At 55.0% G+C, this 57,671-nt stretch carries 44 protein-coding genes (1 of these 44 running past the window's edge); 18 read left to right on the top strand and 26 right to left on the bottom strand.

Annotated elements, in window-relative coordinates; genetic code table 11:
- The 4 genes in view from ACLD4F_RS17980 to ACLD4F_RS17965 are tightly spaced (each overlapping or abutting the next) and all read right to left on the bottom strand, a layout consistent with a single transcriptional unit that may run on beyond the window.
- Positions 1-303, bottom strand: partial view of a HofP DNA utilization family protein gene (locus ACLD4F_RS17980; RefSeq protein WP_000648140.1) — the 5' portion only. The gene continues 99 nt to the left of window position 1, outside the view; 303 of the gene's 402 nt are visible here — the first part of the coding sequence; its start codon is at positions 301-303; its stop codon lies off the left edge, out of view.
- On the bottom strand, positions 293-766 hold the full coding sequence (locus ACLD4F_RS17975) for a hypothetical protein (RefSeq protein WP_079944567.1): 474 nt from the start codon (positions 764-766) through the stop codon (positions 293-295). Before ACLD4F_RS17975 ends, ACLD4F_RS17980 begins: the two co-directional genes overlap by 11 nt.
- Entirely contained in the window at positions 750-1,289 is a 540-nt protein-coding gene (locus tag ACLD4F_RS17970; protein ID WP_079944566.1) for a PilN domain-containing protein, read from the bottom strand. The genes ACLD4F_RS17975 and ACLD4F_RS17970 overlap by 17 nt, the downstream gene beginning before the upstream one ends.
- Complete coding sequence (locus ACLD4F_RS17965; RefSeq protein WP_024798068.1) at positions 1,289-2,068, bottom strand: hypothetical protein; 780 nt, start codon at positions 2,066-2,068, stop codon at positions 1,289-1,291. Before ACLD4F_RS17965 ends, ACLD4F_RS17970 begins: the two co-directional genes overlap by 1 nt.
- Positions 2,069-2,188: 120 nt before the next feature.
- Here ACLD4F_RS17965 and mrcA point away from each other — a divergent pair, with 120 nt between their 5' ends.
- Positions 2,189-4,741, top strand: coding sequence for a peptidoglycan glycosyltransferase/peptidoglycan DD-transpeptidase MrcA (gene mrcA, locus ACLD4F_RS17960; protein WP_017441589.1), 2,553 nt, complete (start codon positions 2,189-2,191; stop codon positions 4,739-4,741).
- 95 nt (positions 4,742-4,836) lie between these two features.
- On the opposite strand, the gene nudE is transcribed toward mrcA, so the two are convergent.
- Positions 4,837-5,400, bottom strand: coding sequence for an ADP compounds hydrolase NudE (gene nudE, locus ACLD4F_RS17955; RefSeq protein WP_000045725.1), 564 nt, complete (start codon positions 5,398-5,400; stop codon positions 4,837-4,839).
- Between the two features lie 322 nt (positions 5,401-5,722).
- Between nudE and igaA the strand changes: the two genes are divergently transcribed.
- The 4 genes from igaA to hslO all read left to right on the top strand — a co-directional run bounded on the left by igaA (position 5,723) and on the right by hslO (position 9,903).
- Positions 5,723-7,855 (top strand): intracellular growth attenuator protein IgaA, encoded by a 2,133-nt coding sequence (gene igaA / locus ACLD4F_RS17950; RefSeq protein ID WP_000104092.1) that lies wholly within the window; start codon positions 5,723-5,725, stop codon positions 7,853-7,855.
- A gap of 64 nt (positions 7,856-7,919) precedes the next feature.
- Complete coding sequence (gene yrfG, locus ACLD4F_RS17945) at positions 7,920-8,588, top strand: GMP/IMP nucleotidase (protein ID WP_001520508.1); 669 nt, start codon at positions 7,920-7,922, stop codon at positions 8,586-8,588.
- Positions 8,589-8,598: 10 nt separating this feature from the next.
- Positions 8,599-9,000, top strand: coding sequence for a ribosome-associated heat shock protein Hsp15 (gene hslR, locus ACLD4F_RS17940; protein ID WP_000660721.1), 402 nt, complete (start codon positions 8,599-8,601; stop codon positions 8,998-9,000).
- Positions 9,001-9,024: 24 nt separating this feature from the next.
- Positions 9,025-9,903, top strand: coding sequence for an Hsp33 family molecular chaperone HslO (hslO, locus tag ACLD4F_RS17935; RefSeq protein WP_001135571.1), 879 nt, complete (start codon positions 9,025-9,027; stop codon positions 9,901-9,903).
- Between the two features lie 108 nt (positions 9,904-10,011).
- On the opposite strand, the gene ACLD4F_RS17930 is transcribed toward hslO, so the two are convergent.
- Positions 10,012-11,721: a DUF4153 domain-containing protein gene (locus tag ACLD4F_RS17930; protein WP_079944565.1), complete on the bottom strand. Its 1,710-nt coding sequence runs from the start codon at positions 11,719-11,721 to the stop codon at positions 10,012-10,014.
- Positions 11,722-12,100: 379 nt separating this feature from the next.
- On the opposite strand from ACLD4F_RS17930, the gene pckA reads away from it, so the two are divergent.
- Positions 12,101-13,720 (top strand): phosphoenolpyruvate carboxykinase (ATP), encoded by a 1,620-nt coding sequence (gene pckA / locus ACLD4F_RS17925; RefSeq protein WP_411010968.1) that lies wholly within the window; start codon positions 12,101-12,103, stop codon positions 13,718-13,720.
- 74 nt (positions 13,721-13,794) lie between these two features.
- Here pckA and envZ read toward each other — a convergent pair whose 3' ends face one another.
- Positions 13,795-15,147 carry a two-component system sensor histidine kinase EnvZ gene (gene envZ, locus ACLD4F_RS17920; protein WP_001253818.1) on the bottom strand — a complete coding sequence of 451 codons (1,353 nt, stop codon included), beginning with the start codon at positions 15,145-15,147 and terminating at the stop codon, positions 13,795-13,797.
- Entirely contained in the window at positions 15,144-15,863 is a 720-nt protein-coding gene (ompR, locus tag ACLD4F_RS17915; RefSeq protein WP_001157751.1) for a two-component system response regulator OmpR, read from the bottom strand. Before ompR ends, envZ begins: the two co-directional genes overlap by 4 nt.
- Before the next feature lie 225 nt (positions 15,864-16,088).
- On the opposite strand from ompR, the gene greB reads away from it, so the two are divergent.
- The 6 genes from greB to ACLD4F_RS17885 all read left to right on the top strand — a co-directional run bounded on the left by greB (position 16,089) and on the right by ACLD4F_RS17885 (position 23,390).
- A complete protein-coding gene (greB, locus tag ACLD4F_RS17910) occupies positions 16,089-16,562 on the top strand; it encodes a transcription elongation factor GreB (protein WP_000856695.1) in 474 nt (157 codons plus the stop codon).
- 98 nt (positions 16,563-16,660) lie between these two features.
- Positions 16,661-18,991 carry a Tex family protein gene (locus ACLD4F_RS17905; RefSeq protein WP_411010967.1) on the top strand — a complete coding sequence of 777 codons (2,331 nt, stop codon included), beginning with the start codon at positions 16,661-16,663 and terminating at the stop codon, positions 18,989-18,991.
- Positions 18,992-19,427: 436 nt separating this feature from the next.
- Positions 19,428-19,655, top strand: a complete 228-nt coding sequence (gene feoA, locus ACLD4F_RS17900) for a ferrous iron transporter A (protein WP_001160955.1) — start codon at positions 19,428-19,430, stop codon at positions 19,653-19,655.
- Between the two features lie 18 nt (positions 19,656-19,673).
- Positions 19,674-21,992, top strand: coding sequence for a Fe(2+) transporter permease subunit FeoB (gene feoB / locus ACLD4F_RS17895; protein ID WP_000736983.1), 2,319 nt, complete (start codon positions 19,674-19,676; stop codon positions 21,990-21,992).
- A gap of 12 nt (positions 21,993-22,004) precedes the next feature.
- Positions 22,005-22,241, top strand: coding sequence for a [Fe-S]-dependent transcriptional repressor FeoC (feoC, locus tag ACLD4F_RS17890; protein ID WP_000157587.1), 237 nt, complete (start codon positions 22,005-22,007; stop codon positions 22,239-22,241).
- A gap of 234 nt (positions 22,242-22,475) precedes the next feature.
- Complete coding sequence (locus tag ACLD4F_RS17885; protein ID WP_023206035.1) at positions 22,476-23,390, top strand: Rpn family recombination-promoting nuclease/putative transposase; 915 nt, start codon at positions 22,476-22,478, stop codon at positions 23,388-23,390.
- Between the two features lie 35 nt (positions 23,391-23,425).
- On the opposite strand, the gene bioH is transcribed toward ACLD4F_RS17885, so the two are convergent.
- Positions 23,426-24,196: a pimeloyl-ACP methyl ester esterase BioH gene (gene bioH / locus ACLD4F_RS17880; RefSeq protein ID WP_000998138.1), complete on the bottom strand. Its 771-nt coding sequence runs from the start codon at positions 24,194-24,196 to the stop codon at positions 23,426-23,428.
- Between the two features lie 37 nt (positions 24,197-24,233).
- Here bioH and gntX point away from each other — a divergent pair, with 37 nt between their 5' ends.
- The 3 genes from gntX to gntT all read left to right on the top strand — a co-directional run bounded on the left by gntX (position 24,234) and on the right by gntT (position 27,244).
- Positions 24,234-24,917, top strand: coding sequence for a DNA utilization protein GntX (gene gntX, locus ACLD4F_RS17875; RefSeq protein ID WP_000958733.1), 684 nt, complete (start codon positions 24,234-24,236; stop codon positions 24,915-24,917).
- 58 nt (positions 24,918-24,975) lie between these two features.
- Positions 24,976-25,551 (top strand): Fe-S biogenesis protein NfuA, encoded by a 576-nt coding sequence (gene nfuA, locus ACLD4F_RS17870; RefSeq protein ID WP_000619387.1) that lies wholly within the window; start codon positions 24,976-24,978, stop codon positions 25,549-25,551.
- A 376-nt stretch (positions 25,552-25,927) separates the two neighbouring features.
- Entirely contained in the window at positions 25,928-27,244 is a 1,317-nt protein-coding gene (gene gntT, locus ACLD4F_RS17865) for a gluconate transporter (RefSeq protein WP_001131737.1), read from the top strand.
- A 118-nt stretch (positions 27,245-27,362) separates the two neighbouring features.
- On the opposite strand, the gene malQ is transcribed toward gntT, so the two are convergent.
- The gene (malQ, locus tag ACLD4F_RS17860; protein WP_411010966.1) at positions 27,363-29,441 is read right to left on the bottom strand and encodes a 4-alpha-glucanotransferase; all 2,079 of its coding nucleotides are present in this window, start codon (positions 29,439-29,441) and stop codon (positions 27,363-27,365) included.
- A 9-nt stretch (positions 29,442-29,450) separates the two neighbouring features.
- Positions 29,451-31,844, bottom strand: a complete 2,394-nt coding sequence (gene malP / locus ACLD4F_RS17855) for a maltodextrin phosphorylase (protein ID WP_411010965.1) — start codon at positions 31,842-31,844, stop codon at positions 29,451-29,453.
- 593 nt (positions 31,845-32,437) lie between these two features.
- On the opposite strand from malP, the gene malT reads away from it, so the two are divergent.
- Positions 32,438-35,143, top strand: a complete 2,706-nt coding sequence (malT, locus tag ACLD4F_RS17850; protein ID WP_079965421.1) for an HTH-type transcriptional regulator MalT — start codon at positions 32,438-32,440, stop codon at positions 35,141-35,143.
- A 133-nt stretch (positions 35,144-35,276) separates the two neighbouring features.
- Here the strand turns inward: malT and ACLD4F_RS17845 are convergent, their stop codons facing one another.
- From ACLD4F_RS17845 to ACLD4F_RS17830, 4 genes are all read right to left on the bottom strand, one after another.
- The gene (locus tag ACLD4F_RS17845) at positions 35,277-35,837 is read right to left on the bottom strand and encodes a hypothetical protein (protein WP_094947774.1); all 561 of its coding nucleotides are present in this window, start codon (positions 35,835-35,837) and stop codon (positions 35,277-35,279) included.
- Positions 35,834-36,868, bottom strand: coding sequence for an RNA 3'-terminal phosphate cyclase (rtcA, locus tag ACLD4F_RS17840; RefSeq protein WP_133322401.1), 1,035 nt, complete (start codon positions 36,866-36,868; stop codon positions 35,834-35,836). Before rtcA ends, ACLD4F_RS17845 begins: the two co-directional genes overlap by 4 nt.
- Positions 36,869-36,871: 3 nt before the next feature.
- Entirely contained in the window at positions 36,872-38,086 is a 1,215-nt protein-coding gene (gene rtcB, locus ACLD4F_RS17835) for an RNA-splicing ligase RtcB (protein ID WP_001105531.1), read from the bottom strand.
- A 347-nt stretch (positions 38,087-38,433) separates the two neighbouring features.
- Positions 38,434-39,987: a vWA domain-containing protein gene (locus ACLD4F_RS17830; RefSeq protein ID WP_411010964.1), complete on the bottom strand. Its 1,554-nt coding sequence runs from the start codon at positions 39,985-39,987 to the stop codon at positions 38,434-38,436.
- A gap of 189 nt (positions 39,988-40,176) precedes the next feature.
- Here ACLD4F_RS17830 and rtcR point away from each other — a divergent pair, with 189 nt between their 5' ends.
- On the top strand, positions 40,177-41,760 hold the full coding sequence (gene rtcR, locus ACLD4F_RS17825) for an RNA repair transcriptional activator RtcR (RefSeq protein WP_411010963.1): 1,584 nt from the start codon (positions 40,177-40,179) through the stop codon (positions 41,758-41,760).
- Here the strand turns inward: rtcR and ACLD4F_RS17820 are convergent.
- The 3 genes from ACLD4F_RS17820 to glpE all read right to left on the bottom strand — a co-directional run bounded on the left by ACLD4F_RS17820 (position 41,757) and on the right by glpE (position 43,841).
- A complete protein-coding gene (locus tag ACLD4F_RS17820; RefSeq protein WP_052939266.1) occupies positions 41,757-42,515 on the bottom strand; it encodes a DeoR/GlpR family transcriptional regulator in 759 nt (252 codons plus the stop codon). The genes rtcR and ACLD4F_RS17820 overlap by 4 nt on opposite strands.
- A gap of 93 nt (positions 42,516-42,608) precedes the next feature.
- On the bottom strand, positions 42,609-43,439 hold the full coding sequence (gene glpG, locus ACLD4F_RS17815) for a rhomboid family intramembrane serine protease GlpG (RefSeq protein WP_000928702.1): 831 nt from the start codon (positions 43,437-43,439) through the stop codon (positions 42,609-42,611).
- Positions 43,440-43,514: 75 nt separating this feature from the next.
- Entirely contained in the window at positions 43,515-43,841 is a 327-nt protein-coding gene (gene glpE / locus ACLD4F_RS17810) for a thiosulfate sulfurtransferase GlpE (protein ID WP_000434524.1), read from the bottom strand.
- 198 nt (positions 43,842-44,039) lie between these two features.
- On the opposite strand from glpE, the gene glpD reads away from it, so the two are divergent.
- Positions 44,040-45,548: a glycerol-3-phosphate dehydrogenase gene (gene glpD / locus ACLD4F_RS17805; RefSeq protein WP_411010962.1), complete on the top strand. Its 1,509-nt coding sequence runs from the start codon at positions 44,040-44,042 to the stop codon at positions 45,546-45,548.
- Positions 45,549-45,594: 46 nt separating this feature from the next.
- Here the strand turns inward: glpD and ACLD4F_RS17800 are convergent, their stop codons facing one another.
- The 8 genes from ACLD4F_RS17800 to ACLD4F_RS17765 form a co-directional block, all read right to left on the bottom strand.
- A complete protein-coding gene (locus tag ACLD4F_RS17800) occupies positions 45,595-46,140 on the bottom strand; it encodes a hypothetical protein (protein ID WP_080095296.1) in 546 nt (181 codons plus the stop codon).
- Between the two features lie 9 nt (positions 46,141-46,149).
- On the bottom strand, positions 46,150-47,643 hold the full coding sequence (locus ACLD4F_RS17795; RefSeq protein ID WP_411010961.1) for a PstS family phosphate ABC transporter substrate-binding protein: 1,494 nt from the start codon (positions 47,641-47,643) through the stop codon (positions 46,150-46,152).
- A 130-nt stretch (positions 47,644-47,773) separates the two neighbouring features.
- Positions 47,774-50,221: a glycogen phosphorylase gene (gene glgP / locus ACLD4F_RS17790; protein WP_000993424.1), complete on the bottom strand. Its 2,448-nt coding sequence runs from the start codon at positions 50,219-50,221 to the stop codon at positions 47,774-47,776.
- Between the two features lie 19 nt (positions 50,222-50,240).
- On the bottom strand, positions 50,241-51,674 hold the full coding sequence (glgA, locus tag ACLD4F_RS17785; protein ID WP_001197669.1) for a glycogen synthase GlgA: 1,434 nt from the start codon (positions 51,672-51,674) through the stop codon (positions 50,241-50,243).
- The gene (gene glgC / locus ACLD4F_RS17780) at positions 51,674-52,969 is read right to left on the bottom strand and encodes a glucose-1-phosphate adenylyltransferase (RefSeq protein ID WP_000253994.1); all 1,296 of its coding nucleotides are present in this window, start codon (positions 52,967-52,969) and stop codon (positions 51,674-51,676) included. Before glgC ends, glgA begins: the two co-directional genes overlap by 1 nt.
- A 14-nt stretch (positions 52,970-52,983) precedes the next feature.
- Entirely contained in the window at positions 52,984-54,960 is a 1,977-nt protein-coding gene (gene glgX, locus ACLD4F_RS17775; RefSeq protein WP_000192491.1) for a glycogen debranching protein GlgX, read from the bottom strand.
- Complete coding sequence (gene glgB, locus ACLD4F_RS17770; protein WP_000098553.1) at positions 54,957-57,143, bottom strand: 1,4-alpha-glucan branching enzyme; 2,187 nt, start codon at positions 57,141-57,143, stop codon at positions 54,957-54,959. The genes glgX and glgB overlap by 4 nt, the downstream gene beginning before the upstream one ends.
- A gap of 346 nt (positions 57,144-57,489) precedes the next feature.
- Positions 57,490-57,671 (bottom strand): Asd/ArgC dimerization domain-containing protein (locus ACLD4F_RS17765; protein ID WP_411010960.1); only part of this gene is annotated, 182 nt, incomplete at its 5' end.

Genomic DNA, 57,671 nt, shown 5'->3' with positions numbered 1-57,671 from the left:
ACGTAGCCACCGCCACTGCGGCGGCGCACAATTTTTACCGGTCGTTAACGTTAAGGCTTCCGCCGTCAGGCGGACAATCGTCCAACCGTTTTCCAGCGTCTGCCCTTCTTCCACTCGTCGCCATTTTTGCTGACTGTCTTTAAGAATGCCTGTCCATCGCTCGCCTTTACGCACCGCGCCCTGATACCGCCACTGCGAGAGTTCCGCTATCCGGCAGCGATCTTCCGGCGGGCGGAAGGGATCGCGCATTCCCGTCAACGTCAGCAAACAAAAACAGAGCAATACACTGCGGCTAGCCTTCATTCGCCAGGCGCTCCAGTTGCAGAGTCATCAATAATTCCGCCCCCTCTTTACGCAATGAAAACCGACTTACGATCATCTCGCTTTCGGCCAACCGGACAAACAGCGACGGCACCGCATCCCAGGACGTTTTCAGCGCCATTTCTCCCCCCTGCGCCGATGGCTGCCAGTGCAGCAAACTCAGGGGAGGCGCCTGGAAATCTAACGGCGAAAAAGGACGCGGATTTTCAACGGTGCCCCCGAAAAGCGGTTCAGCCGCGATGCTCAGACGGCGCAGATTACGCCACTGTTGCCGGGCGGCCTCGCGCTGCTGGCTTAACCGCGTTTGTTGCGTATCCAACGTCTTCCAGCCGGGATAGCCCACAGATAACGCGACCGTCAGCGTCAGACACAGCACGCCTGCACACCAACAAAAAACCCGACCACGGCGCGACATCCCGTACCAGATATCAAAGAGCGCGTTCACGGGCGGCGCTCCTCGTTAACTGATAATGGAACTGCCAGCGCCCTTGCGCATCCTGCCGCGTGGCGCCCGTGCGGTTTAGCGTAAAACTGACATAGTGACGAAGCGATGTCTCAAGCGTGAGCAGGGCGTCAAACGTTCTCGCCAGCCCTTCCAGCTCTAGCGTCTCTTGCTGATAATTGAGGCTTGTCAGCCATGCCTGCTCTGGCAACAGGTTGGCAAGGTCAATCAAGATAGATTGCCAGGCTTGCGTCAGTTCACGCTGCGCCTGACGTTGTAATCGCGCCTGTTGCTGTCGCTGACGCTGCTGCAACTGCGGTATGTTCGCCGCAAGCGCTGTCGTGCGTCCGTTTTCCGCCGTCAGTAGCAGCTCGTTAATCCTCCCCTCCTGCCAAAAAACCAACCGGGCGATCGTCGCGACGCTTGCTATCAGCAGCAGGGACGCGCCCCATACCACGCACCACAGCCGCAGACGCGCTACGTAATGTTGGCGCCGCCAGGGGAGCAAATTGACAGAATGCGCCATCAGCGTATCTCCCCCATGGCTAAACCCAGCGCAATCGCAAAGCGATAACCGTCCGGCGGAACCGGCGGTTGGCGGACGGTAACGGCGCGCCAGGGGTCGAATTCGCCTTCGGCGCATAATGAAATATGTTCCGGCACGACGGATAATGTTGCGGCAAGGTCATGCAGCGTCGTCGCCTCGCGCGCCGATTTACGCCCCCACGCATAGCGCGTCGCCCACAGCCACTGGCTCTCATCGCGCCAGACCAGACATTGCCGCCCCGAAGGTATAAACGGCAGCAAGCGCTGTAACGCACAGGCATCGGGCGTTACAGCAGCGATGCGCACATTGAGCGTTTGCGCCAGCGTTAACAGCGCTGAAATTTCTTTGCTTTGCACGGCGGTAACGTTGAACGCGGGGCTTAACGCATCGTCCTGAAAGTCGAAACGCAATAAGTCCGGATCCATATCCAGCTCACGCGCCATCGTTTGTGAAAGCCATGCGATTTGCTCACGTTCCCGCAGCCGCATCGGCGGATGTGGAAAAGCGCGTTGCAATGTCCGATTTGCGGGAAAAGAGAGATAAATACGGTGACGCAGCGGCAGCTCACGACTCCAGGGTCGCAGTACGTGAGCCAGCGATTGCGGGTCAGGAATCGTACCCTCTGCCGTGGAGGCGTTCATCAGCGGCAGTCGCCACCAACGTTGCAGAGACCAGCCCGATGCGCCGCGAATAACGGCGATGGCCAGCGCTTCATGCTGCTGAATGTGCAATCCTATTTGCCAGGTTTTAAAAGCCATAACGGTCGATCTCCTTATCACCCGTCGCGTTAACGGGTATATCAATGCGTCTGGCTTGCCTTTATACTACCGCGCGTTTGTTTATAAACTGCCCAAATGACACTAAATGGGAAATCTCCAGTGAAGTTCGTAAAGTATTTATTGATCCTTGCAGTATGTTGCATCCTGCTGGGAGCAGGCTCGATTTATGGCCTTTATCGCTATATTGAGCCACAGCTACCTGACGTCGCGACATTGAAAGATGTGCGTTTGCAAATTCCGATGCAGGTTTACAGCGCGGATGGCGAACTTATCGCGCAATATGGCGAAAAACGTCGTATTCCCGTTACGCTCGATCAAATTCCGCCGGAAATGATCAACGCCTTTATCGCCACCGAAGATAGCCGCTTTTATGAGCATCACGGCATTGACCCGGTAGGTATTTTCCGTGCGGCCAGCGTCGCGCTCTTCTCCGGTCACGCATCGCAGGGAGCAAGTACCATTACCCAGCAACTGGCGCGAAACTTCTTCCTTAGCCCCGAACGCACGCTGATGCGCAAGATCAAGGAAGCGTTTCTGGCGATTCGTATTGAGCAGTTGCTGAATAAAAATGAGATCCTCGAACTCTATCTGAACAAGATCTATCTCGGCTACCGCGCCTATGGCGTTGGCGCGGCGGCACAGGTCTACTTTGGTAAGACGGTCGACCAGCTTAGCCTAAGCGAAATGGCGGTTATCGCCGGGCTACCTAAAGCGCCTTCTACCTTTAACCCGCTCTACTCGATGGATCGGGCGATAGCGCGCCGTAACGTAGTGCTTTCGCGAATGTTAAGCGAGGGATATATCACTCAGGCGCAGTACGATCAGGCCCGTAGCGAACCTATCGACGCAAATTATCACGCGCCGGAAATCGCCTTCTCCGCGCCTTATCTATCGGAAATGGTGCGCCAGGAAATGTATAACCGTTATGGCGAAAGCGCCTACGAAGATGGTTATCGTATTTACACGACCATCACCCGCAAAGTGCAGCAGGCCGCGCAACAGGCGGTACGTAATAACGTGCTGGACTATGACATGCGCCACGGTTATCGCGGCCCGGCGAATGTGCTATGGAAAGTGGGCGAAACGGCGTGGGACAGTAAAAAAATTACCGATACGTTGAAAGCGTTGCCGACCTACGGACCGCTGCTTCCCGCCGTGGTCACCAGCGCTAATCCGCAAGAGGCGACCGCTGCGCTTGCCGACGGTACGTCCGTTTCGCTACGTATGGAAGGAATGCGTTGGGCGCGGCCTTACCGCTCGGATACACAGCAGGGGCCGACGCCGCGTAAAGTTACCGATGTCGTCCAGACAGGTCAGCAAATCTGGGTTCGTCAGGTGGATAACGACTGGTGGCTGGCGCAGGTACCGGAAGTGAACTCCGCGCTGGTTTCGCTTAACCCGCAAACAGGCGCGGTACTGGCGCTGGTCGGCGGTTTCGATTTTAATCAGAGTAAATTTAACCGCGCGACGCAAGCTTTGCGTCAGGTGGGGTCGAACATCAAACCGTTCCTCTACACCGCCGCAATGGATAAAGGGCTGACGCTCGCCAGTATGCTCAACGATGTGCCGATTTCCCGCTGGGACGCCGGGGCAGGTTCAGACTGGCGTCCGAAAAACTCCCCGCCGCAGTACGCCGGACCGATTCGTTTACGCCAGGGGCTGGGGCAGTCGAAAAACGTGGTGATGGTACGCGCCATGCGCGCCATGGGCGTCGACTATGCGGCGGAGTATCTGCAACGCTTCGGCTTCCCGGCGCAGAATATCGTGCATACCGAATCGCTGGCGCTGGGCTCCGCCTCCTTCACGCCGATGCAGGTTGCACGCGGTTATGCGGTGATGGCGAACGGCGGTTTCCTGATCGACCCGTATTTCATCAGCAAGATTGAGAACGATCAGGGCGGCGTGATCTTCGAAGCGAAACCGAAAATCGCCTGCCCGGAGTGCGATATCCCGGTCATTTACGGCAATACGCAGAAATCCGACGTGCTGGAAAACACCAATGTGGAAGAGGTCGCGGTTTCGCAAGAGCAGCAAAACAGCGCCGTACCGATGCCTGAGCTGGAACAGGCAAACCAGGCGCTGGTCGCGCAAAACGGCACGCAGGAGTACGCGCCGCATGTGATCAATACGCCGCTGGCGTTTCTGATCAAAAGCGCGCTGAACACCAATATCTTCGGCGAACCCGGCTGGATGGGTACCGGCTGGCGTGCGGCGCGCGACCTTAAACGTCGCGATATCGGCGGCAAAACCGGTACGACCAACAGCTCGAAAGACGCATGGTTCTCCGGCTATGGTCCTGGCGTCGTCACTTCCGTATGGATCGGCTTTGACGATCACCGCCGTGATTTAGGCCGCACCACCGCTTCCGGCGCGATCAAAGATCAAATCTCCGGCTATGAGGGCGGCGCGAAGAGCGCGCAACCTGCATGGGACGCCTATATGAAAGCCGTGCTGGAAGGCGTGCCGGAACAGCCGCTAACGCCGCCGCCGGGCATCGTCACGGTGAATATCGACCGCAGTACCGGACAACTGGCGAGCGGCGGTAACAGCCGTGAAGAGTATTTCATCGAAGGCACGCAGCCGACACAACAGGCGGTACACGAGGTGGGAACCACCATTATTGATAATGGTGAAACACACGAACTGTTCTGATCAAAAAAGGCGCTCCGGCGCCTTTTTTATTGTGTTTAGCGGATGACGGCGAACGGGGAGACGAACTTTCCGTTGGCTTGATCAACGCCGCGCCATCAGGCAATTCGGCCCTGCGCTTTCAACCACTCGCGTACCAGAAACAGCGCGCTGACGTTGCGGGCCTCGTTAAAATCGGGGTCTTCCAGCAGATCCATTAAATGCGCCAGCGGCCAGCGTACCTGCGGCAATGGCTCAGGCTCGTCGCCTTCCAGCGACTCCGGATAGAGATCTTCCGCCACCACGATATTCATTTTGCTGGAAAAATAAGAGGGCGCCATGCTGAGTTTTTTTAAGAAGGTCAGGTTATGCGCGCCAAACCCGACCTCTTCTTTGAGCTCCCGGTTCGCCGCTTCAAAAACGGTCTCGCCCGGGTCGATCAATCCTTTCGAGAAGCCCAGCTCATAGGATTCGGTTCCCACCGCATACTCACGAATAAGAATCAGATGCTCATCAACGATCGGCACAATCATTACCGCCTCACGGGTTGATGGTCGCATACGTTCATACACGCGACGCACGCCGTTGCTGAACTCCAGATCCACGCTTTCTACGTTAAACAGTCGGGATTGTGCGACGGTTTCCACTTTCAGAATGGTGGGTTTTTGTAATGATTTGCTCATTGTGAGAATCTTTGCAGTGTAATCTGTGGTCATTGTGCGACATACCGCACGGTTTCGGCAATGCGAATTGCCGTTTATTTACATTTATGTAACGTAATAAAAATTAATTCTTATTTCAAATTAAAAGTCAATAGGTTGAAATAACTCCAGGAATTTGCTGATATTCCGTTTTTGGTGGTATTGCTATGATTTGCCTTCACTGGGATGCGCTTTACAATGCTCAAGTTCAACTCCACGCTTGCCGATAGCCAACCACAGAAAAATGTTTATTGGACAGGGTGCGACTGACCACGCCTGACAGACTTAGTAAGATGGGGAAAGCATGAGCACCATTCTGATTTTTATAGCTGCTTTGCTGGCCTGCTCTCTACTGGCAATATGGCGGTTCCGGGTAAAGTCCAGACGAGGGAGCTTACCGTGGATCAGCGCCTTTCAGGACGCGCAAACGCGTAAACTGTTGCCCGAAGAGCGCAGCGCGGTAGAAAACTATCTCGATAACCTTAGCCAGATCCAGCAAGTTCCGGGGCCGACAGGCGCCAGTGCTGCGCCCATCTCGCTGACGCTGAACGCGGAAAGCAACAGTGTCGTGATACTGACCCACTCCATCACCCGCTACGGCATTACCACTGACGATCCTAATAAATGGCGCTACTACCTCGACTCCGTCGAAGTCCATCTGCCGCCTTTCTGGGAACAGTACATCAATGATGAAAACAACGTTGAGCTGATCCTCACGGATACGCTGCCGCTGGTGATCTCTTTAAACGGCCATACGCTGCAAGAGTATATGCAGGAGTCGCGCGGCTACGCGCTACAGAATACGGCCTCTACGCAGGCGTCGATTCGCGGCGAAGAGAGCGAGCAGATTGAGCTGTTGAATATCCGTCAGGAGACCCACGAAGAATATGCGCTCAGCCGCCCGGCTGGCTTGCGCGAAGCGTTGTTAATCGTCGCCTCCTTTTTGTTATTCTTTTTCTGCCTGATAACGCCAGACGTTTTTGTACCGTGGATGATAGGCGGCGCTATCCTGCTGTTGGCAGCCGGACTTTGGGGACTTTTTGCGCCGCCGTCGAAAAGCGCGCTGCGGGAAATTCACTGTCTGCGGGGAACGCCCCGCCGCTGGGGACTGTTTGGGGAGAATAATCAGGAGCAGATTAACAATATATCCCTGGGCATCATCGACCTTATTTACCCTGCCCACTGGCAACCCTACATTACGCAGGATCTTGGGCAACAAACGGATATTGATATTTACCTTGATCGCCATGTCGCCCGCCAGGGCCGGTTTTTATCCCTGCATGATGAAGTGAAAAACTTTCCGTTGCAGCACTGGTTACGCAGCACTGTTATTGCTATCGGTTCGCTGCTGGTGTTGTTTATGCTGCTGTTCTGGATCCCGCTGGATATGCCAATCAAGTTCACGCTATCGTGGATGAAAGGCGCGCAAACCATTGAAGCGACAACGGTAAAACAGCTTGAAAAAGCTGGCGTGCGGGTGGGCGATACGCTGCACCTGAGCGGTAAAGGAATGTGTAATATTCATTCCGGCGCGACCTGGAGCGGCCAGTCTAACTCACCGTTTATGCCGTTCGATTGCTCGCAAATCATCTGGAATGACGCGCCTGCGCTACCGCTGCCGGAATCAGACCTGGTGAATAAAGCGATGGCGCTAAGCCAGGCGGTAAATCGTCAGCTCCATCCAAAACCCGAAGACGACTCGCGCGTCAGCGCATCTTTACGCTCCGCGATCCAAAAATCGGGCATGGTATTATTAGATGACTTTGGCGATATTGTTCTGAAAACTGCTGATTTGTGCGCGGCGGAAGACGAGTGCGTGCGTCTGAAAAATGCGCTGGTTAATCTCGGTAACAGTAAGGACTGGAACGCGCTGGTGAAACGCGCGAACGCCGGCAAACTGGACGGCGTCAACGTGCTGCTACGCCCCGTAAGCGCAGAGTCGCTGGAAAATCTGGTCACGACCTCAACGGCGCCGTTTATTTCTCGCGAGACCGCGCGTGCCGCCCAGTCGCTGAATAGTCCCGCTCCCGGCGGATTCCTGATTGCCAGCGATGAAGGCAGCGAACTGGTTGATCAGGCCTGGCCGTCAACGCCGCTGTATGACTATCCCGCGCAGGAACAGTGGAGCGCCTTCCAGCGTCTGGCGCAAACGCTCATGCAGACGCCATTTAGCGCCGAGGGCATTGTCACCAGCGTGTATACCGATGCCAACGGTACGCAGCATATCAGCCTGCATCGTATCCCCGATAAATCCGGCTGGTGGCGTTACCTCGGCACCACGCTGCTGATGCTGGCAATGATAGTGAGCGCGGTCTACAACGGCATTCAGGCGTTCAGACGTTATCAACGCCACCGTACCCGTATGGCGGACATCCAGGAATACTATGAAAGCTGCCTCAATCCCAGGTTAACCGTCTCTCCGGAAAATCTCATCTGATAGCGCCGCCGTGCGACAGGGTATGCTACCCTGTCGCGCAAATTGCGTTACCCTGGAGTTCCCCATGCATATTGATATTGACTGGCAAAACGTGGATACCGTTTTGCTGGATATGGACGGCACGCTGCTCGATCTCGCGTTCGATAACTATTTCTGGCAAAAGCTGGTACCGGAAACCTACGGCGCGCAGCAGGGTATTTCGCCGCAGGACGCGCAGGAATATATTCGCCAGCAGTATCATGCCGTACAGCATACGCTAAACTGGTACTGTCTGGATTACTGGAGCGAGCGTCTGGGTCTGGATATTTGCGCCATGACGACGGCGCAAGGGCCGCGCGCCGTTTTGCGCGACGATACCGTACCGTTTCTGAATGCGTTAAAAGCCAGCGGAAAACGTCGGATTCTGCTCACCAATGCGCATCCACATAACCTGGCGGTGAAGCTGGAGCATACCGGTCTGGCCTCACACCTTGATTTATTACTTTCCACCCACACATTTGGTTATCCCAAAGAGGATCAGCGGTTATGGCGCGCTGTCACTGAGGAAACGGGAATAAGCGCAGAGAAAACGCTGTTTATCGATGACAGCGAACCGATTCTCGACGCCGCCGCCCGGTTTGGTATTCGCTACTGTCTTGGCGTGACGAATCCCGATTCCGGCCTGGCGGAAAAGCACTATACGCGCCATCCGTCCCTGAACGACTACCGCCGTCTGATCCCCTCGCTGATGTGAAGGAGACGCCATGAAAGAAAAGTCCTCCGTTGAGGTCAGACTGGATAAATGGCTGTGGGCCGCGCGTTTTTATAAAACCCGCGCGCTGGCCCGCGAGATGATTGAAGGCGGTAAGGTGCATTACAACGGGCAGCGCAGTAAGCCGAGCAAAATCGTCGAGCTGAACGCAACCCTTACCCTGCGTCAGGGAAATGACGAACGGACGGTGATCGTTAAAGCCATCACCGAACAGCGCCGTCCGGCCAGCGAAGCCGTCGCTCTGTATGAAGAGACGGCGGAAAGCGTGGAAAAACGCGAAAAAATGGCGCAGGCGCGCAAGCTTAACGCCCTGACCATGCCGCATCCGGACAGGCGACCGGACAAGAAAGAGCGCCGCGACCTGTTACGATTTAAACACGGCGACAGCGAATAACTGTCACCCGCAAGAGAGATGATTATGCCGCAACATGACCAATTACATCGTTATCTGTTTGAAAACTTTGCCGTTCGCGGCGAGCTGGTGACCGTTTCGGAAACCTTGCAACAGATCCTCGACAATCATACCTACCCGCAGCCGGTGAAAACCGTACTGGCCGAACTGCTGGTCGCCACTAGCCTGCTGACCGCAACGCTGAAGTTTGCCGGTGACATTACGGTACAGCTCCAGGGCGACGGGCCGTTAAGCCTGGCGGTGATCAATGGCAATAATCAGCAGCAGATGCGCGGCGTGGCTCGCGTTCAGGGCGACATCCCTGACAATGCGGATCTCAAAACGCTGGTTGGCAACGGCTATCTGGTGATCACCATTACGCCGGAAGAGGGTGAACGCTATCAGGGCGTGGTGGGTCTGGAAGGCGATACTCTGGCGGCGTGCCTGGAAGATTACTTCCTGCGCTCCGAGCAGTTGCCGACGCGCCTGTTTATTCGTACCGGCGATGTCGACGGTAAACCGGCGGCAGGTGGAATGTTGCTCCAGGTGATGCCAGCACAGAACGCGCAGGCGGAGGATTTCGACCATCTGGCTATGTTGACGGAAACCATTAAAAGCGAAGAGCTGCTGACGTTACCGGCAAATGACGTGCTGTGGCGTTTGTATCACGAAGAAGAAGTCACGCTCTACGATCCGCAAGATGTTGAATTCAAATGCACCTGTTCACGTGAACGTTGCGCGGGCGCGCTGAAAACATTGCCGGATGAAGAAGTGGACAGCATTCTGGCGGAAGAAGGCGAAATCGATATGCACTGCGATTACTGCGGCAATCATTACCTGTTCAATGCGATGGATATCGCGGAGATCCGTAACAACGCCTCTCCTGCCGATCCACAGGTTCATTAATCGCCTTTCAGTCGACAACATCATTGCCTGATGGCGACGCTTATCTGGCCTACAGCATCCCGCTCCGTAGGCCGGATAAGGCATTTATGCCGCCATCCGGCAAAAAGCTTACTCGTTGTAGTAATCCACATCCAACCGCTGGCCATCAACAATGATATCGCGCCAGGCTTTGGGAGCTGAGTCTAACCGATGCCCGGCAATCGCGTGCAACAGTTGCGTCTTAGAAAACCCGTCTGGCAATCGGGCGAACGCTTTCTGCGTCCATTTCCCCTCTTTTAAGCCGTAGACCTGGCTCTCGGCAACAATAAAGTTATACAGCACCTGCTCAGGCTGACCGTCACCGTTAAGATCCTGACTCACCAGCACGCAGGCATCCGGTTCAAGGCAGGAAGCGCCCGAATAACTCTGCTCTTTGACAAACGCCCAAAATGCGGCATCCGGCTTCTGGCTACCGGGCGCAATCATCACTACCCGCGCTAAATCGTCCGCCGTCGGAGAGACCTTATTTCTCTGCAAAAACGTCATCAGTTCACGATTGCGCTTTCTGTTCTGCGTAAACGCCTCGTCATCCCGCAACGATTTCAGCGCTTCCTGGCCTGGTTTGCCGCTGTGATCCAGCATATACAGACTGATCTGATCCGCAGTAATTTTACCGCTATGGTAACGCGCCATATGGCTGTTGACGCTAATACGCCAGACATCAAGTACAGGTGAGGCCAGCAACAGCAATATCACCAGCGTTAACAAAGAGACGCTCAGTATCACCTTGCCTTGCCACTCACCAGGGTCGCGTCCGCGGCGTAACAGACCGATCAGATAACCGAAGGACCATACCAGCAAGACAGACACCGTCAGCGCGCCATACAGACGATCCGGCGTCCAGCCGTATTGCTGAATGCGTACCCATAACGCCCAGCCCGCCAGCAGCATATATATCGGGGCAACGCACAGCGAGGCGCTAATCATGCCGCGTAGTACGCGCGGATAGGGTAATACGCGCTTTTGCGGTTCGTTGACAATCGCCACGAGGAGCAGCAGCATCAGCGTCAGCGTGGATAGCAGCCCCGCAGCGGAAACACGCGCAGAAATCGCCTCCAGTCCGGTAAAGGGTAACGTCACAATAAACAGCAATGCCAGCAGCGACACCACCGGCAGTAAACCCGTCGCGATCAGCGTCAGCAGCTTTTGCACCGCCGCCACAAGGCGCGACTGCGTGCGGGCGAGAATGACCGCCAGCGCCGTAATCAGGCCGATGGTCACATAAATAAAGGCTTCAGTTTCAAAGAAGAGGGTGCTGAAAAAGCGGATGCCCACCAGCCTGAATAGCGCGCTCCAGAGCAGAAGCACCAGCCAGAACAGTCCGTTGGCGACCAGGACGATAAACAATGTCAGTACGTTATGCCATAACCGCATATAAAACTGGGGATAACGCGCCGAACCGGTTTGCGAATGTAGCTGATATTGCATCCAGGGTAATACCAGCATCGCCATCAACACAAGCCGGAGACCATACAGCCAGAGGAGCTCGGCCAGGCGCCATTTCTCCACCGTCTCAACCTGCCATTTCAGCCAGCCGCTCATTGCCAGCACGACCACAAAGGTCAGCCCCAGCCAGCCCCACAGCGCGCGCTGTTTAAAAGAGACCACGGTAAGCAATAGCATTGACGACAACGCTATCGTCGCAGGCATACCATAGAACAGCCAGTCGCTATTTTGTGGTACCAGCCAGGCCATCAGCAGGTAGCACAAGACGCCCTGCAGCAAACCGGTGAGCAACATACCCCAGCGAGTAGTACGTGAAAGCGCTACACTTTCCATGTCGTTATCCAGAATGATGAGAAAGCCGCATTATTGCATCATCTGTTCACCGCCAGGCGTCGTCATGCATAATTCAGAAAAAAACGCAGAGAGGTGAATCGATATTGTTAATGTTGGTGTTACGTAACTTTCTTACATGAATGCGATTACAGTCACATTATGCCGGTCAAAAACACTTCCTTTTAACGTTTTCAGAACATTTTCCACAACAAAAGTAGGTTTCCTGCCATAATAACCGCCGCTGCGTGACAGGAGTCACAGTGTTTTTCGTCAATCGTGATTTTGTCCAGATACGTAAATCTATGAGCCTTGTCGCGGTTAACCAACCTCAAAAAACCTTACTATTTTCGGTAATATATATTGGCTAAGGAGCAGTGATATGCGCGTTAACAATTTAACCCCGCAAGATCTCAAGGCTTATGGTATCAACGACGTCCAGGATATCGTTTACAATCCCAGCTACGACACCCTTTATCAGGAAGAACTTAATCCTGGTCTGGAAGGCTATGAGCGTGGCGTGTTAACTAACCTGGGCGCTGTTGCCGTTGATACCGGTATTTTTACCGGTCGTTCGCCTAAGGATAAGTATATTGTTCGCGACGACACCACGCGTGATACGCTGTGGTGGTTCGATAAGGGTAAAGGTAAAAACGATAATAAGCCGCTTTCTCAGGAAACCTGGCAACACCTGAAAGGTCTGGTGACGCATCAGCTTTCCGGTAAACGCTTATTCATTGTTGATGCGTTCTGCGGCGCAAATGCCGATACGCGTCTTTCCGTGCGCTTTATTACGGAAGTCGCCTGGCAGGCCCACTTCGTTAAAAATATGTTCATTCGCCCAACGGACGAAGAGCTGGTAGGCTTCAAACCTGACTTTATTGTCATGAACGGCGCGAAGTGCACCAACCCGCAGTGGAAAGAGCAAGGGCTGAACTCGGAAAACTTCGTGGCGTTCAACCTGACTGAACGTATTCAGCTTATTGGCGGCACCTGGTACGGCGGCGAAATGAAAAAAGGGATGTTCTCGGTAATGAACTACCTGCTGCCGCTCAAAGGTATCGCCTCAATGCACTGTTCCGCCAACGTGGGTGAAAAAGGCGATGTCGCGGTCTTCTTCGGCCTTTCCGGTACCGGAAAAACCACTCTGTCCACCGACCCGAAACGTCGTCTGATTGGCGATGATGAGCACGGTTGGGATGACGACGGCGTGTTCAACTTTGAAGGCGGCTGCTACGCCAAAACCATCAAACTGTCGAAAGAAGCGGAGCCAGAAATTTATCATGCGATTCGCCGTGATGCGCTGCTGGAAAACGTCACTGTGCGCGAAGACGGCAGCGTTGATTTCGACGATGGTTCCAAAACCGAAAACACCCGCGTCTCTTACCCGATCTATCATATCGATAACATCGTTAAGCCCGTGTCCAAAGCAGGTCACGCCACCAAGGTTATCTTCCTGACGGCGGATGCTTTCGGCGTGTTGCCGCCGGTTTCCCGTTTAACCGCTAACCAGACGCAATACCACTTCCTGTCGGGTTTCACCGCTAAACTGGCCGGCACCGAACGCGGCGTCACCGAACCGACCCCCACCTTTTCCGCCTGCTTCGGCGCCGCGTTCCTGACGCTGCACCCGACGCAGTATGCTGAGGTGCTGGTGAAACGTATGCAGGCAGCAGGCGCGCAGGCTTATCTGGTTAACACCGGCTGGAATGGCACCGGCAAACGTATCTCCATCAAAGATACGCGCGCGATTATTGACGCCATTCTGAACGGTTCTCTTGATAACGCGGAAACCTTCCGTCTGCCGCTGTTCGATCTGGCGATCCCGACTGAACTGCCAGGCGTGGATACCCACATTCTCGACCCGCGTAACACCTACGCGTCGCCGGAACAATGGCAGGAAAAAGCCACCGCGCTGGCGAAACTGTTCATTGAGAACTTCGAGAAGTATACGGATACCCCGGCAGGCGAAGCGCTGGTTAGCGCCGGACCGAAGCTGTAAGGAACAGGCCGGATGGCGGCTTTGAACGGCGTCATCCGGCGTTAAGAAGAAAGGGAGGATAATACCTCCCTTTCTTATGCCTCTTTTGTCGTCCCCTGGACGCGAGCCACAGGAACCGGTAGCCAGGCGCGAATTGACAATCCGCCACGCTCGCTGGTGCCAATCTCCAGCATCCCGTTATGGTTATCGATAATGCGCTGCACAATCGCCAGCCCCAGCCCTGTGCCGCTGGTGCTACGGGCGCTGTCGCCGCGCACAAAAGGCTGGAACAGATGTTTACGCTGCTCCGGCTTAATGCCCGGCCCGTCATCTTCTACCTGAAACCAGGCGCGATGCGACTCGGTGCCGCTGCTGACCTTAATCCAGCCGTTGCCATAGCGGGCAGCATTGACCACCATATTCGCCACCGCGCGCTTAATCGAGAGCGGGTGCATTTTCACCTGGATGCTCCCTGCCTGAAGCGCAGTGTTAATCTCACGCTCATAGCCGCTTTCCGCCGCAATCACCTCGCCCAGCACGGAATTGAGATCCGCCATCTCCATTGGCATTTCCTGACCGGTACGCAGATAGTCAATAAACTGTTCGATAATGGCGTTACACTCTTCGATGTCTTTATTGATCGACTCCGCGAGATAACCGTCTTCCTCGCCCATCATCTCCGTCGCCAGACGAATACGGGTCAGCGGCGTGCGCAAGTCGTGGCTGACGCCCGCCATCAATAGCGTACGGTCATCGGCCAATTGTTTCACGCCGGCTGCCATATGGTTAAACGCCCGAGTCACAGAGCGCACCTCAGAGGCGCCATATTCACGCAGCGGCGGCGGAATAATTCCCTTCCCTACCTGCAGGGCGGCATGTTCAAGATCCACTAACGGTCGATTCTGTATACGAATAAACAGCCACGCGCCGCCTATCGCCAGGAGCATGATCGCCAGCGTGTAACGGAAAAGCGGAGAAAAATCGCCCTGATGAATCTCGGTCAGCGGCACGCGCACCCAGATATTGGGCGACAGCCAGGTTTTGAGCCACACGACGGGCGAGCTTTTGTTGACCTCAACGCGCACTTCCGTCGGGCCGCCTAATTGCTGCGCCATCTGGTGGCTTAAGAATTCGTAGTGTTGCGCCCAACGCAGCCCGGCCTCTTCGGCGGCTTCGTTGGTGTAGAGAGAGATCCCCAGCTCGCGATAGATTTCCCGGCGAAACGCAGGCGGCACGACTAACTGCGTGCCGTCCTCCAGTTGCAGCTTATCGGTCATCAGCATACGGACTTCGTAAGCCAGAACCTTATTAAACTGCTGGAGGCTCGGCAAAATCGCGAAGTTCAGCACCACCAGGTAGGTCGTCACCAGGCTGACGAACAGCAAGGTGACGATGAGCAACAGCGTGCGGGCAAATGAACTTCGCGGCGAGAAGCGCATTCGCCTCATGCTTTAGAACCGTCCGGTACGAAGACGTAGCCCAGGCCCCATACGGTCTGAATATAACGCGGATGTGCCGGATCTTCTTCCACCATACGGCGCAGGCGGGAGATCTGGACGTCGATGGAGCGTTCCATCGCGGAATACTCGCGGCCACGGGCCAGATTCATCAGCTTATCGCGAGAGAGCGGCTCGCGCGGATGGCTGACTAACGCTTTCAGTACCGCAAACTCCCCGCTGGTCAGCGGCATCGGTTCATCTTCACGGAACATCTCGCGCGTACCGAGGTTCAGTTTAAACTTACCGAACGCGATAACGGCCTCTTCCTGCGACGGCGCGCCGGGCAGTTCGTTTGCCTGACGACGTAGCACGGCGCGGATACGCGCCAACAGCTCGCGCGGGTTAAACGGTTTAGGAATGTAGTCATCGGCGCCGATTTCCAGCCCGACGATACGGTCAACTTCTTCACCCTTCGCCGTGACCATAATGATCGGCATTGGATTACTTTGACTACGCAGGCGACGACAAATCGACAGACCATCTTCACCTGGCAGCATTAAATCCAGTACCATGAGATGGAAAGATTCACGGGTCAGCAGACGATCCATCTGCTCGGCGTTAGCGACGCTTCGAACCTGGAAGCCCTGCTCGGTCAGATAACGTTCCAGTAGCGCCCGCAGACGCATATCGTCATCAACCACCAGAATCTTATAATTCTCTTGCATTGTCTGTACTCCCAAAGGTTCGCAACAAATGTAAGTGTGTATTCTTAAAAAAGCTCACGTGAGTCACCAGCAAATTCTGGTATGAATTTCAGGCTAAATTGTTACAAAGCATATTTAACAGCAGCTTAAATATACAATTAATCGGCAACCCCATTATTTATTCTGTCGGGACGATCACGTTATACCCCGTGTGCGCAATATCGACAGCAAAGGTAAATCAACGAGATGAAAACGCCCCTGATCACCCGCGAAGGGTACGAAACACTCAAACAAGAGCTCAATTATCTCTGGCGTGAAGAGCGCCCGGAGGTCACCAAAAAAGTGACCTGGGCTGCGAGTCTGGGCGACCGCAGCGAGAATGCCGACTATCAGTATAATAAAAAGCGCCTGCGTGAGATCGACAGACGCGTCAGATATCTGACCAAATGCATGGAAAATCTCAAAATCGTGGATTATTCCCCGCAGCAGGAGGGCAAAGTCTTCTTCGGCGCCTGGGTGGAAATTGAAAATGATGACGGCGATACGCTGAAGTTCCGCATTGTCGGCTACGATGAAATTTTCGGACGTAAGGATTACATCTCTATCGACTCGCCGATGGCGCGGGCGCTACTGAAAAAAGAAGTGGGCGATCTGGCGGTGGTCAACACCCCTGTCGGCGAAGCAAACTGGTACGTCAATGCGATCGAATACGTCAAATAAGACAAGAAGAATCCTAAGCCCCCGCTGATGGCTGGCATTTTTGCCAGCCAATCCGTATAACTATCCCCTGATTTTTATCCTGAAGACGAAGCTAACCCATGATGAATGATTCTTTCTGCCGCATTATTGCGGGTGAAATCCAGGCAAATGCCGGGCAGGTTGAAGCTGCCGTTCGCCTGCTTGACGAAGGGAACACCGTGCCGTTTATCGCACGTTATCGTAAAGAAATCACCGGCGGTCTGGATGACACGCAGTTGCGTAACCTGGAAACGCGTCTGGGCTATCTGCGTGAGCTGGAAGACAGGCGTCAGGCCATCCTCAAGTCCATTTCCGAACAAGGCAAACTGACCGATGAGCTGGCTGGCGCCATCAACGCTACGTTAAGTAAGACCGAGCTCGAAGACCTCTACCTGCCCTATAAACCTAAACGCCGCACCCGTGGACAAATCGCCATTGAAGCCGGCCTTGAGCCGCTGGCCGATCTGCTCTGGAACGAGCCGTCCCACGATCCTGACGTGGAAGCGGCAAAGTACATTGATGGCGACAAAGGCGTGGCGGACACGAAAGCCGCGCTCGACGGCGCACGCTACATTCTGATGGAGCGCTTTGCCGAAGACGCCGCATTGCTGGCGAAAGTGCGTGATTACCTGTGGAAGAACGCCCATCTGGTCGCCACAGTCGTGAACGGCAAAGAGGAAGAAGGGGCAAAATTCCGCGACTACTTCGACCATCATGAGCCCATTGCTAACGTCCCGTCTCACCGTGCGCTGGCCATGTTCCGTGGTCGTAACGAAGGCATTCTGCAACTTTCGCTCAATGCCGACCCACAGTTTGATGAGCCGCCGAAAGAGAGTTACTGCGAGCAAATCATCATGGACCATCTCGGCCTGCGGCTAAATAACGCCCCGGCGGATAGCTGGCGCAAAGGCGTAGTGAGCTGGACGTGGCGTATCAAAGTCTTAATGCACCTCGAAACCGAACTGATGGGCACCGTGCGCGAACGTGCGGAAGATGAAGCGATTAACGTGTTTGCCCGTAACCTGCACGACCTGCTGATGGCAGCCCCCGCAGGCCTGCGCGCCACGATGGGCCTTGATCCTGGCCTGCGTACCGGCGTAAAAGTCGCTGTCGTTGACGGCACCGGCAAGCTGGTGGCGACGGATACCATTTATCCGCATACCGGTCAGGCGGCCAAAGCGGCTACCGTGATCGCCGCGCTGTGCGAAAAATACCACGTCGAACTGGTCGCGATTGGCAACGGTACGGCCTCGCGTGAAACCGAACGCTTCTATCTCGACGTACAGAAACAGTTCCCGAACGTGACGGCGCAGAAAGTGATCGTCAGCGAAGCGGGGGCGTCCGTGTATTCCGCTTCTGAGCTGGCGGCGCAGGAGTTTCCGGATCTCGACGTCTCCCTGCGCGGCGCGGTCTCTATCGCGCGTCGTCTGCAGGATCCGCTGGCGGAACTGGTGAAAATCGATCCGAAATCGATCGGCGTCGGCCAATATCAACACGATGTCAGCCAGACCCAATTGGCCCGTAAACTGGATGCGGTGGTCGAAGACTGCGTAAACGCCGTCGGCGTCGATTTGAATACCGCCTCCGTACCGCTGCTGACCCGCGTCGCAGGCTTAACGCGCATGATGGCGCAAAACATCGTCGCCTGGCGTGATGAGAACGGTCAGTTCCAGAATCGCCAGCAACTGTTGAAGGTGAGCCGTCTGGGGCCGAAAGCGTTTGAGCAGTGCGCGGGCTTCCTGCGTATTAACCACGGCGATAACCCGCTGGATGCCTCCACCGTCCACCCGGAAGCCTATCCGGTTGTCGAACGCATTCTGGCGGCGACGCAGCAAGCGCTAAAAGATCTGATGGGCAACAGCAACGAATTGCGTCACCTCAAGGCCGCTGATTTTACCGACGATAAATTCGGCGTGCCGACCGTGAGCGATATCATCAAAGAGCTGGAAAAACCGGGCCGCGACCCACGTCCTGAATTTAAAACCGCGCAATTCGCCGATGGCGTCGAAACCATGAACGACCTGCTGCCGGGGATGATTCTGGAAGGGGCGGTCACTAACGTCACTAACTTCGGCGCGTTTGTCGATATCGGCGTTCATCAGGATGGCCTGGTCCACATCTCTTCCCTGTCGACTAAGTTCGTTGAAGATCCACACACCGTGGTGAAAGCGGGCGACATCGTGAAGGTGAAAGTGCTGGAAGTGGATCTGCAACGTAAGCGTATTGCGCTGACGATGCGTCTGGACGAACAGCCCGGCGAAACCGCCGCTCGCCGCGGCGGCGGCGCCGATCGCGCGCAGGGCAACCGCCCGGCATCAAAAGCGGCGAAACCGCGCGGTCGTGACGCCCAGCCAGCCGGTAACAGCGCCATGATGGACGCGCTGGCAGCCGCAATGGGAAAAAAACACTAATCGGGTAATACGCAGGCCGGGTTACTTCTTATCCGGCCTGCGATTTTGCAATACGTCCAACCCTTTCTTTTTTAATTAACAATTAAATCTTACCCATTAGAATCTGTTAATTAATTTCCTTCTGCTATCCGCACTATTAATTATCACTTTATTAACAGATGAAACCTTAATTAAACATTAAAAACGGTGAATATTTGCACATTAGGGGTATTTGCAAAAAGACAAATAAATGTTGAGCCATATCAACATCGGCGCAAATTATCGCTTATTTGTACATTCCGTCACATTTTAATCGTTGAAGATAGAAACCATTCTCATTATCATTGTGTTGTTGATTATTTACTCTTTCCTTCGTTGGCTAAACATCGGGTCTCCTGCCGCCCCCCTGAGCGCCGCATGAGGTATACATCCAGTTAGTAAGAAACAAGTAGGTCGTATGCAATTCACTCCTGACACTGCGTGGAAAATCACCGGCTTTGCGCGTGAAATCAGCCCGGCGTATCGTCAAAAACTGCTTTCGCTCGGCATGTTGCCCGGCTCTTCATTTAATGTTGTCCGCGTCGCGCCCTTAGGCGATCCGATCCATATCGAAACACGACGCGTGAGTCTGGTTTTGCGTAAAAAGGATTTGGCGTTAATAGAAGTGGAAGCGGTTTCCTGTTAATACAGTGAGTCTATAAAAATGAAAAAATTAACCATTGGTTTAATTGGTAATCCTAATTCCGGCAAGACCACCTTATTTAACCAACTCACCGGCGCGCGTCAGCGCGTGGGGAACTGGGCGGGCGTCACCGTCGAGCGTAAAGAGGGCCAGTTCGCGACAACTGACCACCAGGTCACGCTGGTAGATTTACCCGGCACCTATTCTCTGACGACCATCTCGTCACAAACCTCTCTCGACGAACAGATCGCCTGCCACTACATCCTGAGCGGCGACGCCGACCTGTTGATAAACGTTGTAGACGCCTCCAATCTGGAGCGCAACCTCTATTTGACGCTGCAACTGCTGGAGCTGGGTATCCCCTGTATTGTCGCGCTCAACATGCTGGATATCGCCGAAAAACAGCAGGTTCGTATTGATGTCGACGCTCTGTCCACGCGTCTGGGTTGCCCTGTCGTACCGCTGGTATCGACTCGCGGTCGCGGTATCGAGGCGCTGAAACTGGCCATTGACCGTCACAACGCTAACGACAACGTCGAACTGGTGCATTATGCCCAGCCGCTGCTGCGCGAAGCAGGTTTCCTGGCCGACGCGATGGCCCAGGAGATGCCTTTACAACAGCGCCGCTGGCTGGGTCTGCAAATGCTGGAGGGCGATATCTACAGCCGGGCTTACGCAGGCGAGGCGGCGCAAAACCTGGACACCTCCCTGGCCCGTCTGAAGGACGAAATGGACGACCCGGCGCTGCATATCGCCGACGCCCGTTATCAGTGTATCGCCGCTATTTGCGACGTGGTCAGCAATACCCTGACAGCCGAACCCAGCCGCTTCACCAGGGCGGTCGATAAAATTATTCTGAACCGATTCCTCGGCTTACCGATTTTTTTGTTCGTGATGTACCTGATGTTCCTGCTCGCCATTAACATCGGCGGCGCGTTGCAACCCCTGTTTGATGCCGGTTCCGTCGCCATCTTTATTCATGGCATTCAATGGATTGGCTACACGCTGCACTTCCCGGATTGGTTAACCATCTTCCTGGCGCAAGGTCTTGGCGGCGGGATCAATACCGTCCTGCCGCTGGTGCCGCAAATCGGGATGATGTACCTGTTCCTCTCCTTCCTTGAAGACTCCGGTTATATGGCGCGCGCGGCCTTCGTCATGGATCGCCTGATGCAGGCGCTGGGACTACCGGGTAAATCCTTCGTGCCGCTGATTGTCGGCTTCGGCTGTAACGTACCTTCCGTGATGGGCGCCCGCACGCTTGACGCTCCGCGCGAACGCCTGATGACCATCATGATGGCGCCGTTTATGTCCTGTGGCGCGCGCCTGGCGATTTTCGCCGTCTTTGCCGCCGCCTTCTTCGGGCAAAACGGCGCGCTGGCGGTCTTCTCGCTGTACGTGCTGGGTATTGTCATGGCGGTATTAACCGGCCTGATGCTGAAGCATACCATTATGCGCGGCGAAGCTTCTCCGTTTGTGATGGAGCTGCCGGTTTACCACGTCCCGCATATCAAGAGCCTGATCATCCAGACCTGGCAACGCCTGAAAGGTTTTGTACTACGTGCCGGTAAAGTCATTATCATCGTGAGTATTTTCCTGAGCGCGTTTAACAGTTTCTCGCTGAGCGGCAAAATCGTCGATAACATTAATGACTCCGCCCTCGCCTCCGTAAGCCGCGTCATCACGCCAGTCTTTAAACCGATCGGCGTCCATGAGGATAACTGGCAAGCGACCGTAGGTCTGTTTACGGGTGCCATGGCGAAAGAAGTTGTCGTCGGTACGCTGAACACGCTCTATACCGCCGAAAATATTCAGGACGAAGCGTTTAATCCTGCCGACTTCCACCTCGGCGATGAACTGCTGGGCGCGGTTGACGATACCTGGCAAAGCCTGAAAGACACCTTTAGCCTGAGCGTACTGGCTAACCCGATCGAAGCGAGTAAAGGCGACGGCGAAATGGCGACCGGCGCGATGGGCGTGATGGATCAAAAATTCGGCAGCGCCGCGGCGGCGTACAGTTACCTGATTTTCGTCCTGCTTTACGTACCGTGTATCTCGGTAATGGGCGCTATCGCCCGCGAGTCCAGCCGCGGCTGGATGGGCTTCTCCATCCTGTGGGGACTGAATATCGCCTATTCGCTCGCCACGCTGTTCTACCAGGTTACCAGCTTCAGTCAACACCCGACATACAGCCTGATCTGTATTCTGGCAGTGATCGTCTTTAACGTTGTGGTGTTAAGCCTGTTGCGCCGCGCCCGCAGCCGTGTAGACATTGAACTGCTGGCAACCCGCAAAAACGTCAGTTCCTGTTGTTCGGGCACTGCGGGCAATTGTCACTAAGGGATGTAAAAAATGGCTTCATTGATACAGGTTCGCGATCTACTGGCGCTACGGGGGCGTATGGAGGCAACGCAGATCAGCCATACGCTGCACGCTCCGCAGCCCATGATCGACGCCATGCTGAATCAACTGGAGATCATGGGTAAAGCGGTACGTATCCCGGAAGAAGCGGACGGCTGCCTTTCAGGCAGCTGTAAAAGTTGTCCGGAAGGTAAAGCCTGCCTGCGCGAATGGTGGGCCTTGCGTTAGCCTTCGCCGGGTAGCGACGTAACGCGTCTTATCCGGCCTTTATCCCGCGTTATGTTGCCCGGTACGCGTCACGCTGCCGGGCAATTTTGCGTCATGCCTTCCACAAAGATGAAAGCGTTACCGCCGTGCGCATTTATCTCCCCACGCGCCTCGCAAGCGCACTAATCCTCTACTGCAATCAGCCCGGTCTGCGCGTAGTGTCACGCCATTGAACTTCACCGATGACGGATCGATATGGCGACCTCAACAACATCCACGCCGCATGACGCGGTATTCAAACAGTTTCTATGCCACCCCGATACTGCACGGGATTTTTTGGAAATTCATCTCCCGACGACATTACGTCAAATCTGTAATCTGAATACGTTACGGCTGGAGTCCGGTAGCTTTATTGAAGAGGATTTACGCCCCCATTATTCCGATATTCTGTGGTCGCTGGAAACGAGTGAAGGTGAAGGTTACATTTACGTGGTTATTGAACATCAGAGTACGCCGGACGCGCATATGGCATTTCGGCTGATGCGTTACGCAATGGCTGCAATGCAACGGCACCTGGAGGCCGGGCATAAGACGTTGCCGTTAGTGGTGCCAATGCTGTTTTATCACGGAAACCGCAGCCCGTATCCGTTCTCATTATGCTGGCTGGATGAATTTGCCGACCCGGTGATGGCGCGTAAGCTATACGCCACCGCCTTTCCTCTGGTCGATATTACGGTCGTGCCGGATGACGAGATTATGCGGCACCGACGGGTCGCGCTGCTGGAACTCATACAAAAACACATCCGCCAGCGTGATCTGATGGGGCTTGTCGAACAGCTGGTCGCCCTGCTGGTTAAGGGATACGCTAATGACACCCAGCTTCAAAGTTTGTTTAATTACATGATGCACACTGGCGACGTCGCGCGCTTCAATACGTTTATCCGCCAGGTGGCTATGCGTATCCCACAGCATAAGGAGAAGATCATGACTATCGCAGAAAGATTACGTCAGGAAGGGCATCGTAACGGGTTACAGAAAGGGCTACAGGAAGGCCAACGGCTCGCCGCATTGCGCATTGCCCGCTCCATGCTAAACGATGGTTTCGATCGCGATACCGTGCTTAGGGTTACCGGGCTGGCGCCTGCCGATCTGGCGTCTGAAAGCCATTAACCTTGCAGAATGGTCCGGGCCCGGCAATGCCCTGGTTACAGCGATGATTTTAGCGTCATCAGCGCCTGACAAAACGCCGCCGGATGCGAGATAAACGGCGCATGGGCCGCCTTCGCCATTATCTGTGATGTACTGTGCGGCCATAACGTATCGAGCAAAGGCACGATTTTACGCGGCACCAGACCGTCCAGATAACCATACAAACGCAAAAACGGCATGTTCACATTTTTAAGCGCTTCTCGTAGATCGACCGTTTTTAAGATTTCCAGTCCGCCATTGAGCACGTCTACATCCGGCATAGGCTGCGCCAACACCACGCTTTTTAAGGTGCGGGCATCCTGACGCGCAGTCTCCGTCCCTAACGTTTGCAGCGCCAGAAAACGCTCCACCGTGCGCTGAAAATCGTCGCTAAGCTGCTGCTGGAATCCGCCGAGGATTTCCGGTTTTATTCCCGGCCACCCCTCACGCGCGCTAAAGCATGGCGAAGAGGCGACTGTCACCAGCGCCTGAACGCGTTCAGGGTGGGTGAGCGCCATCTGACTCGCCACCAGGCCACCCAGGCTCCAGCCAAGCCAGATAGCCTGGTCCGGCGCGTTCTTCGCTACCTGCGCCGTCATCTCTTCAAACGTCATAGCGCCAAACCCCGAACTACGGCCATAGCCCGGCAAATCGACCAGATGCAGCGTAAAATGCGAGCCGAGTTCCTCGCGAATGCAATGCCATACCTCCGCGTTCAATCCCCATCCGTGCAGCAGCACAAGATGACAATTTCCCTCGCCGTAGGTCTGCCACCAGATGTCATTCATCAGTTACTGTTCTCTTTTGTCTAACAAGGATGCACCTATGCTAACAGTACCGGGATTATGCTGGCTATGCCGAATGCCGCTGGCGTTAAGCCACTGGGGGATTTGTTCCGTATGCGCGCGCGCCGTCCGCCAGCGCGTCAGCCTGTGTCCGCAATGCGGATTACCTGCCGCGCATCCTTCGCTCCCCTGCGGTCGCTGCCTGCAAAAACCGCCGCCCTGGCAGCGTCTGGTGAGCGTCAGTGACTATACGCCGCCCTTGAGTTTACTGGTGCATCAGCTTAAATTTACCCGCCGCAGCGAAATTGCCGCCGCACTGGCGCGTCTACTGTTGCAGGAAGTACTCATGGCGCGCCGCAGCACTGGCTTGCAGCTTCCCGACAGAATCGTCAGCGTTCCGCTCTGGTCGCGCCGACACTGGCGGCGGGGATTTAACCAAAGCGATCTGTTATGCCAACCGTTAGCGCGTTGGCTTGGCTGCGCGTGGGACAGCCAGACCATCACGCGGGTACGGGCGACCGCAACACAACATCATCTCAGCGCCAGGTTACGTAAGCGCAATTTGAAAAACGCGTTTCGCCTTGAATTGCCGGTACAGGGTCTCCATATGGTTATTGTGGATGATGTCGTCACTACCGGAAGTACCGTCGCGGAAATCGCGCAACTGCTTTTGCGCAACGGCGCAGCGACTGTCCAGGTATGGTGCCTGTGTCGAACCTTGTAGAGCCTCGATGATGGGCGTATTATAACCAACTAAAATAGTCAACTATTAGGCCATTACTATGATCCGTATTTCCGATGCTGCACAAGCGCACTTTGCCAAACTGCTGGCAAATCAGGAAGAAGGGACGCAAATCCGCGTATTTGTCATTAATCCCGGCACTCCTAACGCAGAGTGCGGCGTTTCTTATTGTCCGCCCGACGCCGTAGAAGCCACCGATACTGCACTAAAATTTGACCTGTTGACCGCTTATGTCGACGAGCTGAGCGCGCCCTATCTGGAAGACGCGGAAATTGATTTCGTGACCGACCAGCTAGGTTCTCAACTCACATTGAAAGCGCCAAACGCGAAGATGCGCAAAGTGGCCGATGACGCGCCGCTGATGGAGCGCGTGGAATATGCTCTGCAATCGCAGATTAACCCACAGTTGGCGGGCCACGGCGGTCGCGTCTCGCTGATGGAAATTACCGATGAAGGCTATGCAATTCTGCAGTTTGGCGGCGGTTGTAACGGTTGCTCGATGGTTGACGTCACGCTGAAAGAAGGGATCGAGAAACAGTTGCTGAATGAATTCCCGGAACTGAAAGGGGTTCGCGATCTGACCGAACACCAGCGCGGCGAGCACTCCTACTACTAAGATTTTCCCCGCATCCATGCCCGATGGCGCTTGCGCCTGTCGGGCCTTGTCTGCGCCACCGTAGGCCGAATAAGGCGTCTATTCCGCCATTCTGCGCCATCAGCCACCTCTCAGAACAATGGTCCTTCTTCTTGCGCCGATAACATGACCTGTGTCTCATAATTTAAATTTTGCCTGCCAGGGTCATTTTCAACACCCATATGTTACCCGTATCATTCTTATGGGCACCTAACATCCATATAACATCTGACTACGCTCATTCGTTTCAACGGTAATCAGTATTGGTGCTATTGCGACTCTGTTCCCGTCGGGAACAACAGGAATTTGTCGTCGAAACAATGACGTTACCCATAACAAAGTAAAGGCCAGGTAAATCATGCCATTAGTCATCGTTGCTATCGGTGTTATCTTGTTACTTCTTCTGATGATCCGCTTCAAAATGAACGGATTTATCGCCCTTGTCCTGGTAGCGCTCGCTGTCGGGTTGATGCAGGGAATGCCGCTGGATAAAGTCATCGGCTCCATCAAAGCCGGTGTCGGCGGTACGCTTGGCAGTCTGGCCCTGATTATGGGGTTCGGCGCCATGCTGGGCAAAATGCTTGCCGACTGCGGCGGCGCTCAACGTATCGCCACTACCCTGATCGCGAAATTTGGTAAAAAGCATATTCAGTGGGCCGTAGTGTTAACCGGCTTTACCGTCGGCTTCGCTCTGTTCTATGAAGTGGGCTTCGTTCTGATGCTGCCGCTGGTATTCACCATTGCCGCAGCGGCGAATATCCCGTTACTGTACGTCGGCGTGCCGATGGCCGCGGCGCTCTCCGTCACACACGGCTTCCTGCCGCCGCACCCGGGTCCAACCGCGATCGCCACGATTTTCCATGCCGATATGGGTAAGACGCTGCTGTTTGGTACGATTCTGGCGATCCCGACCGTGATCCTTGCCGGACCGGTTTACGCCCGTTTCCTGAAAGGCATCGATAAGCCGATCCCGGAAGGCCTGTACAGCGCGAAAACTTTTACGGAAGAAGAGATGCCGGGCTTTGGCGTCAGCGTCTGGACGTCGCTGGTTCCGGTTATTCTGATGGCGATGCGTGCGATTGCCGAGATGATTCTGCCAAAAGGCCACGCTTTCCTGCCCGTTGCCGAGTTCCTGGGCGACCCGGTAATGGCTACGTTAATTGCCGTACTGATTGCGATGTTCACCTTTGGCCTGAACCGCGGGCGTTCCATGGATCAGATTAACGATACGCTGGTCTCTTCCATCAAAATTATCGCCATGATGCTGCTGATCATCGGCGGCGGCGGCGCGTTCAAGCAGGTGCTGGTCGATAGCGGCGTGGATAAATACATCGCTTCAATGATGCATGAAACCAATGTCTCTCCGCTGTTGATGGCGTGGTCTATCGCGGCGGTGCTGCGTATCGCGCTGGGCTCTGCGACTGTCGCGGCGATTACCGCAGGCGGCATTGCGGCGCCGCTGATCGCCACTACCGGCGTTAGCCCTGAACTGATGGTTATCGCGGTCGGTTCCGGGAGCGTGATTTTCTCTCACGTCAACGACCCAGGCTTCTGGCTGTTCAAAGAGTATTTCAATTTGACTATCGGCGAGACCATTAAATCCTGGTCGATGCTGGAAACGATCATCTCCGTCTGCGGCCTGATCGGCTGTCTGCTACTGGGTATGGTGGTTTAAGCGAGGCTGCTTGTAGGCCGGATAAGGCAGCAATTTGCGCCAGGATTGCCTGATGGCGCTGCGCTTATCAGGCCTACGTGCTCTCACCATCATAAAGCCGGGGAAATCCCCGGCTTTATTACTTCTTCTTCGCGGCCGCTTTTCGGCGCTTATCCAAATCCTTAATCAGTTTGTTTACGCCCTCATCGGCAAACATGGCCTCAAGAGATGCAGACAATTTCCGCCGCCAGTTTTTATACTGATCGCTGGTGCCCGGTACGTTAACCGGATCGGCCATATCCAGCCAGTCTTCCGGCTGAAGCCCCAACAGACCGCTGTTACTGTCGGCGATATAGCGCTGAAGCCCGCGATTTAGCGTTGGCGTCATCGACATTAACGATGCCTTATGCCCGGCGCGTTTTGGCAGACAGCCATATTTATGCAGCGCGTCCAATAGCCCCTGTTTCGCCCGCTCGCGATCCTCATACAGCCCGTGCAGAATCACTTCATCCGGATAAAGCCCCAGAGCTTTACCCAACGTCAGGTCACCGCATTCCCAATAGCCGCGCAACGTGGGGAGATCGTGCGTCGAGGCGACAGCCATCGATTGTTGCGGATATGCGCCTGGCGCGCGGAAGTTTTTCTCAAGGTCATTTTCAAACCACAGCACTTTATAAGAATAGACCCCGCTATCGCGCAGCTTGCCGACAATCTCAACTGGCACCGTCCCCAGATCTTCGCCTATCACCATACAACGGTGACGTTGGCTCTCCAGCGCCAGAATAGCCAACAGATCGTCAACCGGATAATGGACGTAAGCCCCCTGATCCGCTGTTTCGCCATACGGTATCCACCACAGACGCAGCAACGACATAACATGGTCAATGCGCAACGCGCCGCAGTTTTGCATATTGGCGCGCAGCAGGTCGATAAACGGCTCATACGCCCGGGCGACAATGATATGCGGGTCCATTGGCGGCAGCCCCCAGTTCTGACCGAGCGGGCCGAGGATATCCGGCGGCGCGCCGACCGATGCTTTCAGGCAGTACAGCTCCCGGTCGCACCAGGTTTCCGCGCCGCCTTCCGCTACGCCAACCGCCAGATCGCGGTACAGACCAATCGGTAGTTTAAAACTCTGGCAGGTATCCCAGCAGGCGGCGAATTGGCGCCAGGCCAGCCACTGAAGCCAGAGGTAAAACTCCACCTCTTCGCGGTGCGCTTCACAGAATTGTTTTACAGCGGAAGACTCTACCGACTGGTACGCCTCCGGCCAGGCTGGCCAGCCCCAGCGCTGCTCATCCTCTTTTACCTGATACGCATGCAGCGCGTCGAATGCCGCCTGCCAGTAAAGGCTCTCGCCTTCGCGGGCGATAAAGTGACGAAACTCCGCCATTTGCGCATCGTCGCGAGCGGCAAACCGCGTCCACGCCATCCGCAGCGCCGTAATTTTCAGCGCGGTAACGGTAGCGTAATCCACCCATTGCGCATCGCGTGCCTGTCGCAGCTTTTGCTGTGTGGCGGGCATTTGCCACCATGCCTGCGCCTCTTCGCTCAGGCGGAAATCTTCGACGGCGTTGACGTCGATATATATCACGTTCAGCCAGCGACGAGACGAGGGGCTGTAGGGACTGGCGCTCTCCGGATTCGCCGGATAAAGCGCGTGGATCGGGTTCAGGCCGATAAACGCGCCGCCGCGTGTCGCCACGTCGACCAGCATCGACTTCAAATCGCCGAAATCGCCAATACCCCAGTTTTTTTCTGAACGCAGAGTATAAAGCTGGACGCAGGCCCCCCACAGTTTTTTCCCTTCCAGCAGCGCCTGCGGCTCATAGCATCGCGGCGGGGCGACGATAATCCGGCAGTGCGTACGCTGTTCATCCAGGGTCAACGTCAGGGTGTGGTAGCCCTCCGGCAATGTAGCCGGAAGGTTAAGTTTTTTACCGCCCGTCACGCGCCCTTTGTAATGCACGCCCTCTTCCGTAGTCAGCAGCCAGGCAAACTCACCGCGTCCCTCTACCGGCAACGCCATTTTTTTACCCGCGGTATAAACCTTCACATTCGGCACGACCGCCTGTGGTCCTGTTGTCGTGCCGTGCATCGCCGCCAGCAAACGTCTCTTGGTTTCAGCGCCAATAGACTGCGGTTTGCCATGAGCATTGATGTAACTGGGGCTGATCCCCGCCGCCAGCGCGGCACTATCGAGACGTTTATTTTCCATCGCGCTCCCTTAGCGTTTTGCCTGCCAGATACGGGCCTGATAATCGCGAATAGAGCGATCGGAACTGAACATACCGCAGCGCGCGGTATTGAGGATCGCGGCGCGCGTCCACGCTTCCTGGTCGCGATACAGCGCATCCACCTGCTTTTGCGCCTCGACATAAGCGGCGAAGTCCGCCATGACCAGGTACGGATCGCCCCCCTGTTTGCCGAGGCTATGCAGCATCTGGTCAAAGGCATGTTTATCGCCATCGCTGTATTGACCGCTTTCCAGCTCTTTTAGCACCGCATCCAGCACTTTGTCTTTTTTACGCCATTTCACCGGATCGTAGCCTTTGGCTTTGAGCGCCTTGACCTCTTCCACAGTATGGCCAAAGATAAAGATATTCTCTTCACCCACCTTCTCAGCGATTTCAACGTTAGCGCCGTCCAGCGTTCCCACAGTCAACGCCCCATTCAGCGCCAGTTTCATGTTGCCGGTGCCGGACGCCTCTTTCCCGGCAGTGGAAATTTGCTCGGAAATATCCGCCGCCGGAATGAGCATTTCCGCCGCCGAGACGCAGTAATCCGGCAGGAAAACCACCTTCAGCTTATCACCCACCGCCGGGTCGTTATTAATGGCTTCCGCAACCTTATTGATAGCAAAAATGATGTTCTTCGCCAGGTAATAGCCCGGCGCCGCCTTCGCGCCAAACAAGAATACGCGCGGTACGCGGTCAGCCTGCGGGTTTTCGCGAATCTCTTTGTACAGCGCCAGAATATGCAACAGATTCAGATGCTGACGCTTGTACTCGTGCAGACGTTTGATCTGAATATCAAAAATCGCATGGCTCGAAATCTCAATCCCGGTACGGGCCTGGATAAATTTCACCAGCCGTTCTTTGTTCGCCCGCTTGATGTCGCGATACTGCTGACGGAATGTGGCGTCGTCAGCGTATTTTTCGAGGTTGATCAACTGGTCGAGATCGTTAGCCCACTCTTTTTTCAGCGTTTTATCCAGCAACGCCGCAAGCTGCGGATTGCACTGTTTGATCCAGCGACGCGGCGTAATGCCGTTGGTGACATTGTGGAATTTGTTCGGCCAAAGCTGGTGATATTCCGGGAACAGATCTTTCACCACCAGATCGGAGTGCAGCGCCGCCACACCGTTGACCGCAAAGCCGCTGACCACGCACATATTGGCCATGCGTACCTGACGGTCGTGCACCACCGCCAGTTTTGCCCATACCTGCTTATCGCCAGGCCAGGTGTTATCGACCAGCGTCTTAAAGCGATCGTTAATCTGCTTGATAATCTGCATATGACGCGGCAGCAGCGCTTTCACCAGCTTCTCATCCCAGCACTCCAGCGCTTCCGGCATCAGGGTGTGGTTGGTGTAGGCGAAGGTTTTGCTGGTGATAGCCCAGGCGTCATCCCAGCTCAGTTGGTGCTCGTCAATCAGCACGCGCAGCAGTTCCGGAATGGCGATGGTCGGGTGAGTATCGTTCAACTGAATGACCTCGTAATCCGCCAGCTCATGCAGTTTGCGTCCGGCCAGATGATGGCGACGCAGAATATCCGCTACCGAGCAGGCGCACTGGAAGTATTGCTGCATCAGACGCAGTTTTTTGCCCGCCGTGTGGTTATCGTTGGGATAAAGCACCTTCGTCAGTTTTTCCGCATCGATACCCTGCTGTTCCGCCCGCAGGAAAGCGCCGTCGTTGAATTTGGTCAGATCAAACGGATGCGCGTGGGTCGCCTGCCACAAACGCAGCGGTTGCGCGACGCCGTTACGATAGCCTAACACCGGCAGATCCCAGGCCTGGCCTGTAATCACAAAACGTGGCTCCCAGCGCCCTTCTTTGGTGACTTTACCGCCGATCCCAACCTGGACGTCCAGCGCCTCGTTGTGGCGGAACCACGGATAGCTGCCGCGATGCCAGTCATCCGGCGCTTCCATCTGCTTGCCTTCAACAAATGACTGACGGAACAGCCCATACTGGTAGTTCAGACCATAGCCCGTAGCGGACTGCCCGACGGTGGCCATCGAATCGAGGAAGCAGGCGGCCAGACGTCCCAAACCACCGTTGCCGAGCGCCGGATCGACTTCCTCTTCCAGCAGATCGGTCAGATTAATATCGTGCGCTTTCAGTACATCGCTAACGTCCTGGTACCATCCCAGATTTAACAGGTTATTTCCCGTCAGGCGGCCAATCAAAAATTCCATCGAAATGTAGTTCACATGACGCTGGCCTTTCGTCGGCTGCGCTACCGGTTGCGCACTCAGTAATTCCGCCAGCGCGCCGCTAACGGCCTGCCACCACTGACGAGGCGTCATGTCGGACGCAGACAGTAAACCGAAACGCTGCCACTGACGCGTCAGGGCGGCCTGGAATTGATCTTTATTGAAGGTTGGCTGTGACATAGGAAATCCGTCCTCGGGTAATAAAACAACGTTATCGCTAGTTTGCCAGGCTCGATGTTGACCTTCCTCCTCCCGGCAATGATTAGGGAGGGAGGAGGAGCGGGGATGAGCATAAAAGTGTGATCGCCGCCACTTACCCCTGTATAAACGCGCCGATTCCTGTCAACGACACCCAGTGTTACGCATAATCAAATGAATAAACAGAAATAACAGTAAATCGCGAAGGGATATTTTCGAAGATTATATGAACGCCAAAATAGTTTCTTACCTGAAATATTCAGCAGCGGGAGATTCACTCACTAAACATAATTAATTAAACGCCTGGTATCGCCATTGTGTTAAATCCGCATCATGTCCAGGACATTATTTATAACAACGAAAATATGACCTCAGCCCAGCTCTGACGCTCGTTTCAACCGCGCCGAATACTTTTTTAATACCGTTATTTAGAATTGTGACAGAGTGCAAATTCAGACACATAAAAAGTCTGCTTAGCTTGCATTAAAATGCTTTCTGGCCGACCTTATATCTATTAATTACGAAGCGCAAAAAAAATCGCAGTTCCCCCCATTTCCCACAGTGAAGTGATTGCTATGTTGATTCCGTCTAAATTAAGTCGTCCGGTTCGTCTCGACCATACCGTGGTTCGTGAGCGGCTGTTGGCTAAACTTTCCGGCGCGAACAATTTCAGGCTCGCCCTGGTAACCAGTCCTGCTGGCTATGGGAAAACCACGCTTGTCTCACAGTGGGCGGCGGGCAAAAATGAATTAGGCTGGTACTCTCTCGACGAAGGCGATAACCAGCAAGAGCGGTTCGCCAGTTACTTAATTGCCGCAATCCAACAGGCCACCGGCGGACACTGCTCTACCAGCGAAGCGATGGCGCAAAAACGTCAGTACGCCAGTCTGACGACCCTCTTCGCACAGCTCTTTATTGAACTGGCGCAGTGGCATCGCCCGCTTTATCTGGTGATTGACGACTACCATTTGATTACCAATCCGGTGATTCACGACGCGATGCGCTTTTTCTTACGGCATCAGCCGGAAAATTTCACCCTGGTAGTGTTATCGCGTAATTTGCCGCAACTGGGCATCGCTAACCTGCGCGTGCGCGATCAGCTGTTGGAAATCGGTAGCCAGCAGTTGGCTTTTAACCATCAGGAAGCAAAGCAATTTTTTGACCGTCGTCTTTCGTCGCCCATTGAAGCCGCTGAGAGCAGCCGCATGTGCGACGATGTGGCCGGTTGGGCCACTGCGCTACAGTTGATCGCCCTCTCCGCGCGCCAGAACCATACCTCTGCGCATCACTCCGCCCGCCGTCTTGCCGGGATTAATGCCAGCCACCTTTCTGATTATCTGGTGGACGAAGTACTGGATAACGTGGATGTCAGCACCCGACATTTTTTACTTAAAAGCGCGATCTTACGCTCAATGAATGACGCGTTGATCGTGCGCGTGACCGGCGAAGAAAACGGCCAGATGCGGCTGGAGGAGATTGAGCGCCAGGGGTTATTCCTGCAACGCATGGACGACACGGGCGAGTGGTTTAGCTATCACCCGTTGTTTGGTAGCTTTCTGCGCCAGCGTTGCCAGTGGGAACTGGCGGCGGAACTGCCGGAGATCCACCGTGCGGCCGCGGAAAGCTGGATGGAACAGGGTTTTCCCAGCGAAGCTATACATCATGCGCTGGCGGCGGGTGACGCGCAAATGCTGCGCGATATCCTGCTTAATCATGCGTGGGGGCTGTTTAATCACAGTGAACTGGCGCTGCTGGAAGAGTCATTAAAAGCGCTGCCGTGGGAAAGCCTGCTGGAAAATCCGCGGCTGGTGTTGTTACAGGCCTGGCTGATGCAAAGCCAACACCGCTATAGCGAAGTGAATACGCTGCTGGCGCGCGCCGAGCAAGAGATCAAAGGGGTCATGGACGGCACGCTGCATGCTGAATTTAACGCGCTGCGCGCCCAGGTCGCCATCAACGACGGCAATCCGGAAGAGGCTGAGCGGCTGGCGAAACTGGCGCTGGATGAGCTTCCTCTCGCCTGGTTTTATAGCCGCATTGTCGCGACCTCCGTTCACGGCGAAGTGCTGCACTGTAAAGGCGATCTCAGCCAGTCTTTATCGCTGATGCAGCAAACCGAACAAATGGCACGCCATCATGACGTCTGGCATTACGCGCTGTGGAGCTTAATTCAACAAAGCGAAATTCAGTTCGCACAGGGATTCCTGCAGGCCGCATGGGAAACGCAGGAGAGAGCCTTCCAGTTGATCAAAGAGCAACATCTGGAACAACTGCCGATGCATGAGTTTCTGGTACGTATCCGCGCGCAATTGCTGTGGGCGTGGGCGCGCCTTGACGAAGCGGAGGCCTCGGCGCGCAGCGGTATCGCTGTGCTGTCCACCTTCCAGCCGCAACAACAGTTGCAGTGCCTGACGCTACTGGTGCAGTGCTCGCTGGCGCGCGGCGATCTGGATAATGCCCGTAGTCAGCTTAACCGACTGGAAAATTTATTAGGCAATGGTCGTTATCACTGCGACTGGATCTCTAACGCCGATAAGGTGCGTGTCATTTACTGGCAGTTAACCGGCGACAAAAAATCCGCCGCCAACTGGTTACGTCATACGCCCAAACCGGCGTTTGCCAATAACCATTTTCTGCAAGGGCAATGGCGGAATATCGCCCGCGCGCAGATCCTGCTGGGCGAATTCGAGCCTGCGGAAATCGTGCTGGAAGAGTTAAATGAGAATGCCCGTAGCCTGCGCTTAATGAGCGATTTAAACCGCAATCTGCTGTTACTCAATCAGCTTTACTGGCAATCCGGGCGGAAAAACGATGCCCAGCGCGTATTGCTTGATGCCTTACAGCTCGCCAACCGCACCGGATTTATCAGCCATTTTGTGATTGAAGGCGAAGCCATGGCGCAACAATTGCGTCAGCTTATCCAGCTCAATACGCTGCCGGAGATGGAGCAGCATCGCGCGCAGCGCATCCTGCGAGAGATTAACCAACATCACCGGCATAAATTCGCCCATTTTGACGAAGGCTTCGTCGAGCGCCTGCTTAACCATCCGGATGTCCCGGAGCTTATTCGCACCAGCCCGCTCACCCAGCGTGAATGGCAGGTGTTAGGGCTTATCTATTCCGGTTACAGCAACGAACAGATTGCCGGCGAACTGGCGGTGGCCGCAACCACCATTAAGACGCATATCCGCAACCTCTATCAGAAACTCGGCGTCGCGCACCGTCAGGACGCGGTACAGCACGCGCAGCAGTTGCTGAAGATGATGGGGTACGGGGTTTAACGTGTGCCTGATGGCGCTTCGCTTATCAGGCCTGCAGAGTCATTTTAAAACATATTGATATTGATGGTTTTGTAGGCCGGGTAAGGCGTAGCCGCCATCCGGCATAAACGTAAATCCAGACGCTGAGTTGGCTTCAGGCCCGATGGCCATCGCTCAGCCGCAGGTTAAATGGCGCCCATCCATCCGGCGGGTCCCATTCGCCACTGCCATAAATAATACCCTCCCGGATATCGTGAATAATGACGCCATCAATACCACACGGTTCCGATCGCCAGATAATGCCGGAACTCACGTTGATAAGAAACGTATACTGAAAGGTTGTGACCAGGAAATTCTCGCTCAGCGAGGCCTTATGATCCCAAACATCGGGTATTGAATAAATATGGCCAACATAATCATCAAGAAACAGGCTCTTAACCTGATGTGAATCCGTATCAAATAAGTGAACGTGCTGACCGTATAATATCGCAATAGTCTTATCATTATTCATGATGCCGCTGAAGCACTGCTCAACGATCCAGCGCCCCTCTTCCAGCGCGACAAAAAGACACAGCACGATAACCGGCTCGCCGTCCTGACTCACCAGCACTCTTCGCCGCATCGTTGAAGGGCCGGAAAAGGGATTAACATCCCTCTCCGGGATGGCGTCAGCAACGCGTTGTTCAGCATCAAGGAAATCAGCGTAGTATGTCATGATCCGCTATCCTTTTTACTTACCATAACCTGCACCATCCCCCTCGCCTCCTCCAGGTTGAACGTTACCGGCAAAAACCGTTCCACCACCGCAATATTGGTAAGCAAGTGAGCGGAAGCCCGCGCCACGGTAAACGCGCCTTCGCCCGCCAGCGCCAGCGGTAAAATCAGCTGGTCGGCCAGATGCTCTCCCACCGCCGCCGGACTTGCGAGATAGCGCCGCGCTTCATGCGCAACCTGATTAGCTACCGCTTCCGCGCTGGTGCCTTTTACGCCGAACGCGGCGAACAGTTCGGTCAGTTGTTCGCTTTGGATCATCAGCGACAGCGCGTTGCCCGGCCCGCAGCCGCCTTCCAGCGCAACGACGTTTTTCTCCGCCTGCGGGAAGTGGGCTTCCAGCGTTGCGACTTCACGTTCGCCAACGTGGTGAGGCACCGAGGCCAGCAAAGCTTCGGCGGTGATACGCAGCGTCTCGCCGCGCGATATCAGCGTTAGACCGCGTAAAGACGCCGCCGGTTCGACGACCGTCGCCGCCGCGCCGCCGCCTGCCGGATAAAAGCCGTGTTTTATCAGCGTGGTACGCTGGCTGATGCCCATCCTCGCCAACAGCGGCTCCCAGACGCGGCAGATAAAATCGGCGCTGGGCGCGGCCTGATTATGCGTCCCGCCGTGAACCTCCACGCGGGATGAACCATCGGCAAACCACAGCGCGGGCAGGACGGTTTGCAGCACCAGCATACAACTGCCCGCGCTGCCAATCGCGAAACGGTACTCGCCGCCGCGAATCGGCCCCGGCGTAAAACGCAACTGTTGCGAGCCCAGCTCGTCGCCGTTCACCTGCGCGCCGCAGATTTCCGTCGCCGCCCGCACCGCCGTTAAATGCTGGCGTAGCAGCCCCGGTTTGGCGCGCCCGGCGCGGATGCCGCTCATTTCAAACGGCTGGCCGGTTATCATTGATAAACTCAGCGCCGAGCGCAAAATCTGCCCGCCGCCCTCTCCCTGTGCGCCATCCAGCGCGATGATCCTTGCCATTTTCTATCCTTTAACGCACACCACCTGCCGCAGGGTGTACATGATTTCCACCAGGTCAGACTGCGCCGCCATCACCGCATCAATATCTTTATACGCCATTGGGATCTCGTCGATTACGTCCGCATCTTTACGGCATTCGACATGCGCGGTGGCGCGAATCTGATCGTCAACGCTAAACAGTTTCTTCGCTTTCGTTCGGCTCATCACACGTCCGGCGCCGTGGCTGCACGAACAGAACGACTCTTCGTTACCCAGCCCGCGCACGATAAAGCTTTTCGCCCCCATCGAACCGGGAATGATACCGAACTCACCGCGCCGCGCCGAAACCGCCCCTTTACGCGTTACATAAATCTCTTCGCCAAAGTGCTGTTCTTTTTGCACATAGTTATGGTGGCAGTTGATCTCGTCCATATCGAGGGCGATCGGTTTTTCCACGCAGCGCTGGAGCGCCGCCAGCGCGTTTTCCATCATCGCCTCGCGGTTCAGGCTGGCGAATTGTTGCGCCCAGTGTACCGCTTTCAGGTAATCATCAAAATATTCGCTTCCTTCATTAAAATACGCCAGATCGCGGGACGGCAGCGTTTCTAACTGCTCCTGCATTTCTTGCTGCGCCAGGCCGATAAAATAGGTGCCGATGGCGTTACCGATCCCGCGCGAACCGGAGTGCAGCATGATCCATACCCGATCGGTTTCATCCAGACAGATCTCAATAAAGTGGTTACCGGTTCCCAACGTTCCCAGGTGCTTATAGCTATTGGTATTCAAAAAGCGCGGATATTTTTGCGTTAACCACTGATATCCCGCTTCCAGCTGCGCCCATTTTTCATCAACGTTGGCGGGCGGGTTTCCCCATGCGCCCACATCGCGACGCCCGCGTCCGGTGGTACGCCCGTGAGGCACAGCGGCCTCTATGGCGCTACGCAGCTCCGCCAGATTTTCCGGCAGATCGGCCGCCGTTAAGCTGGTACGCAGCGCGTTCATTCCACAACCGATATCCACGCCCACCGCCGCCGGAATAATCGCCCCTTTCGTCGGGATCACGCTACCGATGGTCGATCCTTTCCCCAAATGCACATCCGGCATAACGGCAATATGTTTGAAAATAAACGGCATTTTCGCCGTATTAATCAGTTGCTGACGGGCATCGTCTTCTACCGGTACGCCTTTGGTCCACATTTTTACCGGTGCATTCTGGGTGGTCATCAATTCGTAATTCATCATTTTTTTCTCGTTTTAATCATTAGGGTGGCGACAAGTTTATGTGAATACACCGCTCTACCATTGAGCTACAGAGCCGGGCTCTGACGGGTCTCGAACCCGCAACAAATGTAGATCCACAGGCATTCGCCAAAATAGGGTGGCACGACAAGTTAAGGTGAATCACCCGCTCTACCGTTGAGCTACAGGGCTAAGCCCCGGCAGGGTTCGAACCTGCGTCTGGCCATACAAGGTGTAGATCCACCAGCATTCGTACCTTCAGCGTTGCGCGACAAATTTATAGCCGGGATGATACGCATCGGGAAAGATGTAATCCCGGCCAGCATTCGCGCCGCGCTGAATACTCTTTACAGCGTCACGGCTTCAATCTCTTCCAGCCAGTGCGCGCTGCCATAGCGACCGTTAACAAAGTTATCTATCACCGTAAACACCTCGTCGCTGAAGCCGCCGACGTTCAAAATATCGCTTCGTTCCGCCGCCTGCGTGGTGCCGTAAGGCAGCAGATCGATACACACCAGGCGCGCCTGCGGGTTGCGCTTTTTCAGTTCGATCCAGCATTCCATGGTGGCCGTTGAGCCATGGCGCGACTTATCAACCCACGATTCGTTATCCGACACCATAATCACCAGATCCACCCGCGCCCGCTCGTTCAACAACCTACGTAGCGGCGCGGAGCAGTTGGTGCCGCCGCCGCCAACCGCCGCCAGCTTTTGCGCGTTGTGCATGACCGACTGGCGCGCATCAAGCCGCACGTCGACCACATCGCATTCAAACGGCAGCACGCGGGCCTGCGGATGATTACGCAACACGGCGGCGGCGATCAGCCCGGCAACGTCTACGCAGCGGATCTTACTGGTCGCCCCCTTGCGATAGCCGGTTATCGACGACTTCATCGACCCCGACACGTCCGGGCAGACCACCACGTTGCCGCGAAACGGCGGAATGTTCTCCAGCGCGTACTCCATCGCCTGCGCTAAAGCCTCGCGAATAACCTGCGGCACGCCGCTTTGCAGATTGCTCCACGCCGACAGCAACTGATAAGGATAGACCCAGGACTGGCGCACCTGCGCCCTGTCCGCCAGCCGCTGCGCCACGCTGGCGGCAAGCGTTGCATTCTCAAACACGCCATGACGCGCCAGCGTATTCAAATTCATCCGTAACGTTTGCCAACTCATCCGCTGCGCCAGCTGTGCCCACTGTTCGCGACTCAGCGGCGCGTTGGTCAGCAGTAAAAACGGCACATCGGGTAAGGCCGCGCCCATGTCGCCTTCACGAAACGCCAGCAGCGCGCGCGTTTTTTCCGGCAACTGCGCCTTATCGCATGACTTACCAATCAGCCAGGCGAAGAAGGCTTCCTGCCACGCCGCCTGCGGCCGTGGGTGCACCATTTTGACGATATCCGCCAGCGACGGCGCATTGCCCACCGATGCCTGCAATAAGCGCTCTTCGCTGGCGTTCTGCAACCAACGCTGCACCAGCTTCTTTGGCCGCGTCCCCAGCGAGCGCCGCCCGGTCACGCCGCTGCGCAACATTTGCACAAAGTTACGCAGCATCCGGCCATTATTGATCACCCGCGCAAATACTACCGGCAGCAGCGCCGAACCACGCGCCGCCAGAATGGCGGTCAACAGCGCGGGCATATCCTTCATCATCCCGCGTTCGCGGCCATAAATCGCCAGTTGCGCTAAAAACAGATCGTCGAGATCTTTCGCCGTCGCCAGAACATCATTTAGCTGCGCCTGGCCGCTGGCATAAAAAGTCTCGTTCATGCAGCCGGTCATCACCATTTGCGCCAGTTTATGGCGCGGGGTGAAGGCAAAGGCCGCTGCGCCTTGCTGATTGCTGGCGTTGGCCAGCGGCGCGTCCCTTAACAGCGAACGGAACAAAAGTGGATTAGCCATTTGTTTTTCCCATTTCCGTTATTCTCCATGCCATGGTTATTGCAACCAGCGTGCCAGAAAATAAATTATTTTTTAATATATTGATTTTTAACTAATTTATTTCTTTGGTGTTCAGGTGAAAGAAAAATGCCTGCACGACAGCCATTAAAAAGCGATAAAATTATCTCGTCTTTTAGAAGGAAATCTAAGATGCGAAAAACGGTGGCCTTTGGTTTTGTCGGTACGGTACTCGACTATGCAGGACGCGGCAGTCAGCGTTGGGAAAAATGGCGCCCTACTTTGTGTCTGTGCCAGCAGGAGACGCTGGTCGTTCACCGCCTGGAACTGCTGTACGATGCCCGCTCTCGCTCGCTGTTTGAAGGATTAAAGAAGGATATCGCCAGCGTCTCGCCGGAAACGGAAGTCGTCGGCGTAGAAATCGCGATCCGCAACCCGTGGGACTTCGAAGAGGTTTACGCCTGCCTGCACGATTTCGCCCGCAGCCATACCTTTCATCCCGAAGATGAAGACTATCTGATTCATATCACCACCGGCACCCACGTCGCGCAGATCTGCTGGTTCCTGCTGGCGGAGGCGCGCTATCTACCGGCGCGATTAGCGCAGACCTCGCCACCGCGCAAAAAAGATAAACCGCATAGCACGGGCGACGTGATGATTATTGACCTCGACCTCAGCCGCTACAATGACATCGCCACCCGCTTCGCCCAGGAGAGGGAGGAGACGCTCAACTTCCTGAAGTCCGGCATTGCAACCCGCAACCCGTGTTTCAACCGGATGATTGAGCAAATTGAGCGCGTCGCGATACGCTCCCGTTCGCCAATCCTGCTCAACGGCCCGACCGGCGCGGGCAAGTCGTTTCTCGCCCGTCGAATCTATGAACTAAAACTGGCCCGCCACCAGTTCAGCGGCCCGTTTGTCGAAGTGAACTGCGCCACCCTGCGCGGCGACACGGCGATGTCGGCGCTGTTCGGCCACGTTAAGGGGGCGTTTACCGGCGCGAGAGAGGAGCGTGCAGGGTTGCTGCGCAGCGCCGACGGCGGCATGTTGTTTCTTGACGAAGTGGGAGAGCTGGGCGCGGATGAACAGGCCATGTTGCTGAAAGCCATTGAAGAGAAACGCTTTTACCCTTTCGGCAGCGACCAGCAGGTCAGCAGCGATTTCCAGTTGATTGCCGGCACGGTGCGCGACCTGCGCCAGCGGGTCGCGGAGGGGACATTCCGCGAAGACCTGTACGCGCGCATTAATCTCTGGACCTTCGAACTACCGGGCCTGCGTCAGCGCCAGGAAGATATTGAGCCAAACCTTGACTACGAACTGGAACGCCACGCGGCGCTAACCGGCGACAGCGTGCGTTTTAATACCGAAGCGCGCCGCGCCTGGCTGAGCTTCGCCACCTCGCCGCAGGCCGCCTGGCGCGGTAACTTCCGCGAACTCTCCGCCAGCGTCACCCGCATGGCGACGCTGGCGGACAACGGGCGAATCACGGTCGAAACGGTAGACGATGAAATCGCGCGTTTGCGCTATAGCTGGAATGACCATCGCCCCTCCGCGCTCGACGGATTGCCGGGCATTGACGCAACGGCGCTGGATCTGTTTGACCGTATGCAGCTGGAAAACGTCGTTGCGGTCTGCCGCCAGGCGAAAACCCTTTCCGACGCCGGGCGGCAGCTATTCAACGTTTCCCGCCAGGGGAAAGCCACGGTGAATGACGCTGACCGGCTGCGTAAGTACCTGGCGCGTTTTGGTCTGACGTGGGACGTTTTACAGAATTAACACAGCTCCAGTTGGATATGGTTCTCCGTCAACACCTGCATCACACCCGGCGGCGGCAGGGTATCGGTGTAGACCGCATCGACCATACTAATGCTGCCCATGTTTACCATCGCGTTACGGCCAAATTTGGAATGATCCACCACCAGCATCACATGGCGTGAATTTTCAATAATCGCGCGCTTGGTACGCACCTCGTGATAATCAAACTCCAGCAGCGAACCATCGCTGTCGATGCCGCTAATCCCCAGAATACCGAAATCGAGACGGAACTGGGAGATGAAATCCTGCGTCGCCTCGCCAATAATGCCGCCGTCGCGGCTGCGGAGTTCGCCGCCGGCGAGGATAATACGAAAATCCTCTTTCGCCATTAGCGTGTTCGCTACGTTCAAATTGTTGGTCACGATCCGCAAATTACTGTGCCCTAACAGGGCGTGCGCTACGGCTTCCGGCGTCGTGCCGATATCAATAAACAGCGTTGAACCATTGGGGATCTGGGCCGCGACTTTGCGAGCGATGCGCTCTTTTTCTTCCGTTTGCGTCGCCTTACGATCGTGCCACGGCGTGTTCACCGAGCTGGAGGGCAACGCCGCGCCGCCGTGGTGGCGCAAAATCATATTCTGTTCCGCCAGATCGTTAAGATCCCGACGAATGGTTTGCGGGCTGACAGAAAAATGCTCCACCAGCTCTTCCGTACTGACGTACCCCTGTTTTTTCACCAGTTCAATGATCGCGTCATGCCGTTGTGTTTGTTTCATGAATAATCTCTGAAAGTAACCAACCTTGCGCCGGATAGCGGCATTCGCCCTACCCGGCCTGGAAAAATATCTCGACCACAGGCCGGATACGCCTCACGTTCGTTTTCGCGCATTCAGCGTATCAACAAAGGCCATCGCTAAACCGACGATAAGCCCGGCGATGTGCGCGCCGTTCGCCATAGACATGCCAAACCAGTCAAACCAACCAGCGACTATCCACAATAATGCAAAAATAATTAAGCCGCGCTGGAGGTAAATTCCGCTTTGCGGATCGCGCTCTCCGCGCAGCCACACGTACCCCATCAGCGCATAGACGACGCCAGACAGCCCGCCAAACCACGGGCCGCTAAATTTCTGCTGTACATAGCCGCTTAGCAGCGCGCTTATTACCGTAATGACGATTAATTTACCGCTGCCCAGGCGCTTCTCTACCGCCCCGCCGAGATACCACCACCACAGCAGGTTAAAAAGAATATGCATCAGTGAGAAGTGCATAAAGATATGGGTGAAGTAGCGCCAGACTTCAAATTTTAAAACCGGATCGAACGGCCACGCCAGCCACACCATCACCGTCTGATCGCCGATGAGACTCATCGCGATATAGACCAGCACGCAGGCGAGCATCACGATCCAGGTAACAGGGCCGGCTCGTTCACGCAGCGTGGCGAGAAAGGGAAAACGGCGGTAGCGCAGTCCGCTGTTCGTCTGCCCGGACTGCCAGCTAGCCGCCAGATAACGCGGATCGCCGGGATTTTCTATAAACCGCGCCAGCTCGACCCGCACACGTTCGGCCTGCGATTCATCTGCCAGCCAGATATCGCTTTGATTATGTTGCTGAATAGTAAGAATGACGCCCTGGGTGGCCATGTAATCAACAAATGCCTGCGCCACGCGAGGATTCGCAAAGGAAGTAATCATCAACATTATTGCTGTCGCTTAGTCCATACAAAAGAAGACAGTATATATACCCTTCTTGTCGGAGGCTGCATCTTTATGGGATTACGCGCCATTCGCGACATTGGCAGGGAAACGGCGATGCCAGGCCTCAAACCCGCCGTCAATGCTGTAAACCGCATCATAGCCTTGCTGGAGCAGATACTGCGCGGCGCCTTTACTACTGTTGCCGTGATAGCACATTACCATCACGGCGGTATCGAAACCATGCTCACGCATAAACGCGCCCAGCGTATCGTTAGTCAAGTGAAACGCCTGCGGCGCATGACCCATGGCATAACTTTGCGGATCGCGAATATCGACCAGCACCGCCGCGCCCTGGTGCAGTTTCTGATACGCCTCTTCTACAGTGATACATTCAAATTGTTCCATGAATCGCTCTTTCATTATTGCCGGTGAAGCCAATTAAGGCATTTTATCGCCCAGTGTACGTTGACGGAGTAGCTTAACGCCATAATGTTATACATATCACTCTAAAATGTTTTTTCGATGTTACCAATAGCGCGTTTCTTTGCTATTATGTTCGATAACGAACATTTTTGAACTTTAACGAAAGTGCAAGAGGGCAGCATGGAAACCAAAGATCTGATCGTGATAGGCGGGGGCATTAACGGTGCAGGCATCGCGGCTGATGCCGCCGGACGCGGTTTGTCCGTACTCATGCTGGAAGCGCAGGATTTGGCCTGCGCGACCTCTTCCGCCAGTTCGAAACTTATCCACGGCGGCTTACGCTACCTTGAACACTACGAATTCCGCCTGGTCAGCGAAGCGCTGGCAGAACGTGAAGTGCTGTTGAAAATGGCGCCGCACATCGCCTTCCCGATGCGTTTTCGTCTGCCGCACCGCCCGCATTTACGTCCAGCCTGGATGATCCGTATCGGTCTGTTTATGTACGATCACCTCGGCAAACGTACCAGCTTACCCGGTTCCACCGGTGTGCGGTTTGGCGCAGATTCGGTGCTCAAACCTGAAATCGTGCGCGGATTCGAATATTCCGACTGTTGGGTAGACGATGCGCGTCTGGTGCTGGCTAACGCACAGATGGTGGTGCGTAAAGGCGGCGAAGTCCTTACCCGTACTCGCGCAACCGCCGCTCGTCGGGAAAATGGTCTGTGGATTGTCGAAGCGGAAGATATCGACACCGGTAAAAAATATGTCTGGCAGGCGCGCGGACTGGTTAACGCCACCGGACCGTGGGTCAAACAGTTCTTCGACGAAGGGATGCACCTGCCGTCACCGTATGGCATCCGCCTGATCAAAGGCAGCCATATCGTCGTGCCGCGCGTCCATAATCAGAAGCAGGCGTATATTCTGCAAAACGAAGATAAGCGTATCGTCTTTGTCATTCCGTGGATGGAAGAGTTTTCGCTCATTGGCACAACCGATGTCGAATATAAAGGCGATCCGAAAGCGGTAAAAATTGAAGAGAGCGAAATTAATTACCTGTTGAAGGTCTATAACGCGCACTTCCAGAAGCAACTGGGGCGCGATGACATCGTCTGGACGTACTCCGGCGTCCGTCCGCTGTGCGATGATGAGTCCGACTCACCGCAGGCGATCACTCGCGATTATACCCTGGATATTCATGATGAAAACGGCAAAGCGCCGCTGCTTTCCGTGTTTGGTGGTAAGCTCACGACCTACCGTAAGCTGGCCGAACATGCGATGGAAAAACTGGCGTCTTATTATCCAGGCATCGGGCCGGCATGGACCAAAACGTGCGTACTGCCCGGCGGCGACATCGACGGCAGCCGCGAAGATTACGCGGCGAAGCTGCGTCGTCGTTACCCATTCCTGACGGAATCGCTGGCGCGCCACTATTCGCGCACTTACGGCAGCAACACGGAGTGGATTCTCGGCGAAGCTACGTCACTGCTTGATTTAGGCGAAGATTTCGGTCATGAGTTTTACGAAGCGGAACTCAAGTACCTGGTGGATCACGAATGGGTGCGCCGTACTGAAGATGCTATCTGGCGTCGCACCAAAGAAGGCATGTGGCTGACCGCCGAACAGCAGTCCCGCATCACCCAGTGGCTGGCGGCGTATGTTGAGAAACACCAACTTTCACTGGCGTCGTAATAAAATCCGGGGCGGTTTATACCGCCCTTTTCGCCACATACCGCATTCACTCGCCGGGTTTTGTACAGCCGGGCATATGATTAGTGATACGGTAGCGATCGACACTTATTTTGGTAATAAAGAAGGGTTTTGCCCGCGCTTCGCTATTCCAGAGAGTTTTCCCCGTTTTACACCAGCTTTTATGAGAAAAGTTGGCATAATGAACCACGCTCTCCTCCCCCAGCACGCTTTCAAAATGCGCGCGTTTATCACCGTCGGCCACGCTAAAGTCAGCATAAAAAAGATTGCTGTCCAGGTTAAACGTCATCTCTATTTCACTGGCGGACGATGGAAAGAACACAGGTAGCCAGGTCCAGATACCGGACTGCTCGGGTATGGCGGCATAATCAGGAAAATAGCTTACCTGGCGATCATCGCAGGCGGTCAGCACAGCGATGATGATTAATGTTGCACCACACCGGAGGACCTGATTAATCAGCTCAGCAACAATATCTTTATGCCACGAAGTGGATTCACGCCGTGCAATACGAATATCCGCGCCGCTGGCCGGGTCTACGCCTACCCGTTCCACATATAATTTAACATCTTCCATTTAGTCCCTTTATTTCGCGGCCGGATACAGCGGCACATATCCCACATCCTGCACCAACTGTTGTCCCTGCGGGCTTAGAAACCAGTCCACCAGCTTTTGTGTTTCCGCTGTGGGGTGTTCACGGGTGACCATATAAACATCAACCGTGTACGGGTAACTGCCGTTACGAATATTTTCAACCGTCGGGGCAACATCGTTTATCGCCAGTAATTTAATCTCTTTATTGCTGTGCATCTGCGTAGCGTAATAACGAAAGGTATAGCCAATGGCGTTGTGCGTATTGCGATACTCAGCCACGATATCCACCATTTCCCCCATCGCGGTTGCCACTGATGTTGTTTGCGCTGGCATCAGCTTTGTTTCTTTCATTACCTTCGCCAGCATCGCCGTTTGGCTGCCAGAGTTTTCTGGTCGCTGCCAGGGCTTAATGTCGATTGCCTCTCCGCCTACCTCATTCCAGTGGGTGATTCTTCCGCTAAAAATGCCGCGAATTTGTACATCACTCAACGATGACACGGGATTGTTTTGGTTGACGATAAACACAAACGCTTCACGTGCAAAGGGGGTGTAAACCAGTTTTACGCCACTGGCCTCGGCCAATTGCTTTTGAGCAGTGGAAGGCTGGGCGACAAAAATAAGATCGGCATTACCGTTAAGGATATTTTGATAGGCTTCAATGGTTCCCTGGTTTTCAAGGTAGTCTTCAGGGCAGATATCATCCGGAAAGCGCGTAAGCGCATAAAAAGCCGAGGCGTATAACGGCAAGCCAGCCGTTGCGCCATCGAGCCGCGGCCAATTTTGAGTGAGCAAAAGTGTCGGTTCATCGCGCAGCCCGGTTAGCTTGTTGCCCCATGTGTGCGCCTGATAATCGCGGAAATAAAGATATTCACTGCTCTCGGGAGCGGGATACTTCACGGCATAAAGATGTGACTGGTATACGGCACAGCTCCCGAAAAACAGCAGGCTAATCACCAGCAGATTACGACAAGTGTAGCCCGCACCGCCGCGTAGCACTCCCCAACGCGCACCGCCATACCCTAATGCAAAACAGAGCTGCGAGCCAACCGGGATGAGCAACACTGCCCATACCCAGCCGTTGAAAAAGGATATTACGCTGGGTACTAACCAAAGCGTTTGCACCACCTGGGCGATGGGTTTACGCCCTATCGCGCGAATATTAAGATCGGTGAGAAACATCAGGATGACCCACCCCATCAGCACCACCAGAGCGGGCATAAGCAGGCAGCAATCACGCCATTCTGGATTTACCTCTGATGCATTTCCCTTTCCCCATATTCGGCCACAAAGAAAAATTAACCCTGCGCCCAGAAGCGCTACCGGGATAATGGTCGCCTTCTCAATAGATTGCGCGACGGGGATACTATTTTCAAGAACGCTAATGCACGCCCACGTTCCCCCCACGATAATCGTAATAATGTTCACCAGCAGCGGCACGCCGATAAACGCCATCACCAATGATATTAAGCTCCTTTGCATCTTCATATTTTGCTTCACCCATCCCTGTATCAGCGCAAAGTATAAACCTGCAGATATCTCCCCCTTCCCCCGCACTTTTCCGAAATACACGCATAAAAAACGGGGCCGTTTGGCCCCGTTCTCAAGCGTTAAACCGCTACAACCGCACCGGATCAATATGCCAGATATTTTCGGCATACTCTTTGATGGTTCTGTCCGATGAGAAGTAGCCCATATTGGCAATGTTGAGCATCGCTTTCGTCGTCCATTCTTCCGGGCGACGATACAACTCATCCACCTTATCCTGGCAGTCCACGTAGCTGCGGTAGTCCGCCAGCACCTGATAGTGATCGCCAAAGTTAATCAGCGAATCTACCAGATCGCGGTAACGGCCTGGCTCTTCCGGATTAAAGACGCCGCTACCAATCTGCGTCAGTACCTGATGTAGCTCTTCATCTTTTTCATAATAGTCGCGAGGCTTATAACCCTGCCTGCGCAACGCTTCCACCTCTTCGGCAGTATTACCGAAGATAAAGATATTCTCCTCGCCGACATGCTCCTGCATCTCTACGTTCGCGCCATCCAGCGTACCAATGGTGAGCGCGCCGTTCAGGGCAAATTTCATATTACTGGTGCCGGAAGCTTCTGTCCCTGCCAGCGAAATCTGCTCAGACAGGTCGGCAGCGGGAATGATTACCTGCGCCAGGCTGACGCTGTAGTTCGGGATAAACACTACTTTCAGCTTGTCGCCAATCTGCGGATCGTTGTTAATCACTTTCGCCACGTCGTTGATCAGATGAATAATGTGTTTTGCCATGTAATAGGCGGAAGCCGCCTTACCGGCAAAAATATTCACCCGCGGCACCCAGTCAGCCTCCGGATTTTCTTTAATGCGGTTATAGCGGGTAATGACATGCAGTACGTTCATCAACTGCCGCTTGTATTCGTGAATACGCTTAATCTGCACGTCGAATAACGCTTTAGGGTTCACCACCACATTCAGTTGTTGCGCTATCACTACCGCCAGCCGTTTTTTATTTTCCAGCTTCGCCTGACGCACCGCATGATTGACCAGCGGATAATCACAATGCTGCTTCAGCTCGCTGAGCTGACTAAGATCGGTACGCCAGGTACGGCCAATATTCTCATCCAGCACGTCAGACAGCGGCGGGTTTGCCAGCGCCAGCCAGCGGCGCGGCGTAACGCCGTTAGTGACGTTACAAAAACGGGTCGGAAAAATCTTCGCAAAATCCGCGAACAGCGACTGCACCATCAGGTTGGAATGGAGTTCAGAAACGCCGTTGACTTTATGGCTGACCACCACCGCCAGCCAGGCCATCCGTACCCGGCGGCCGTTCGACTCATCAATAATCGACGCGCGTCCAAGCAGGCTGGTATCGTTGGGATATTGCTCCTGCAAAGTTTTCAGGAAATAGTCGTTAATCTCGAAGATAATCTGCAGGTGACGGGGCAGAATTTTCCCCAGCATATCGACGGGCCAGGTCTCCAGCGCCTCGCTCATCAACGTATGGTTGGTATAAGAGAAGACCTGACAGCACACCTCAAACGCGTCGTCCCAGCTAAATTTATGTTCATCAATCAGCAGGCGCATCAGCTCCGGAATTGACAGCACCGGATGCGTATCATTGAGGTGAATGGCGATTTTATCCGCCAGATTCTCATAGGTTTTATGCAGTTGATAATGACGGTGCAGGATATCCTGCACCGTCGCCGAGACCAGAAAATACTCCTGGCGCAGGCGTAGCTCTCGTCCGGAATAGGTGGAATCGTCCGGGTAGAGCACCCGCGACACGTTCTCAGAGTGGTTTTTATCTTCCACCGCCGCGAAGTAGTCGCCCTGGTTGAATTTACCGAGGTTGATTTCACTACTGGCCTGCGCATTCCACAGCCGCAGTGTGTTAGTGGCGTCGGTGTCATAACCGGGGATGATCTGATCATACGCGACGGCCAGAATCTCTTCCGTCTCAATCCAGCGCGCTTTTTTACCTTCCTGCTGAATGCGCCCGCCAAAAAGCACTTTATAGCGCGTATTGTGGCGCTTGAACTCCCACGGGTTGCCATATTCCAGCCAGTAATCCGGAGACTCTTTTTGCCGCCCGTCGACAATATTCTGCTTAAACATGCCGTAATCGTAGCGAATGCCATACCCGCGACCCGGTAATCCTAGCGTCGCCAGCGAGTCCAGGAAGCAAGCCGCCAGCCGTCCTAAGCCGCCGTTGCCAAGCCCTGGGTCATTCTCTTCATCGATCAGCTCTTCGAGATCTAAGCCCATGGCCTCCAGCGCGCCTTTAACGTCATCATAAATGCCCAGCGAGAGCAGCGCGTTAGAGAGGGTACGACCAATCAAAAACTCCATCGACAGGTAATAAACCTGCCGGGTTTCCTGCGATAATTGAGCTCGATTAGAACGCAGCCAGCGCTCCACCAGACGATCGCGCACCGCGAACAACGTGGCGTTCAGCCATTCATGTTTATTGGCAATGACCGGGTCTTTACCAATCGTAAACATCAGCTTATAGGCAATAGAATGCTTAAGCGCCTCAACGCTGAGTGTGGGCGATGCATAAGTAAACGGAGCATTCATATAAATGATTCCTGGATGACTATTTCAAGCGATAGTACAGCTCGCGGTATGATTTCGCGGCAACTTGCCAGCTAAAATCCATCGCCATCGCCTGCCGTTGTACAAACCGCCAAAGCGAAGGCCGTGACCACAACACAAAAGCACGCCGAATCGCGCGTAGCAACGACCAGGCGTTACTGTCTTCGAAGACAAAACCGCTGGCGATACCGTCCGCCAGATTTTCCAGCGAACTGTCGGAGACCGTATCGGCCAACCCCCCGGTACGCCGCACCAGAGGCAGCGTGCCATACTTTAAGCCATATAACTGCGTTAAGCCGCACGGTTCGAAACGACTGGGCACCAGAATAACGTCCGCGCCGCCCATAATGCGATGCGAGAAAGCTTCGTGATAGCCGATCTGTACGCCAACCTGCCCTGGGTGTTCCGCCGCCGCCGCGAGGAACCCTTCCTGAAGCACCGGATCGCCCGCGCCGAGTAGCGCCAACTGCCCGCCCTGCTCCAGCAGCCCCGGTAACGCCTCCAGCACCAGATCCAGACCTTTCTGGTTGGTCAGACGGCTTACCACGGCGAACAGCGGCACTTTGTCGTTAACCTTCAACCCCATCGCAATTTGTAGCTGACGTTTGTTTTCCGCCTTCTCTTCCAGGGTATCGCGCGTGTAGCGCGACGCCAGCAGCAGATCGGATTCCGGGTTCCAGATCTTCTCATCCACGCCGTTCAGTATGCCGGACAAGCGCCCTTCCAGATGACGCTGGCGCAGCAGGCCTTCCATACCATAAGCAAACTGCGGTTCGGTAATTTCACGCGCATAGGTCGGGCTCACCGCCGTAATATGGTCGGCATAGTACAAACCGGCCTTCAAAAAGGAGAGTTGTCCGTTGAACTCCAGCCCATGCATATTAAAGAATGACCACGGCAGTTCGATGTCATCCATATGCTTTGCATAAAACATGCCTTGATAGGCCAGGTTGTGTACGGTAAAGACCGATTTCGCCGGCCGCCCGCGCGCCGCCAGATAGGCGGGCGCCAGCCCGGCGTGCCAGTCATGGGCGTGCACCACGTCGGGGCGCCAGAATGGATCAAGTCCGCAGGCCATTTCACAGCCGACCCACCCTAACAGGGCAAAGCGCAGCACGTTATCGGTATAGGCATATAAATTCGTATCGTGATAGGGACTGCCTGGACGCTCGTACAGATGCGGCGCGTCGATCAGATAAATGCCCACGCCGTTATAATGCCCGAACAGCAGCGATATCTTACCTGCGAAAGTATCGCGGCGGCTCACCACATGCGCATCGGGTATCCCCCGACGGATATCGGGAAACCCAGGAAGCAGAACGCGAACATCAACACCATCCGCAATTTGTGCCGCAGGCAACGCGCCTATCACATCCGCCAGCCCCCCAGTCTTCAGCAGGGGGAACATCTCTGAACATACATGTAAAACCTGCATTATCGCTCCTGTTTGACCTGCAGTTTGCGCAGCATTTCACGCGTGACCAGTACAATACCTTCTTCTGAACGGTAGAAACGACGAGCGTCCTCTTCCGCATTTTCACCAATCACCATGCCTTCCGGGATAATACAGGCACGGTCAATAACACAGCGACGTAAACGGCAGGAGCGTCCTACCCAAACCTCAGGTAACAACACTGCCGAATCAATATTACAAAAAGAATTTATTCTCACCCGTGGGAAGAGCACAGATTGCACCACCACCGAACCGGAGATAATGCAGCCGCCGGAGACCAGCGAGTTCAGCGTCATACCGTGGCTACCTGAGCGGTCCTGCACGAATTTCGCAGGCGGTAGCGATTCCATATGCGTACGGATAGGCCAGTTCTGGTCATACATATCCAGCTCCGGCGTCACCGAGGCTAAATCCAGGTTCGCCTTCCAGTAAGCTTCCAGCGTACCTACATCGCGCCAGTACGGTTCGGCTTGTGGATCGGACTGCACGCAGGAGAGCGGGAAAGGATGCGCGTAAGCCATACCTTCGCGGGTGATTTTGGGGATAATGTCTTTACCGAAATCGTGGCTGGACGCGTCATCTTTATCGTCTGCCGCCAGCAATTCATACAGGTAATCGGCGTCAAAAACGTAAATGCCCATACTGGCCAGCGCTTTGCTGGCGTCACCAGGCATCGCGGGGGGATTCGCCGGTTTTTCGACAAAATCAATAATCTTGTCGCTTTCATCGACCGCCATCACGCCGAACGCCGTCGCTTCTTTGATCGGCACCGGCATACAGGCCACCGTGCAACGCGCGCCCTTTTCAACGTGATCGATCAACATACGCGAGTAGTCCTGCTTGTAGATATGATCGCCTGCCAGGATGACGACATATTCCGCTTTATAGCGACGAATAATATCCAGGTTCTGGGTCACCGCGTCTGCCGTGCCGCGATACCAGTTTTCGCCCTTCATACGCTGTTGGGCTGGCAGCAGATCGACAAATTCGTTCATCTCTTCGCTAAACAGTGACCAGCCGCGCTGAATATGCTGCACCAGCGTATGGGACTGATACTGAGTGATCACGCCGATACGGCGAATCCCGGAGTTCAGACAATTAGATAAGGCGAAATCGATGATGCGGAACTTCCCACCAAAGTGGACGGCTGGTTTGGCGCGTTTGTTCGTTAAATCTTTTAGACGCGTGCCGCGGCCGCCGGCCAGGATTAGGGCAACAGATTTCAATGGCAGCTGGCGCGCCAACATTACACGATCGTTCTTCTCTAAACTCACCATGATTAACTCCTTTTTTATCCTCTCTGGAACACACACAGTCCATGCGCAGGTCCCTGCCAGACCGCCGTTATCACCGGATTATCCTCTCCAGCGAATGGGGGAACGGCGCGCCATTCCCCTTCGGGTAAAACTATATCTGTCACCTCAAGCGTGGCATTTATCGCAATCAGAAAACGGTCCGACAACAGAATTTGCATCAGCTTAGGCCCGTTTTGCCACTCATCCGCACTCAAGGGTTGCGCGTTTTTATTTAGCCAACGCACGTTGCCATCGCCTTCTTCCCACCAGCTATTGCCGGTTAAAGCCGGTATCTGCTGACGCAAACGAATCAGCGCGGCGGTAAACGTGGTTAACCCACGGTTTGCCTGCTGCCAGTCCAGCCAGGTTAAGGCATTATCCTGACAGTAGGCGTTATTGTTGCCGTGCTGGCTATGGCCGTGTTCATCGCCTGCCAGCAGCATCGGCGTTCCCTGAGAGAGCAGTAGCGTCGCCAGCAGGGCATGAATGCTGTCGCGCCGCCGCTCCATTAAATCAAGCGGACCGCCTAATCCTTCTTTACCATGATTGTCGCTGTAATTGCTGTTGGTGCCGTCGCGATTTTCCTCACCGTTCGCCTCATTGTGTTTCTGATTGAAACAGACGCAGTCCCGGAGCGTAAAACCGTCATGCGCCGTGAGCAGATTGACAGAGGCGCCGGGCGCGCGGCCATTGCGTTTAAACACATCGCTGGAAGCGGCGAAACGACAGGCAAATTCCCCGGTCGTCAGGTTACGCGGCAACCAGAATCGGCGGGCCGCATCGCGAAAATGGTCGTTCCACTCGGCAAACGGTGGCGGAAAATTCCCGACCTGATAGCCGCCCTCGCCAATGTCCCACGGTTCAGCAATCAGCTTGACCGTTGATAACACAGGACACGCTTTAATCGCGGCGAACAGCGGCGCATCCTGGCGAAACGTCGGCGTGCGCCCCATGACGGACGCCAAATCAAAACGAAAACCATCGACATGACAGGTTTCCACCCAATAGCGCAAACACTCGCACGCGTATTCCACCACGCCGGGATGGCTTAAATTGAGCGTGTTGCCGCACCCCGTCCAGTTGTGATAATCGCCATCGTCCCTTATCCAATAATAGCTACGGTTATCAATTCCGCGCAGGGAGAAGGTTGGACCGTCCAGATCCAGCTCGGCGCTATGGTTTAATACGATGTCCAGAATGACCTCAATCCCCGCGCGATGCAGCGCTTTCACCGCATCGCGAAACTCGTCCAACGCCGTCTCGGGCGAACTGGCCCAGGCGGGATGCAGCGCGAACATCGCCATCGGGTTGTAACCCCAATAATTGGTCAGCCCCATACGTTGCAGGCGCGGCTCGCTGGCAAACTGCGCTACCGGCAACAGTTCCAGCGCCGTAATGCCAAGCTGTTTGAAGTACGCCACCATGACCGGATGACCGAGCGCTTTATAGGTGCCGCGTATCTCCTGGGGGAGTTCCGGATGCAGGTAGGTAAGCCCTTTGACATGCGCTTCATAGATGACCGTTTTTCCCCACGGCGTGCGCGGCGCGGCGTCATCTTCCCAGTCATAATGGTCGCTGATTACCACGCTTTTCGGCGCCACCGCCGCGTTATCGCGGTAGTCCGGTTCATCGTGTCCGCCGTGCAACAGCGGATGATCTTTTAGTTCGCCCTCGACCCGGCGCGCATAAGGGTCAAGCAGTAACTTCGCCGGATTAAACCGATGCCCCTGCGCTGGCTGCCACGGGCCATGTACGCGATAGCCATAGCGCAAACCTGGCCTGGCGCCTGCCAGATAACCATGCCAGACATCGCCGCGACGTCCTGGCAGGTCATAGCGACGCTCATTCCCTCGGGAATCAAAAACGCACAGCTCTACGCGCTCCGCATGGGCGGAAAAGAGCGTGAAATTCACGCCATGACCGTCATACGTTGCGCCATGCGGCGTTGCTTCGCCGATCGCAAGCTGCGTCATTCCCCCTCCCGCATCAGCCAGATCGTCGCCAACGGCGGTAACGTCAGGCTAAGAGAGTGCTGACGGCCATGGCTTTCGATCTCATCGCTGTGCACCACGCCGCCGTTGCCGGTGTTGCTACCGTGATAATGCATCGAATCAGTATTGAGAATTTCACGCCAGCGTCCCGGCTGGTTGATGCCAAAGCGGTAGTCGTGGCGAGGAACGGGCGTAAAGTTGCTGGCGACGATGATCTCGTTACCGGCTTTATCACGGCGTACAAAAATCAGTACCGAGCGTTCATTGTCATCGACCACCAGCCACTCAAAGCCGTAAGCATCAAAATCCAGCTCATGCAACGCTTTATGGTGGCGATAGGTGTGGTTGAGATCGCGTACCAGACGCTGAACCCCGTGGTGCCAGTTATCGCCGCCCTCCAGCAAGTGCCAGTCGAGGCTGGCGTCATGGTTCCACTCGCGTCCCTGGGCAAACTCATTCCCCATAAACAGCAGTTTCTTGCCGGGGAAGGCCCACATCCAGCCATAATAGGCGCGCAGGTTGGCAAATTTTTGCCACGCATCGCCCGGCATACGATCGAGAATGGATTTCTTGCCGTGAACCACCTCATCGTGCGACAGCGGCAGAACAAAGTTTTCGGTATGGTTGTACAACATACCAAAGGTCAGCTTGTCGTGATGATACTGGCGGTACACCGGGTCCAGCTTCATATAGTCCAGCGTGTCGTGCATCCAGCCCAGGTTCCACTTGTACCAGAACCCCAGGCCGCCCGTTTCCGGTGGACGCGTCACGCCAGAGAAGTCTGTCGACTCTTCCGCCATGCTGACCGCGCCGGGCACCTGCTCGCCAATAATGCGGTTGGTATTACGCAGAAACTCAATGGCTTCCAGGTTTTCACGACCGCCGAACTCGTTCGGTATCCACTCGCCCTCTTTGCGGCTGTAGTCGCGGTAGATCATAGAGGCCACCGCATCGACACGCAGCGCATCAATCCCAAAACGCTCCATCCAGTACAGGGCGTTGCCCACCAGATAATTACTGACTTCACGACGACCATAGTTGTAGATCAGCGTATTCCAGTCCTGGTGATAGCCCTCGCGCGGGTCGCTGTGCTCATAGAGGTGGGTGCCGTCAAACTCCGCGAGGCTAAATTCATCGGACGGGAAATGGCCCGGCACCCAGTCGAGAATGACGTTAAGGCCCGCCGCATGGGCCGCATTGATGAAATAGCGGAAGTCGTCCCGCGTACCAAAGCGGCGGGTCGGCGCGTAGAGGCCGGTCGGCTGGTAGCCCCAACTGCCGTCAAACGGATGTTCGTTGACCGGCAAGAGTTCAAGGTGCGTAAAGCCCATCCATTTGGCGTAAGGCACAAGCTGATCCGCCAGCTCACGATAGCTCAGCCAGAAATTGTTATCCGTATGGCGGCGCCATGAACCTAAATGCACCTCATAAATCGAGATCGGCGCATCAAACTGATTGGCTTTTTGTCGTTCTTCGCTTGGCGTCACTTTCTCCGGCAGTCCGCAAATCATCGACGCCGTTTCCGGACGCATCTGCGCCTCAAAAGCATAGGGATCGGCTTTAATGCGCAGATTACCGTTCGCATCAAGCAGCTCGAATTTATACAGTTGTCCATTATGCGCGCCGGGGATAAACAGCTCCCAAATACCGCTCTCTTTGCGCAGACGCATTGGGTGGCGACGCCCATCCCAATAGTTGAATTGCCCGACAACCGAAACGCGACGAGCATTAGGCGCCCAGACGGAGAAACGGGTGCCGGTGACGCCATCCATCGTATCGGCGTGCGCGCCCAGCGTTTCATAAGGACGCAGGTGGGTGCCTTCCGACAATAGCCAGGCATCCATTTCCTGTATTAATGGACCAAAACGGTAAGGATCGTCGATGAGGTTCTGCTGTCCGTGCCAGGTCACGGCGAGCTGATAGCGAAAGAAATTTTTACGTCGGGGTAAAACGCCGCAGAAAAAACCGCGAGCGTCGAGACATTCCAGTTTGCCGACTTTACGTCCGGTTTTGGGTTCAATCACCCATACGTCGGTGGCGTCAGGTAATAGGGCGCGGACTTCTAGTCCGGCTTGGGTCTGGTGCATTCCGAGTACGGAAAAAGGGTCCGCAAAATGTCCTGCAATTAGCGCATTAATCACGTCTCTATCGATACGACTGGACATGGTTTGTCATCCTGTTTTGTGGCGTCACTCCATCTCACTGAATTCAACATCAGGTAGTGACACTTCTTTGACCTGAACGGCGCAGCACACTGTGCATCCTATCTGCGTCGTCCTACCTTCAGGTTAGGCTTAATACCCGTGGGATTAAGCTACCCTTAAAGAATAGCCAATGCTCTGCTTAACTCCTGATAAAAATGAAACATCTGCGTTTACTCCTGTATTACGCAAAAAAAGGGTGACGATGCACCCCTGGTTTAACACAAATTTCCCCGCCGGATGGCGGCGCTGACGCGCCTTATCCGGCCTACAGAACCACACGCAGGCCCGATAAGCGCTGCAATAGCCACTACGCCAACTGGCGCAGCATTCGACGCAGCGGCTCGGCGGCGCCCCATAACAACTGGTCGCCTACGGTAAACGCCGATAAGAACTCTGGCCCCATGTTCAGCTTACGCAGACGACCAACCGGCGTAGTCAACGTGCCGGTCACCGCCGCCGGGGTTAATTCGCGCATAGTGATATCACGAT

The organism is Salmonella sp. 741265050_HSA (genome assembly GCF_046569445.1).
Lineage (GTDB): Bacteria > Pseudomonadota > Gammaproteobacteria > Enterobacterales > Enterobacteriaceae > Salmonella > Salmonella enterica.
This window is presented reverse-complemented; position numbering and strand designations above follow the sequence as displayed.

What these genes read in the sequence shown, in the direction of transcription:
- nudE (WP_000045725.1), bottom strand. Translation starts at nt 5,400, where the DNA reads ATGAGCAAATCATTACAAAAACCCACCATTCTGAAAGTGGAAACCGTC.
- malQ (WP_411010966.1), bottom strand. Translation starts at nt 29,441, where the DNA reads ATGGAAAATAAACGTCTCGATAGTGCCGCGCTGGCGGCGGGGATCAGC.
- igaA (WP_000104092.1), top strand. Translation starts at nt 5,723, where the DNA reads ATGAGCACCATTCTGATTTTTATAGCTGCTTTGCTGGCCTGCTCTCTA.
- glgA (WP_001197669.1), bottom strand. Translation starts at nt 51,674, where the DNA reads ATGCAGGTTTTACATGTATGTTCAGAGATGTTCCCCCTGCTGAAGACT.
- ompR (WP_001157751.1), bottom strand. Translation starts at nt 15,863, where the DNA reads ATGCAAGAGAATTATAAGATTCTGGTGGTTGATGACGATATGCGTCTG.
- ACLD4F_RS17830 (WP_411010964.1), bottom strand. Translation starts at nt 39,987, where the DNA reads ATGGCTAATCCACTTTTGTTCCGTTCGCTGTTAAGGGACGCGCCGCTG.
- ACLD4F_RS17930 (WP_079944565.1), bottom strand. Translation starts at nt 11,721, where the DNA reads ATGGAAAGTGTAGCGCTTTCACGTACTACTCGCTGGGGTATGTTGCTC.
- gntT (WP_001131737.1), top strand. Translation starts at nt 25,928, where the DNA reads ATGCCATTAGTCATCGTTGCTATCGGTGTTATCTTGTTACTTCTTCTG.
- feoC (WP_000157587.1), top strand. Translation starts at nt 22,005, where the DNA reads ATGGCTTCATTGATACAGGTTCGCGATCTACTGGCGCTACGGGGGCGT.
- yrfG (WP_001520508.1), top strand. Translation starts at nt 7,920, where the DNA reads ATGCATATTGATATTGACTGGCAAAACGTGGATACCGTTTTGCTGGAT.
- glgX (WP_000192491.1), bottom strand. Translation starts at nt 54,960, where the DNA reads ATGACGCAGCTTGCGATCGGCGAAGCAACGCCGCATGGCGCAACGTAT.
- ACLD4F_RS17970 (WP_079944566.1), bottom strand. Translation starts at nt 1,289, where the DNA reads ATGGCGCATTCTGTCAATTTGCTCCCCTGGCGGCGCCAACATTACGTA.
- ACLD4F_RS17885 (WP_023206035.1), top strand. Translation starts at nt 22,476, where the DNA reads ATGGCGACCTCAACAACATCCACGCCGCATGACGCGGTATTCAAACAG.
- envZ (WP_001253818.1), bottom strand. Translation starts at nt 15,147, where the DNA reads ATGAGGCGAATGCGCTTCTCGCCGCGAAGTTCATTTGCCCGCACGCTG.
- rtcA (WP_133322401.1), bottom strand. Translation starts at nt 36,868, where the DNA reads ATGGCAAGGATCATCGCGCTGGATGGCGCACAGGGAGAGGGCGGCGGG.
- nfuA (WP_000619387.1), top strand. Translation starts at nt 24,976, where the DNA reads ATGATCCGTATTTCCGATGCTGCACAAGCGCACTTTGCCAAACTGCTG.
- glgP (WP_000993424.1), bottom strand. Translation starts at nt 50,221, where the DNA reads ATGAATGCTCCGTTTACTTATGCATCGCCCACACTCAGCGTTGAGGCG.
- glgB (WP_000098553.1), bottom strand. Translation starts at nt 57,143, where the DNA reads ATGTCCAGTCGTATCGATAGAGACGTGATTAATGCGCTAATTGCAGGA.
- malT (WP_079965421.1), top strand. Translation starts at nt 32,438, where the DNA reads ATGTTGATTCCGTCTAAATTAAGTCGTCCGGTTCGTCTCGACCATACC.
- glgC (WP_000253994.1), bottom strand. Translation starts at nt 52,969, where the DNA reads ATGGTGAGTTTAGAGAAGAACGATCGTGTAATGTTGGCGCGCCAGCTG.
- pckA (WP_411010968.1), top strand. Translation starts at nt 12,101, where the DNA reads ATGCGCGTTAACAATTTAACCCCGCAAGATCTCAAGGCTTATGGTATC.
- rtcR (WP_411010963.1), top strand. Translation starts at nt 40,177, where the DNA reads ATGCGAAAAACGGTGGCCTTTGGTTTTGTCGGTACGGTACTCGACTAT.
- ACLD4F_RS17965 (WP_024798068.1), bottom strand. Translation starts at nt 2,068, where the DNA reads ATGGCTTTTAAAACCTGGCAAATAGGATTGCACATTCAGCAGCATGAA.
- ACLD4F_RS17800 (WP_080095296.1), bottom strand. Translation starts at nt 46,140, where the DNA reads ATGGAAGATGTTAAATTATATGTGGAACGGGTAGGCGTAGACCCGGCC.
- rtcB (WP_001105531.1), bottom strand. Translation starts at nt 38,086, where the DNA reads ATGAATTACGAATTGATGACCACCCAGAATGCACCGGTAAAAATGTGG.
- greB (WP_000856695.1), top strand. Translation starts at nt 16,089, where the DNA reads ATGAAAACGCCCCTGATCACCCGCGAAGGGTACGAAACACTCAAACAA.
- feoB (WP_000736983.1), top strand. Translation starts at nt 19,674, where the DNA reads ATGAAAAAATTAACCATTGGTTTAATTGGTAATCCTAATTCCGGCAAG.
- glpG (WP_000928702.1), bottom strand. Translation starts at nt 43,439, where the DNA reads ATGTTGATGATTACTTCCTTTGCGAATCCTCGCGTGGCGCAGGCATTT.
- feoA (WP_001160955.1), top strand. Translation starts at nt 19,428, where the DNA reads ATGCAATTCACTCCTGACACTGCGTGGAAAATCACCGGCTTTGCGCGT.
- ACLD4F_RS17905 (WP_411010967.1), top strand. Translation starts at nt 16,661, where the DNA reads ATGATGAATGATTCTTTCTGCCGCATTATTGCGGGTGAAATCCAGGCA.
- ACLD4F_RS17845 (WP_094947774.1), bottom strand. Translation starts at nt 35,837, where the DNA reads ATGACATACTACGCTGATTTCCTTGATGCTGAACAACGCGTTGCTGAC.
- malP (WP_411010965.1), bottom strand. Translation starts at nt 31,844, where the DNA reads ATGTCACAGCCAACCTTCAATAAAGATCAATTCCAGGCCGCCCTGACG.
- hslR (WP_000660721.1), top strand. Translation starts at nt 8,599, where the DNA reads ATGAAAGAAAAGTCCTCCGTTGAGGTCAGACTGGATAAATGGCTGTGG.
- bioH (WP_000998138.1), bottom strand. Translation starts at nt 24,196, where the DNA reads ATGAATGACATCTGGTGGCAGACCTACGGCGAGGGAAATTGTCATCTT.
- ACLD4F_RS17820 (WP_052939266.1), bottom strand. Translation starts at nt 42,515, where the DNA reads ATGAAACAAACACAACGGCATGACGCGATCATTGAACTGGTGAAAAAA.
- glpE (WP_000434524.1), bottom strand. Translation starts at nt 43,841, where the DNA reads ATGGAACAATTTGAATGTATCACTGTAGAAGAGGCGTATCAGAAACTG.
- gntX (WP_000958733.1), top strand. Translation starts at nt 24,234, where the DNA reads ATGCTAACAGTACCGGGATTATGCTGGCTATGCCGAATGCCGCTGGCG.
- hslO (WP_001135571.1), top strand. Translation starts at nt 9,025, where the DNA reads ATGCCGCAACATGACCAATTACATCGTTATCTGTTTGAAAACTTTGCC.
- glpD (WP_411010962.1), top strand. Translation starts at nt 44,040, where the DNA reads ATGGAAACCAAAGATCTGATCGTGATAGGCGGGGGCATTAACGGTGCA.
- ACLD4F_RS17795 (WP_411010961.1), bottom strand. Translation starts at nt 47,643, where the DNA reads ATGAAGATGCAAAGGAGCTTAATATCATTGGTGATGGCGTTTATCGGC.